The following is a 53387-nucleotide window of genomic DNA, read 5'->3' on the forward strand; positions in this document are numbered from 1 at the left end:
GGGCGTCGTTGGCAGTCTGAAAATCACCCGTCACGCCCCTTTCCGCACCCACCCCCTGCGCCGCCCCCTTCCGCAGCGCGTCCCTCTCGCGGGGGAGGGAGGGGCCCGATCGCGGTGTGGGGGTGCTCCTCTCGGTGGGGGTGGTGGGACGCCTTTCGCGGTGGGGGGTGGGGGTGCTCCTCTCGGTGGGGTGGGGTGTTGGGGTCAGGCGGCGTGGGCGGCTTGGAGCCAGTTGGTGAACTCGCAGGCGAAGTGCCACTGGTGGCCGGTGGGGAGGAGGTCGGGGGCGGCTTCCGGGAACTGGACGGTGAGGCGGATGCGCAGGCCGTCGGGGGTGTCGGCGAATTCGTGGAGGACGTGGAGGACCTCGGTGCCGTCGGCGAGGGTGCCGGTGCCGCCGATGCGGACCGGGAAGGTGTCGTCGCCGGGGAGGTCGTGGTGGAAGTGGAGGAAGAAGCGGGCCGGGCCGGTGCCGATGGTTTCGATGATCTCGACCTGCTCGCCGGTGGAGTCGGCGAGGTAGTGCTCGGGGTTGGCGGCGAGCAGGGCGGCACGGTCGCCGTCCTGCAGGCGGGCCTGCCACCAGGTGAGGAAGGCGTCGGCGTCGATGCCGGTGGCGGTGAGTTCGGTGACGGCGGTGCGCCGGCGGCCGGCGGAGGCCCGGGCCCAGCCGGCCAGGGCGGTGTCGGCGGCGGTGGTGTCGGGGGTGAGCAGTTCGCGCGTCCGGTCGTCGCCGAGGCGCTGCTTGAGCAGGCGCAGGGCGGCGCGGGCGCGGTCGAGTTCCCAGGCGAGGACGGCCTCCCGGGGGTGGGGGGTGCCGTCGATCTCGGTGCGGATGGTGAGGCCGGGCTGCATGGCGTCGCTCCTTGAAGAGGGCGAGAAGGCGGAGGAATTTTCTCCGCTTCTGGTGACGCTAGCATAGGGGGAGAGATTTTCTCCGGTTAGGGAGTTGTGGATGAGGGCCGACGCGGAGCGCAGCCGGCGCAGGATCCTGGACGCCGCCTGCGAGGTGTTCCTGGAGCGGGGCCCGGACGCCCCGTTGGACGCGGTGGTGCGGCGGGCCGGGGTCGGCCCGGGCACGCTCTACCGGCGGTTCCCCGACCGGGAGGCGCTGGTCCGCGAGCTGGTCACCGACCTGCTGGCCCGGCTCACCGAGGCCGCCGAGCAGGCGCGGGCGGCCGAGCCGGATCCGTACCTGGCGCTGCGCCGCTTCGTGCACGCCGCCGCCGATCTGCGGATGGGGGCGGCGATCGTGGTGCTGTTGGAGCACCTGGTGGTGGACGAGGAGCTGGTGGCGGTTCGCCGGGGCACCGTCGTGGCGGTCGAGGGGCTGCTGCGGGCCGCGCGGGAGGCCGGGCGGCTGCGCCCCGGCGTGGGGATGGGGGACCTGGTGCTGCTCTGCGTCCGGGTGTCCCGTCCGCTGCCGGGGGCGCTGGCGGCGCTGGACGCGGACGGCTCCCTGGTCCACCGGCACCTGGACCTCGCGCTGGCCGGGTTGGCCGGCGAACCGGACGGACCGCCGGGGCGGGCGTTGGGCTTCGACGAGGTGATCGCCGCGGCCGGGCGGCCCGGTGAGCCGGTTCCGGGGCGGGTGACAGAGTGACCGCCATGGACGAGGACGAGCTGGTGCGGGCCTGGCGGGCGGGCGAGCGGGAGCCGGGGGCGGTGCTGCTGGACGGGTTCCACGCGCTGAAGCACGCGCTGCGGTTCGGCGGCGAGGTGCGGCGGGTGCTGACCGCCGACCGGGCGGCTCTGCTGCTGTTGGCGGGTGAGCTGGCGCCGGATGTCGTGCCGGCACTGGAGGGGCTCGCGGTGGAGGTGCCGGAGGCCGTGCTGCGGGGGCTGGTGCCGCGGTTGCACCCGACCGGGGTGGCCGCTTCGGCGGTGCGGCCCGGTGCGCGGGCGAACCGGGCGGTGCTGGCCCGTCGGCCGCGGGCGGCGCCGGTGGTGGTGCTGGAGAATCCGCGCAACCTGGGGAACGTCGGGGCGGTGATCCGGCTGGCGGCGGGGTTCGGTGCCACCGGGGTGGTGACCACCGGGGACCTGGATCCGTGGCACCCGAACGTGCTGCGGGGCAGCGCGGGACTGCACTTCGCGACCGCGGTCGAGCGCTTGGATCCGGAGCAACTGCCGGACGGGCCCCTGTACGTGCTGGATCCGGAGGGGGCGGACATCCGGGACGTGCCGTTCCCCGACGAGGCGCTGCTGGTCTTCGGCACCGAGCGGCACGGCGTGTCGGAGGAGCTCAAGGCGCGCGCCGACCACCTGGTGGCGGTGCCGATGCAGCCGGGGGTGTCCAGCTTCAACCTGGCGACCAGCGTCGGGATGGGCCTCTTCCACTGGATGTCGGGGCGGCGCTGAGGCGCGGTGCCCGGGTGGGCACCGCGCCCCGGCGGGGCCGTCAGGAGAAGAGCCGGCGCCAGGTGTCGGGGCCCGGGTAGCCGTCGGCCTCGCTGCCGCGCCAGCCCTGGGCCTGCTGGAAGGCCTGGACGGCGCGGCGGTCGCTCTCCGTCCAGCGCGGGCCGGGGCCGACGCCGTACGAGCCGCCGAAGCCCTTGCGGACCAGCTGTTCGCCGAGCAGACGGACGTGGTCGTTGTTCTGGCCGGGGCCGAAGTACCGCGCACCGGGGAAGGCCGAGCCGCCGGTGGTGGGCGGCGGGGGCGGCAGCGGGGTGCCGCTCCCGCCGCCGATGTCGCGGCCCTTGCCGTTGACCAGGTAGTCCCAGGTGTCCTTGCCGGGGATGCCGTCGGCCTCGTTGCCGCGCCAGCCCTGGGCCTGCTGGAAGGCCTGGACGGCGCGGCGGTCGGCCTCGCCCCAGCGCGGGCCGGGGCCCTCGGAGTAGAACGCGGCGCCGCCGCGCCGCACCAGCAGTTGGCCGAGCTCGGTGACGTACGCGTTGTTGGCGCCGGGGCCGAACTTGGCGGTGCCGGGGAAGGCGGTCGAGGAGGTGCCGCCGCCGCCGTTGCCGCCGGCGGACAGGCCGGTGTAGCGGTACGGGACGTAGCCGCCGGAGTTGTTCCAGTACGCGTACGGGGTGGAGCGCTTCTTGGTGGCGGGGCCGGTCTGCTCGTAGGCGACGTACTTGGTGCGGGAGGAGTCGGTCCAGCCGCCGAAGATCGTCACGTGCGAGCCGGCCTGGGGGTTGGCCGGGTTGTTGTAGATGAGGACGTCGCCGGGCTGGAGGTCGTTCTTGCCGATCCGCTCCGCGAAGTCGGGCAGTGTCCAGGTGGTCTGACTGCTGCCCAGGCCCCAGGCCATCGAGACGAAGCCGGAGCAGTCCTGGCGGTAGCCGTCCGACCAGTAGCGGCTCATGCTGTACGGCACGCCCTGGTCGACCCAGGTCTGGGCGCGCTGGATGATCTGGGCCCGGGTGAGCGGCGCCGCGGCGGTGCGCGGGGCGGCGAAGGCGCGGGCGCCGGGGGCCTGGCCGTAGAGGCCGCTGACCTCGCCCTGGGGGGTCTGTGACCGGGCGCTGCTGCTGCCGCCCGGGGTGGGGCCGGGCGCGGGGGCCGCGGTGGCGGAGCCGGCGGCGGCCGTTCCGCCGCCTATCGCGGTGCCCACGGCGGCCATCAGGACGGCGGCCCGGCGGCGGACGCTGCGGGCGGCGGCGTGGCCGCCCTCGTGGACCGGCGCGGCGTGCAGCCGTGCGCGTCGGCGGGCGTTGCAGCCCCCGCATATGCAGTCCTCCGCCGGTTCGACGTCGTCGAACTCGATGAGCGGGGACAGGGGGTCGGTCAGGGTCATGCTCCGCCTCTTTCCCGGACTATTCCGCGTGTTATCCGGACCAAAGTCCCAAAGCGGGCGGGATGAGTCACGGTGGGTTAGGCCGAACGGGTGAGACCCGTTCGGCTCCCGAGCGTTGCGTCGATCGGCGGGAGGGCCCAGGGGAGGTGAGGCGCGGTCAGCGCGGGATGGCGGCCGAGTACTCGGGGTCGCTCCAGGTCAGCGGGGTGGCGTCGACCAGTTCGACGACGCCGGTGACGGTCAGTTCGACCATCCGTTCGGCGCCCGGGACGCCCTGCCGGGCCTCCTCGGACCAGTCGGCGCGGGCCTCGCCGGTCACCAGCAGCGCCCCGCCGGTCTCCCAGTCGGGCAGCAGCAGGCCGGCGCGCGGGTCCAGCTCCAGGTTCCCGAGCGTCAGGAACATGCTGTTGCCCGGGTACTCCGGCCAGCGCAGCCGGTCCGGTGCCACCGGTCGCAGGAAGCCGGGGAGGCCGCCGCGGTGGGAGGCGTCCACGCTGCCGTCCGGGCCGGTGCTGGCGATGAAGAAGGTGTCCGCGGTGGCCGCCGCCAGGCGCTGCGCGGTGGTCAGCGCCGGACCGGTGGCGACCGTGCGGGGCGGGCCGGCGGCCGGGCGGTCCGTCGGGGTGCGGCGCTGGATGTACTTCGGGCAGTTGGCGACCACCTCCTCGGCGTGCACCAGCAGCCCGCCCCGGCCGTCCGGGACGGAACGCCCGTTGAGCCGCATCCGGCGCCGGCCGGCCGGGTCCAGTGCGATGGTGCCGACCCGCGCCGGGCGGTCCAGGGCCCCGGCCAGCGGGTCGGCCCCGGCCGGGAGGGCGGCGACGGCCAGGGTGTGTTCGTCCGGGGCGGAGAGGAAGCCGGCCGGGCCGGCCAGCTGGGTGGCCCAGACCCGGCCGTCCCGGTCGGCGGCGCCGACGACCAGCATCCGGCGCTCGGTCAGGAAGCGGGCGGCGACCGTCGGGACGGTGCGGCGGATCGACCGGCCGGCGTGGTCGGCCCGTCCGGTCCGGTCGGCCCGGGCCTGGACGGTCCGCTCGCCGGGGTGGTACGGCGTGCTGGTGGTCATGGTCGGCTCCCTGGCGGTGGTCGGGGCGCGTTCTAGAAGAAGCCGCAGGTCGGGGCATCGGCGGTGGGGGCTTCGGCCTCGGTGCCGTCCACGCCGGTGCGGGTGTAGACCTCCAGCCGGATGCCGTCCGGGTCGGTGAAGAAGATGCCGCCGGAGGACGAGCCCTCGCTGTGCGGGACGACGCCGTCGTAGGCGAACTCCGCGCCGAGCCCGCGCAGCAGCCGTTCGGTGGCGCGGACCTCGTCGAGGCTCTCGACCTCGAAGGAGAGGTGGTGCAGGCCGGGGCCGGTGGTGGCGAAGGTGCCCGCGCTCTGCTGCCAGAGCGTCACCACCAGGCGGCCGTCGCGGCCGAGCAGGGCGTAGCGGCGTTCGGGGTCGGTGCCTTCGGCGGTGACCTCCAGGCCGAACACGGCGCGGTAGAAGTCGAGCGAGCGGGCCAGGTCGGTGACGTTCAGTCCCACGTGGCCGGTCTGCAGGGTGCGGAGCTGGGTGGTGGCGGACATGCCTGGTCACTCCCGGAGGCTTCGGGGTCCGGCGAGGCTGCTGCCTAACCGGTACTCATGAGAGTAGGAGTTAGGTGATGCAGCGTCAACCAGTGAACGGCGGTGGAACGGTTAGGTTTTGCGGCGGGCGCGCGAAAGCCCCGCCGGGCCTGACGGTCCCGACGGGGCTCGGAAGGAGGGAGGCCCGGCCCCTGGCTAGGCCCACTCCCAGCGGATGCCGATGTGGCCCGGCTGCTGGTCCGGGGCCAGGACGTGGGCGCTCGCCGAGGCACCGATCCACAGCTGTTCGCGGCGGTGGTCGACGTCGGCGCCGGGCTCGCGGTCGTAGCGCTCGCAGTGCGCGGGGACGGCCGCCGGGTCGAAGTGCACCTGGAGCACGTACTCGCGCACCGGGCTGGCGAAGCGGCGGCTGTACTCCATGGTCGGGCCGCCGGGCGGGATCTCCACCTCGTACTCGAAGACCGTGCTGTCGCCGAGGCCGAGCGGGCGGTCCAGCATCAGCTCGGCGACGATCAGCCCGGCCTCGGGGCGGCGGCGCACCCGGCCCAGCCGGCCGTGCCGCACCGAGGTGATCTCCGGACAGCCGGCCGCCTCCTCGTCGGCCATGTGCACCACCAGGCAGCGGCCGACGCCGCCGACCGTGGCGCGCACCACCTGGCGCATCCGCAGCAGGTTGCCGCGCCGCTCGGCGTCCACGTAGTAGGAGTCGTGGATGCTCAGCCGCTCCAGCTCGCCGGCCGGCGGGGCGTTCAGCTCGGCGAAGATGTTGGCGATCTCCTGCTCGCCCGGCCAGACGTCCTCCAGTCCGAGGTGGCAGGTGTTGGCCGCGGCGGCCCAGCGGCCGCGCGGGCGCGGCGGGCCGAGCAGGGAGGAGAGCGCGCTGTGCGGCAGACCGAGCAGTTCCTCCAGCAGGTGGACGGCGCGCAGCGAGCTGGCCCGTTCGGGCTGGCTGCGGCCGCGCCGCCAGTAACTCAGGGTCGTGACACTGACCCTGACACCCCGTCCGGCGAGGGCGGCGCGGATGCGGTCCAGGCTGAGGCCGCTGGCCTCGATGGCCAGGTGCAGGGTGTCCGCGAAGCCGCCGACCGGGGCGAGCCGGCCGGGCGTTGGTGCGGGGGCGCCGGCGGGAGCCGGTCCGGGGCGCTCCGTGTGCGACCCGACCAGCCGCAGTCGCGCGGCGTCCTGTGGTTGCTGTGCGGCCATGCGGTGACCCTCCCCACCAGGTGAGTTCGGCGGGACCGGGCCGGCGCCGGGGCGCGCCGCCAGCGGCTTCACCGAGCTTTGGGGAACCCTATGCACGGTCGAGAGGCTACGTCATCAGTCGTGCGTATGACAGTGGTCACGGCAGGTGGACCGAAGGGTTAGCGATCTTGAAACAGTCCGGAAACACGAGCCGCCGACCTGGGCCCGCACACCGCCGTGGGCGGGCCCGGACGGACACCGCCGGGGCGGGCCATGACGGCTCCGCCCCGGCGGGGGTTCGGTGGTGCTACCGGTCGGTGATCAGCTCACGTTCAGCGCGACGTCGTCGATCACGAAGCTGGTCTGCTGCGACGAGTCCTCGGTGCCGGTGAACTTGATGGTCACGGTCTGGCCGGCGAAGGAGGTCAGGTCCAGGGTGCGCTGGACGTAGCCCGCGGCGGCGTTCGCGTTGGAGTAGGTCGCCAGCGTGGTGCTGTTGGCCTGGACGGTCAGCTTGTCGTACGCGGTGGTGCCGGTCTCCGCGGTGTCGATGTGCAGCCAGAAGGTCAGCTTGGCGGAGGCGCAGCCGGCCGGGATCGAGACGGTCTGCGACATGGTGTCGGTGTGGGCCGAGCCGTAGCCGTTCATCCAGGCCTTCCAGCTGCCCGAGTGGGCCGCCTGGGAGGAGCTGTTGTCGACCACGCCGCTGGAGGTGGTCCAGGGGGAGGCGGTGCCGGTCTCGAAGCCGCCGTTGGTGACGAGCTGGGCGGCGGTGCAGCCGCCGGACGGCGGGGTGGTGCCGCCGCCGAGCAGGGCGGTGGTCAGCGCGTCGGCGACCGGGGAGCCCCAGCCGGTGACCTGGTCGTAGCCGGCCTTCGCGGAGAAGTCCTGGTTGGCGCCGGTGGTCACGTCGTGGAAGGTGCTGCCGTAGGCGCTGCTGTTCGCGACCGAGTACAGCCGCGGGCTCGCCTCGCCCAGGACCGGCTGCCCGGCGGTCTTGGCCTTCTGGTTGAACTGGGCCGCGTAGCCGGACCAGAGCGGCGCGGCGGCGCTGGTGCCGCCGTAGACCTGCCAGCTGCCGGCGGTGTAGATCGCGAAGCCGCTGGCCGGGTCGGCGTTGGAGGAGACGTCCGGGACGGTGCGCATGGTGCCGCTGACACCGGTGCCGGTCTGCCAGCTCGGCTTGGCGAACACGGTGGAGACGCCGCCGCCGGCGGTGCTCCAGGCGCTCTCCGAGGAGTAGGCGTTGCCGCTGGAGACCTTGAGGTTGGTGCCGCCGACGCCGGTCTGGTGCGGGCTGGAGGCCGGGAAGTCGACCGCCTTGACGGAGGAGCCGCTGGTGGAGCGGGTGCAGTCGCGGGAGCCGTCGTCGCCGGAGGCGGAGAAGATCGAGATGCCCTGGGCGGCGGCCTGCTTGAAGGCGTTGTCGACCGCGGTCATCGAGGCGGCGGTGGTGTCCGGCTCGCAGGAGCCCCAGGAGATCGAGACCACCGAGACCTTGTTGTCGGTCACGATCTTGTTGGCCATGTCGATCTCGCCCTGGTCGCTGTTGGGCGCCTCGTAGACCAGCTGGGTGGCCTTGGGCGCCGCGCCGCGGACGATCTCGCTGTCCAGCTCGACCTCGCCCTGGCCCTGGCCGGGGGCGGAGTCGTAGTTGGCGCCGTCCACCGAGACGGTGGAGACGGCCGGGCCGGACAGGCCGTACTGGGAGTCGTAGGTGGTCAGGTTGGTCTTGCTGTAGCCGTCGAACTCCCACAGCGCGACCGTGGTGCCGGTGCCGTCCGCGCCGGTCCTGTTGAGGTTGTACGCGCCGGTGTACTGGGTCGGGGCCATGCCGCTCGGGGTGGCGGTCGCCGCGTTCGGGGTGACCGCGTTCGGCGTGGCGATGCGGTTCTTGCGCACCGCGTGGTTGTCCAGGCCGCTGATGCCCTGGACCACGGCGGCCAGGTCGGAGGGGATCGAGGCCGCGGCGTCGTTGGCGAAGAAGGCGCGCTGCAGCTGCGGGTCCAGGTACGAGCTCTCGTGGGTGCCGAAGGCCTGGGAGACCTGGGCGGCGGTGCCGTGGGCGTTGACCACCTGGCGGTTGGCGCTCACCTCGCCGACGGTCAGGCCCTGCTGGGCCAGGTACGTCCTGACCTGGTCGACGGCGGCCTGGGTCGGGCCGAACCGCGCGGTGAACTGCTCCGGCGTCAGGTAGTGGCCGTACTCCGGGGTGCCCGGGGTGGCGACGGCGGTGAGGAAGCGGTCCAGGGCGTCGCTGTCGCGCAGCTTCAGGCTGACGGACACCGCGATCTGCTGCGCGGCCGGAACGTCACCCTTCTTCTCCGAGTGGGCCACCGCGGGGTTCACGGTGTTCGGCAGGGCGACGCGCGGGGTGGCGTTGGGCGTGGCGGCCTGCGCGGTGGAGACACCGAGCGAGACGGCGGTCAGCGGCAGCACGGCTATCGCCGCGGCGAGGGCAAGGGAGCGGGGACGCAACGGATCCTCCTCTGGCCGGCTGTGGGGGCCGGCAAGGGGCCAGGCGTTCAGGGGGTCGAGAACGCTGGCTCGAACATGACAGAACCCGTGTGCGAATTGGCTCATGGCCGGGCAATTCGTTGCTAAAAAACAGTCAACTGTGGAGAGTGGGAAACTCGGCGGTTCCATACAGTGAATGGATGGGATTCCGGGGCCGGTCCGGCCCGGTTCGGCCGAGGGGGGCGGACGTAGAATCGGACCGAGCCGAGGGAGAGCCATGACCGATGCGCAGCCCGACCCGAGGGACCCGCGACCGCTGATCGGCGAGCCGCTCGCGCTCGACCTGCTCAACACCCGCTGGGCCGGAACGCCCGTCAACGACCTGCTCACCGACGTCGAGGGGTACGCGATCTGGCTCTCCTCCGCCGGGCTGGGCGGACGCTGCGCGGCCGACGAGGCGGGCCTGGCAGCGATCCGGCAGACCCGCGAGGCGATCCTGTCGGCCGCCCGGGACGCCCGCGAGCAAGGCGAGTTGGGCGCCGCGGCGCGGGACGGACTGGACGCGGTGCTGGCGCGCGGACGGATCCGGCGCACGGCGGCACCGGGCGGGGCCGAGGACCGGATCGAGGCCGACGGGCCGCAGTGGCTGGCGCCCTGGCTGGCGGCGGACGGCTTCCTCGCGCTGCTCGGCGAGGGGGCCCACCGGATCAGGCAGTGCGCGCACGAGGCGTGCATCCTGCACTTCTTCGACGCCTCGCAGAACGGCCGCCGGCGGTGGTGCCGGATGGCGGTGTGCGGGAACCGGGCGAAGGCGGCGCGGCACTATGTGAAGGCCCGGGGCTGACGGGCCTGCGGGCTGACGGACTGACCGGCGGGTCGGCGGGCGGGCCGGAGCAGTGCGGGCGGACGCGCGACTCGGCGCGCGCCCGCCCGCGGGACGGTCAGGCCGGGCTGCCCAGCCAGTCGGTGAGGGCGGTGCGGAGCTCGCCCTGGCCGGGGTCGACGGCGCCCCAGGCGACGTAGCCGTCCGGGCGGATCAGCAGGACGGTGTCGCGCAGCTTGCCGTGCGGGTCGGCGGGGGCGGCGCAGACCACGCGGTCGGTCCAGGGCTCGGCGGCGGCCAGCTCGTCATTGCTGACCAGGACGAACTTCCCGGCGCGCAGCGCCTCGTAGAGCCGCTCCGGGGCGGCGGGGGCGCCCTCGACGGGCTTGCTCAGGGCGGTCAGCCGCAGGTCCGGGACGCGCTTGCCGACCTGCGGGTGGGCGTCCTTGGGGGCGGGGTAGGAGATGCCGATGCCGGAGACCAGCCTGGCGCCGCGCTCGGTGACCGGGTCGAGGTGGCCGCCCAGCGCGGTCAGCGCCCCGCGCAGGGCGCGGGTGGGGGCGGACTCGGCGAGCGCCAGCCGGATCAGCGCGCCGGAGGTGCGCAGCACCGTCCGGCCGACCGGGTGCCGCTCGGTCTGGTAGGTGTCCAGCAGGGCGTCGGTGGCGTGGCCCCGGAGCGCGGCGGCGAGCTTCCAGGACAGGTTGGCGGCGTCCTGGAGGCCGGTGTTCATGCCCTGGCCGCCGGCCGGGGAGTGGCAGTGCGCGGCGTCGCCGGCCAGGAAGACCCGGCCGGAGCGGTAGTTGGGGGCCTGTCGCTCGTCGCTGTGGAAGGTGGAGCTCCAGCGCACCTCGTGCAGGCCGTGGTCCTCGCCGAGGATGGCCCGGGTGAGGTCGGTGAGCTGCTCGGTGGTGGGGGTGGTGCCGTCCGGGTACCGCTCCTCGCGGTCCCAGGCGATGATCCGGAACCAGCCGTCGCCGAACGGGGCGATGAAGGCGAAGCCGGCCTGGTTGGCGCCGACGGTGATCGCCTGGGCGGGCTCGCGGTCCAGCCGGACGTCGGCCAGCACCACCGAGTCGACCACGGACTCCCCGGGGAACGGGATGCCCAGCAGGTCGCGGACGGTGGAGTGGACGCCGTCGGTGGCGACCGCGTACGCGGCGCGGTGGCTGTGCCCGTCCCGGGTCTCCAGCGTCACGCCCTCGGCGTCCTGGTGCAGCCCGGTGACCTCGGCGCCGCGCAGCACGGTCGCGCCGGCGTGCTCCGCGCGCTCCAGCAGCACCCGCTCGACGTTGTACTGCGGGGTGATCAGGACGAACGGGAAGCGGGTGGGCAGCGAGCCGAGGTCGACGCCGAAGCGGTCGAACATCCTCAGTTCGGCGAGCGGACGGCCGGTGGCGATCAGCTCCTCGGCCAGGCCCCGGGCGTCCAGCAGCTCCAGGCTGCGGGCGTGCACGGCGAAGGCTCGGGTGAGGTTGGACTCGGTGGCCCGCTTCTCCAGCACCGTGACGCCGACCCCGGCGGCGGCGAGGTCGCCGGCCAGCAGCAGTCCGGTCGGTCCGGCACCGACGATCAGGACGTCGGTTTCGGTCGTCGGCTTCACGGCCATGTATTCAGCTCCCGTTCCTCGGAGGGCGGTCGGACGCCGTTCCCGGCGTTCTCCCAGCCTCCATCATCGCGGGCGCCGTCGGGGCTGTGAACCGCCGGGTCCCGGCGGCGGGTGACCGCCGGGATCCGGGTACGGGTCGGACGGCTCAGGCGTGCCGGCGGATCTCCACCGTGCGGAACCGGTTGGCGACGAACGCGCCGTCGCAGTAGGCCGCGTTGGCGGCCGGGTTGGCGCCGGTGCCGTGCAGGTCGGAGAAGGCTGCGGTCTGGTTGGGGTAGACCCCGCCGGTGAGGTTGAGCGAGAGCGAGACGCCGGAGTCCAGCGCGGCCTCGACCAGCAGCGCCTCCACCGCGGGCGAGGTGGTGTAGCCGGAGGCGGTCATGGCGCCCTTCTCGCGGACCGTGGTGCGCAGCAACTCGACGGCGGCGGCGGTGGATTCGACGGCGACGGCGAAGGAGACCGGGCCGAAGCACTCGCTGCGGAAGACCGCGCGGTCGTCCGGCTTGTCGGCGTCCAGCTTGACCAGCGCGGGGGTGCGGACGGTCGCGCCGGGGAAGTCCGGCGAGGTCACCGCGCGCGGGGCGAGGGCGAGTTCGCCGTACTCGCCGCCGGCCGCGGCGGCCGAGCGCTGGAGCACCCCGGGGTTGACCACGGCGCCGAGGATCGCCGCGGCGCGGGCGTCGTCGGACAGCAGGCCCTCGATGGCGCCGGACAGGTCGGAGACCACCTGGTCGTAGGACTTGTCGCCCTGGTCGGTGGCGATGCCGCCGCGCGGGATCAGCACGTTCTGCGGGGTGGTGCACATCTGGCCGCTGTAGAGCGAGAGCGCGAAGGCCAGGTTGCCCAGCATGCCCTTGTAGTCGTCGGTGGAGTCGATCACCACCGCGTTGACGCCGGCCTTCTCGGTGTACACCTGCGCCTGCTTGGCGTGCTCCTCCAGCCAGTCGCCGAAGGCGGTGGAGCCGGTGTAGTCGATCAGCTTGATCGCCGGGTGGACGGCGAGCGCCTGGGCGACGGTGCCGCCCTCGTGCTCGGCGGCCAGGCAGACCAGATCGGCGTCGAAGCCGGCCTCGGCGAGCACCTCGCGGGCGATCCGCACGGTCAGCGCGAGCGGCAGCACGGCCCGCGGGTGCGGCTTGACCAGCACCGGGTTGCCGGTGGCCAGCGAGGCGAACAGGCCCGGGTAGCCGTTCCAGGTGGGGAAGGTGTTGCAGCCGATCAGCAGCGCGAGGCCGCGCGGGACGACGGTGAACTCCTTGGTCATCACCAGCGGGTCGCGCTTGCCCTGCGGCTTGGTCCAGCCGGCCTGCCGGGGCAGCCGGGTCTGCTCGGCGTAGGCGTAGGCGACGGCCTCCAGGCCGCGGTCCTGGGCGTGCGGGCCGCCGGCCTGGAAGGCCATGCCGTAGGCCTGGCCGGTGGTGTGCATGACGGCCTGGGCGAACTCGTGGGAGCGGGCGTTGATCCGGTGCAGGATCTCCAGGCAGACGGCGGCGCGCTCCAGCGGGGTCGCGGCGGCCCAGCCGGGGCGGGCGGCGGTGAGCGCGGCGATCAGCGCGTCCGGGGCGGCGTGCGGGTAGGTGATGCCCAGCTCGACGCCGTACGGGGAGGCCTCGCCGCCGACCTGGTCGCCGTCGGTGGGGTGGCCGTCGAGGGCGAAGGGCTTGCCGAGCAGGGCGTCGAAGGCGGCCTTGCCGTCCGCCGGGCCGCTCTCGCCGTAGGCCTTCGGGAACTCGGGGTAGGGCGACCAGTAGTCGCGCTCGGTGGCGGCGGTGAGCGCGGCGTCCAGGGTGGCCTGGTGGCGCTCGACCAGCTCGCTGACGAGGGGGTGGGTGACCGCTGCGGACATCTGTGCGCTCCTCGGAGGGCCTCGAAAAGCAGGACGGGACACGTCACAGAGTAACCGAACGATCGGTCGGCTCAAGGGGGTGCAGCGGGGGAATCCGGCGGGAACGCACAGGGGGCGCGTCCATGGCGGACGCGCCCCCGTGGGCTCGGGTGGTCCGGGTCTACGGCACGCCGAGCTCGAAGAGGACGTACCCGGCGTACCAGCCGGAGGCGACCGCGCCGGTCCCCAGGACGGTGGCCAGCACCGGCAGGCTCAGCTTGCGCATCGCCACCGCCAGCGCGATGAACAGCGGGAACACGGGCATCAGGTAGCGCGAGACGTTGCCGAAGATGCCGAGGCTGCCGAGCACCGAGACGATCGTGGCCAGCGTGTAGGCGGTCAGCACCAGCGGCGGGCGCAGCCGGACCAGCAGCACGATCAGCACCGGCAGGCTGAACACGATCAGGGTGGCGAGGAGGTCCGGCACCGGGAAGCCGTAGGGGTAGTCGCTGCGGCCCAGCATCACCCCGCGGATCGCGTGCCAGGTGCCCTGGCCCCAGTCGAAGTAGTGCATCCAGGCGTCCTGCTGGATCCGGAAGTAGCCGCCCCACTCGCCCGTCCGCCAGCCCACCCAGCCGACGTAGCCGAGCAGGCCGACCGGGGCCAGCACCATCGCGGTCAGCGGGCGCAGGACGCCGCTCTCCCGGCGGTACAGCTCGACGATCGCGGCCAGGCCGACGGCACCGATCAGGGCCGCGGAGGTGGGCCGGTTGAGCCCGGCGACCAGGGTGATCACCCCGGCGGCGATCCACTGCTTGGTCATCACGCAGTAGCAGGCCCAGGCGGCCAGCGCGACGAACAGCGAGTCCGAGTAGACGGCCCACTCGGCTCCCGACCCCGGGACGATCGCCCAGATGCCGGCCGCGATCACGCCCGAGCGCGCGTCCGAGGTGAGCTTCTCCACGACGGCGTAGATGCCGGCCGCGGCGAACAGCGAGGACACCACCGAGACGAGCATCCCGGCGCCGTACAGGCCGAGGCCGGTGGTCTCCGAGACCATCCGCATCAGGCCCGGGTAGAGCGGGAAGAAGGCGGCCGAGTTCTGCTCGATGGTGTAGCCGATCGGACCGTTGGGGATCGGTACGAGCGCCGGGTGGTAGCCGAACTGCGCCACCTGCTGGTACCACCAGCCGTCCCAGGTGGCCAGCACGTCCCAGGGGTTGGCGCCGCCGCCGAACCGGGCCGGCTTCTTGGCGTAGTCGCCGGCGAAGGAGAGCAGCTTCATGAAGACGGTGAAGCCGATCAGCTTCAGCACCGCGTAGCACCACACGGCCGGTCCGTAGCGGACCACCAGCCGGCGGCCGCGTTCCTGCCAGGTGCGCCCGGTGTCCGCCGGCTCCTCGCTGCGCTGCTCTGGCATGTCGGAGGCGACTGCCGGTATTGCGTTCATCAGCCGTGGACCCCAGTGCTCTGGACGTGGACGGATCGTCCGGAGATTCTAGGGCCTGCCTTTCCGGGCTGGTGTGGACCAGTCGGACCCGATCGCGTAACGCGGGGGGCGGCCGGGGATACTCGGAGGATGGCCGATCACACCACGCGCACCGCCTACACCGTGGAGTCACTGCTCGCGGTGACCGTCGACGTGTTCAACGAGCGCGGCTACGACGGCACTTCCATGGAGGACCTGTCCCGGGCGGCGGGGATCTCCAAGTCCTCCATCTACCACCACGTGCGCGGCAAGGAGGAACTGCTGCGGCTGGCGGTCGGGCGGGCGCTGGACGGGCTGTTCGCGATCCTGGTCGAGCCGGCCGCGGTCCGGGGCCCGGCGGTGGAGCGGCTGGAGCACGTGGTGCGGCGCACCGCCGAGGTGCTGCTGGAGGAACTGCCGTACGTGACGCTGCTGCTGCGGGTGCGCGGCAACACGGCCACCGAGCAGTGGGCGCTGGAGCGCCGGCGGGACTTCGACCACCAGGTGGCCGAGCTGCTGCGGGCGGCGGTCGCGGACGGCGCGCTGCGCGCGGACGTGGAGCCGAGGCTGGCCACCCGGCTGCTGTTCGGGATGATCAACTCGATCGTGGAGTGGTACCGGCCGGGGCTCAAGGCCGCCGACGGGGTCGCGGACGCGGTGGTCCACCTGGCCTTCGACGGGCTGCGGGCGCGCTGACCGGCCCGGCCCGCCGCGGCGGGCCGACCGGTGGGCCGGTCGGTGAGACCGGCGGCCCGGCCGGTCAGATCGGCGGCACCTGGTCGGTCTCCTCGAAGACCAGCATGGTCCGGGTGCCGAGCACCTGGGGAATGGACTGGATGCTGCCCAGCACCAGCTCCCGCAGGGCCTGGTTGTCGGCGGTGTGCACCAGCAGCAGGACGTCGAAGTCCCCGCCGACCAGCGCGATGTGCGCCACCCCGGGCAGCTCCAGCAGCCGTTCGCGCACCGTCCGCCAGGAGTTCTGGACGATTTTCAGGGTGACGTACGCGGACGCGGTCTGACCAGCCCGTTCGTGGTCCACCCTGGCAGTGAAGCCGCGGATGATGCCGTCCTCGACCATTCTGGAGATCCGGGCGTACGCGTTGGCCCGGGACACGTGCACCCGCTCGGCCACCGAGCGGATGGAGGCGCGACCGTCCTGCTGCAGCAGCCGAAGGATCGACCGGTCGACCTGATCGAGTCTGGACATCTGTTCAGCAGACATGACCCCCCACCCCCACCGATTGGACACACTGCCACCAGTCGACCGCCGAACAGGCCGAATGTCCACCACCTTGTCACGCTTCTGGTCAAGATGAACAGACGACCGAACAATCGGTAGGGAGCCCCCGCCACCCCTGGAGGTGCCCCGAGATGACCGTTCTCGACCACAGACACCACACGAGCGTGCCCGGCTGGCTGCCCGGGGCCACCGCTCCGCGCACCGACCCGGCGCCCCTCCTCCCGGACCCGTCCCCCGTCCGGGCGCTCGGCACCCCGGCCCTGGAGAAGTACGACCCGGCCCTGCTGCGCGAGCTCTACCGCCGGCTGGTCGTCGGCCGCCGCTACAACCAGCAGGCCACCACCCTGACCAAGCAGGGCCGGCTCGCCGTCTACCCGGCGTCCACCGGCCAGGAGGCCTGCCAGGTCGCCGCCGCGCTGGTGCTCGGCGAGCACGACTGGCTCTTCCCCAGCTACCGCGACACCCTCGCGGTGGTCTCCCGGGGCGTCGACCCGCTGGAGGCGCTGACCCTGCTGCGCGGCAACGCCCACACCGGCTACGACCCGCGGGCCAGCCGCACCGCCCCGCTCTGCACCCCGCTCGCCACCCAGGCCCCGCACGCCGTCGGGCTGGCGCACGCCGCCCGGCTGCGCGGCGAGCCGGTGGTCGCGCTGGCGATGCTCGGCGACGGCGGCACCAGCGAGGGCGACTTCCACGAGGCGCTGAACTTCGCGGCCGTGCTCGGCGCCCCGGTGGTCTTCCTGGTGCAGAACAACGGCTACGCGATCTCCGTCCCGCTCAGCGCCCAGTCCGCCGCACCGAGCCTGGCCCACAAGGCCGTCGGCTACGGCATGGCGGGCCGGCTGGTGGACGGCAACGACGCGCCCGCCGTGCACTCGGTGCTGACCGAGGCGGTCGAGCGGGCCCGGGCCGGCGGCGGCCCGACCCTGGTCGAGGCGCTGACCTACCGGATCGACGCCCACACCAACGCCGACGACGCCACCCGCTACCGCACCGAGCCCGAGGTGGCCGCCTGGCGCGAGCACGACCCGATCCTGCTGATGGAGCGCGCGCTGCGCGGGCTCGGCGTGCTGGACGACCGGCTGGTGCGGGAGGCGGCCGACGAGGCCGAGGCGCTGGCGGCCCGGATGCGGGCTGAGTTCCACGCCGACCCGGCCCTGGACCCGATGGCGCTGTTCGCCCACGTCTACGCCGAACCGACCCCACAACTACGGGAGCAGGCAGCCCAGTTGGCCGAAGAGCTGGCCGCCGAGGCGGAGGTGGCGGACCGGTGAGCACCTCCCACCCGTCGCCCGCGCCCACCCTCGGCGGGGCCTCCCCCAGCCTCCGGCCGGGGGGACCCCCATCGCGGCGCCCCTCCGACGCCCGCCCGTCGAGCATGGCCCAGGCGCTCAACTCCGCGCTGCGGGACGCCATGCGCGAGGACCCGGCGGTGCACGTGCTCGGCGAGGACGTCGGCGCGCTCGGCGGCGTCTTCCGGATCACCGACGGGCTCACCGCCGAGTTCGGCCCGGAGCGCTGCCTGGACACCCCGCTGGCCGAGGCCGGCATCCTCGGCACCGCGATCGGCATGGCGATGTACGGGCTGCGCCCGGTCGTCGAGATGCAGTTCGACGCCTTCGCCTACCCGGCGCTGGAGCAGCTGTTCTCGCACGTCGCCAAGATGCGCAACCGCACGGCCGGCAGGATGCCGCTGCCGATCACCGTCCGCATCCCGTACGGCGGCGGCATCGGCGGCGTCGAGCACCACAGCGACGCCTCCGAGGCGTACTACACCAGCACCCCCGGCCTGCACGTGGTCACGCCGGGAACGGTGGCCGACGCGTACGGGCTGCTGCGCGCCTCGATCGCCTCCGACGACCCGGTGGTCTTCCTGGAGCCCAAGCGGCTCTACTGGGGCAGGGCCGACTTCGACCCGGCGACGCCGGTCGAACCGATCGGCCGGGCGGTGCTGCGGCGCACCGGCACCTCCGCCGTGCTGATCACCTACGGCCCCTCGCTGCCGGTCTGCCTGGAGGCGGCCGAGACGGCGAAGGCCGAGGGCTGGGACCTCGCGGTGCTGGACCTGCGCACCCTGGTGCCCTTCGACGACGAGACGGTCTGCCGGGTGGTGCGCTCGCTCGGCCGGGCCGTGGTGGTGCACGAGGCGAGCGGCTTCGGCGGCACCGGCGCGGAGATCGCCGCCCGGGTCACCGAGCGCTGCTTCCACCACCTGGCCGCGCCCGTGCTGCGGGTCACCGGCTTCGACATCCCGTACCCGCCGCCGATGCTGGAGCACCACCACCTGCCCGGGGTGGACCGGATCCTGGACGCGGTCGCCCGGCTCCAGTGGGAGGACCGAGGATGATGCCCGTCGTGCGCGAGTTCCGGCTGCCCGACCTCGGTGAGGGTCTCACCGGGGCGGAGGTGGTGCGCTGGATGGTCGAGGTCGGCGAGGTGATCGCCGTCGACCAGCCGGTGGTGGAGGTGGAGACCGCCAAGGCCGTGGTGGAGGTGCCCTGTCCGTACGGTGGGGTGGTCACCGCGCGGTACGGCGAGGTGGGCGAGGAGATCGCCGTGGGCGCGCCGCTGGTGACGGTCGCGGTGGGGCCGTCGTCGTCGGGGAGCGGTCCGCAGGCTCCGGACGAGCCGGTCGTCGTCGCCGCTCCCGCGGCCTCCGAGGTGGAGCGGCCGCTGGTCGGGTACGGCGTCGCCGAGCCGGGCCGGGGCGGGCGCCGGCGCCGGGTCGGGGGGCCGGCCGCGGTGCCGGCCCCGGTCGTGGCCGGTGGCGGTGCCGCTGCTGGTGCTGGTGCTTCGGCGGGTGCTGCGGCCGGTGCGCCGGCGGGTGCGGTGGCCGGTGCGGTGGCCGTGCGGGCTCCGGCGGTGCCGACCGGGCCCGCGGTGGTGCCGGTGATCTCGCCGCTGGTGCGGCGGCTGGCCCGGGAGCAGGGGGTCGACCTGACCGCGCTCGCCGGGAGCGGGCCGGACGGACTGATCATGCGTGCGGACGTCGAACGGGCGGTCGCGGCCAGGGTGGCCGCTCCGGCGCCCGCCGGGCTGGCCGTGCGGGACGGTGTGGTCCCGCTGCGCGGACTGCGCAAGGCGGTGGCCGAGAAGCTGAGCCGCAGCCACCGGGAGATCCCGGCGGCGACCTGCTGGGTGGATGCGGATGCCACCGAACTCATGGCGCTGCGAAGGCAGTTGAACGCCACGCCGGGGCCGAAGGTGAGCGTGCTGGCGCTGCTGGCGCGGATCTGCACCGTCGCGCTGGCGCGCTTCCCGGAGCTCAACTCCTCGGTGACCGAGGATGGTTCGGGCATCGTCCGGCATTCGGCGGTGCACCTGGGCTTCGCCGCGCAGGGCGAGCGCGGGCTGGTCGTCCCGGTGGTCCGGGACGCGCAGAACCGCAGCACCGAACAACTCGGAGAGGAGCTGGCCCGGTTGACCGAGGCGGCGCGCGGCAGTGCGCTCACCCCGGCCGAACTGACCGGCGGGACCTTCACGTTGAACAACTACGGGGTGTTCGGCGTGGACGGTTCCACCCCGATCCTCAACCACCCGGAGGCGGCGATGCTCGGGGTCGGCCGGATCGTGGCCAAACCCTGGGTCCACCAGGGGGAGTTGGCGGTGCGCGAGGTGACCCAGCTGTCGTTCACCTTCGACCACCGGGTCTGCGACGGCGGGACGGCGGGCGGCTTCCTGCGGTTCGTCGCCGACTGCGTGGAGCAGCCGGGGATGCTGCTGCGACAGCTCTGATCCCGGCCGCCGAAAGTGGCGGGAATGGTCGCCCTGGGTGCGCGGAGGGGCACCCAGGGCGACCGTGGACCGGGGAGAGTAGCGCGTCCCCGGCCCGGATGTCCGGGCTTCGCGCGATTCGTCGGAGGAGCGCTCCGGCCGTGCCACGCTGCCCTGGCGCCAGTAGGGACAAGCCGAGTGGTGGCGCAGCCGGCCGGAGGCGAAACGATTCTCTTGGGTACTCGAAACGTAGCGGTGAAGTCCCGCGGGACAGTCCTGGTCCGCACCGGACACGGCTCGGCGGGGGCCGCCTCCGTCCCGGGCCTGCCGACGGGCGCGCCCGGGCGGGCCCCGGCGCGGGAGGTGGCGCGGGAGGTGGCCGTCCGGCCGTCGACACCGCTGGGCCCGCTGGACCTGCCGCCCCTGCCGCCCCTGCCGGCGGCGGAGGCGCCGACGGCGGTGCTGCCGCCGGTGTCGCTGCTGGAGCCCGTCCGGCCGGTGATCCCGGCCCGGCCGCCGCACCCGCCGGCCGTGCCCGCCACCGGCCCCGCCACCGGCCCCGGCCCCGCTTCCGGTTCCGGCCCCGCTTCCGGTTTCGGCGCCGTCCTCGCTCCGGACCCCACCTCCTTCCGCCCGCTGTTCGCCGACGCGCCCGGCCTCAACTGGGCCGGGCCGGGCGACCGGTGGACCGAGGCCTGGGGCGTGCGGACCCCCGTCGGGCAGCTCCCGGCCGCACCGCCCGCCGTCGCGCTCCCCGCTGCCGGGCTCCCCGCCGTCGGCCTTCCCGCTGCGGGTCAGGACGGGACCGCCGGCCGACCGCCGCTCACCGGCCGGGAGGTCGCGCTGGTCCGGGCCGGCCTCGCCGCCGTCGGGCCGGACGCCGACCGGGCCACCGCGCACTTCTTCGCGCTGCTCTTCCTGCGCCACCCCGAGCTCCGCCCCTCCTTCCCCGCCGCCATGGACGTCCACCGCGACCGGCTGTTCCGCACCCTGCTGGCCGTCGTGCGCGAGATCGACCAGCCGGTGGCCCTGCGCGCCACGCTGACCGGGCTCGGCCGAGACCACCGTCGGTACGGCACGCTGACCGGGTACGACGCCGCGGTGGAGGAGTGCCTGGTGGCGACGCTGGCCCGGTACGCGGGCGGCCACTGGGACGCCGAGGCCGAATCGGCCTGGCGCCGCGCCTACCGGATGATCTCCTCGGCCGTGATCGAGGCCGCCGAGGAGGACGCCCGGACCTCGCCGCCCTGGTGGCAGGGCGAGATCGTCCGGCACGAGCGCCGCACCCGGGACGTCGCGGCGATCACAGTCCGTCCGGACCAGGCGTACCCGTTCCGGGCCGGGCAGTACGCCGCTCTGGAGACGCCCTGGTGGCCGAGGGTCTGGCGGCAGTACTCCTTCGCCGGGGCGCCCCGCCCGGACGGGCTGCTGACCTTCCACGTCAAGGCCGTCCAGGCGGGCTGGGTGAGCAACGCGCTGGTCCACCGGGCCGCGCCCGGGGACGTGCTGCGGCTCGGTCCGGCGGCCGGCTCGATGACCGTCGACCACGCGGCGGGACCGGACCTGCTCTGCCTCGGCGGGGGCACCGGCATCGCGCCGATCCGTGCCCTGGTCGAGGAGGCGGTCGAGCACGGCGTGCCCGGCCGCCGGGTCGAGGTGTTCTACGGCGCCCGCCGGGCCGAGGAGCTGTACGCGCTGGGCGAGCTGCGCGAACTGGCCGCGCGGAACCGGTGGCTGACGGTCCGTCCGGTACTGTCCGGTGGCGCCCCGGCGGGTGTCCTGCTGCCCGGGGGCCTGCTGCCCGGCGGGCCGCTGACCGGCGAACTGCCCGAGGTGGTGAGCCGGTTCGGCCCGTGGACCGGGCGCGAGGCGGTGCTCAGCGGGCCGGCCGCGATGGTGCGCACGGGCGTCGGGGCACTGCTGCGGGCCGGGGTGCCGGCCGAGCGGATCCGGCACGACCCGGTCGGCGACCCGACCGCGGGTTGATCACCCGAGGTCGGGTGCGAGGAGCGCGCGGATGCCCTCGATGTTGGCCGCCAGGTACGCCCGCAGCCGGGGCGGGACCACGTTGACCGAGGTGACGCCCTCGCGGGTGAACGGCAGCCGGACCACCTCGTACTCGCCGTTGGGGTCGGTCACTTCGGGCCCGTGCCGCCGGCTGAGGTCCATCGAGGCGAGCCGGCAGACGAAGAAGTGCTGCACCTTGACCCCGTGCGGGTGCGGCAGGGTGCCGTCGTCGACGGCGGCACCCCCGGCCGGTGGCTGGGGCATGGTGTGGCTGATGGTGTCGACGAAGGCGGGCACCACGTCCACGACCTTGCCGCCGAGCTCCTCGTCCACCTCGCGGTGCAGCGCCTCGACCACCGTCCGGTCCTCGCGCTCGACCCCGCCGCCGGGGGTGATCCAGTACGGGTGCGGCGAATCCGGCCGGACCCGCCGGATCAGCACGATCGACGCCGGGCCGTACGGATCGTCCGGGTCGAGCTCCAGCAGGATCGCCCGCGCGGTGCGCTTCACGACGGGGCGCGGTGGCGGCGGAGTGCGGTTCTCGGGGCCCATGGCCACCTCCGGGACTGGCGCGTTGTGCGGGATTCTCCCGCGCCGGGGCGGGGGCGAAACCCGGGGAACAGGGCGAAACACACCGGGAACGGGTCGAAACGCCGACCCGGTCGGGTGCATCCGTTCGGGGCCCCGCTGTGCTGCAATGAGCAGCTATCGGGCAAATCGGAGGTTTCGCTCCGCATGCCCGTTCTGGGCACGGACCTGTACGAGGGACTCGGGCTGGGGGTTGGGTGGCATGGATCGGATCGCACGGCCTTCCGGGAAGACGCAGCCGCTCGGGAAGGCACAGTCCTGCGGGAAGTCGCAGCCGTCCGAGCGGACGCGGCCGTTCGGGACCGCCCGGGAGCCCAGGATCGCGCGGGAGTCCGGGGCGGCCGGGTCGCGGCGGGCGGCCGCGGACCGCGGGCCCACCCTGATCGGCTCCGTCCAGCGGGCGCTGCGGCTGCTGGAGGCGGTCGGCGGCTTCCGGCACGGCGCGACCGCCAAGCAGCTGGCCCGGGCCGCCGGACTGCCCCTCGGCACCGCCTACCACCTGCTGCGGACCCTGGCCCACGAGGGCTACCTGCGGCGCTCCGAGGGGCGCTTCTTCCACGGGGAGGCGCTCGACGGCATAGCCCGCCCCGGCGCGCGGCCCGGCGATCCCGACCTGCGGACGCGGATGCAGTCCCTGCGGGACGAACTCGGCGCCGCCGTCTACTTCGCGCTCTACCGGGACGGCGAGGTCCACGTGGTGGAGGTGGTCGAGGGCCCGAGCCGGCCCGCCGTCGAGCCCTGGGCGGACTTCCGGGCCACCGCCCACGCGCACGCCATCGGCCAGTGCCTGCTCGGCCAACTGCCCGAGGAGGAACGCCGTGACCACCTCGCCCGCCACCCGCCGGCCGGGCTCACCCCGTCCACCCTCACCGGTGAGAGCGCGGTGCTGCGCCGGCTCGCCTCGCTGCGGCCGACCATGCCCGTGCTGGAGCGGCAGGAGTACGTGCTCGGCACGGTCTGCGCGGCCGTCCCGATCACCATAGGCCCGGTGGTCGCCACCATGGCCCTGTCGCTCCCGGTCGACCAGGCCGACCGGCTGGGGCCCGCCGCCCGCCAACTGCGGCGCGGGGTGGGGGCGATGAGCCCGGCGTTCATCTCCTGACACCACTTGGTCTGGACCAGCTTCGGCTCGTTCACCATTTGAAAAAGCACACCTTGTCCGCTACATCCCCAAACGGGACGATGATGATCGAACGTGGATTGGTTGCATAAACCGTCACAAAAACCGTCGAAAACATGTCCGGCCGCCATCGGGCCAGCAGACCGACGGCGCGGGCAGAACGAGAGGTACTGGCGCCATGCAGCACAGCACAGTCCAGGGTCACCTGGTGATGAACCTCGTGGTCTCGCACGAGCTCTCCTTCCGCCTCCCGGTGGACCTGGCGTACGAGGCCGACGATCCGTACGCCGTCCGGCTCACCTTCCACCTCCCCGGAGACGCCCCGGTCACCTGGTACTTCGCGCGGGAGCTGCTGCTCGACGGGATCAGCGGGCCGGCGGGCGAGGGCGACGTGCACATCCGCCCGGTCGGCGACGAGCTCTCGGAGGTCCGCATCGTGCTGCGCTCCCCCGACGGCGACGCCCTGCTGTGCGCCTCGTCCGCGCCGCTGATCGCCTTCCTGGCGCGCACCGACCGGCTGGTGCCGATGGGACAGGAGTTCACCGGGCGGGACATCGACGCCCAGCTCGCCGACCTGCTCAAGGGGCGCGAGAACGCGGGGTGAGCGGTCCGGCGCCGACAGGCCGCGCGGCGAGAACGGCGAAGGGGCCCGTACCCGGTGGAACACCCGGGTGCGGGCCCCTTTCGGCTGTCCGCGCGGCGCCGGTCAGTCGTCGTCCAGGGCCAGGTGCAGGCCCCACGAGACCAGGCTGATGATTAGCGAACCGACCAGCGCGGAAACGAAGTTGGTCACGTGGAAGTCCAGGCTCAGCTTCCCGGAGGCCCAGGAGGTGAGCAGGAGCATCAGGGCGTTGATCACGAAGGTGATCAGACCCAGCGTGAGGATGAACAGGGGGAGCGAGAACAGCTTGACCACCGGCTTGATCAGCCAGTTCACCACGCCGAACACGACGGCGACGCCGAGCACCGTCAGCGCCTTGTGCTGCCAGTCCGCGTTGCCCTCGGCGAGTTGGATGCCGCTGACGATCCAGGCGGCGACCCAGATGGCCGCCGCGTTGATCAGTGTCTTGATGACGAAACCCTTCATGCCGCCCAAGCCTGACAGGTACCCCCGTCCCGGCGGAACCACCGGACGGCGGGGTGGTGTTGAATGCCCCTGGTCCGGGAGGTGGACGGACGGGCCCGAGAACGAGGGAGGACGGCGGCGGTGAAGCTCTTCCGGCTGGACGGACTGGACGCCGAACGGGCGGCCAACGACGGTGCGTACCTGCGGTTCCTGCGCGAACCGCGGATGTCCGCCGGGCTGTACGCGCTCGCCCCCGGCGACACCGACACCCAGACCGCGCACGACCAGGACGAGATCTACCAGGTGATCAGCGGCCGGGCCGAGCTGACCGTCGGCGCCGAGACCGCCACGGTCGGCCGCGGCACCGTGGTGTACGTGCCGGCCGGCACCCCGCACCGGTTCCACCACATCACCGAGGAGCTGCGCGTCCTGGTGGTGTTCTCCCCGCCGGAGGACTGAGCGCCCCGCCGGTTAGGGTCGGCGTCATGAGCACCAAGACGCTGACCGAAGAACTCTGGGCGGCCATCGAGCCGGTGTACGCCGAGATCCTCGCCCACCCCTTCCTGGCCGGGCTCACCGACGGCACCCTGCCGCGCGCGGCCTTCCGCCACTTCGTCGTCCAGGACTCGCACTACCTGCGCGACTACGCCCGCGCGCTCGCCGTCTGCGCCGCCAAGGCGCCCGGCGAGCAGGACGTTCGGGCCTTCGCCGACGACGCGGTCGGCGCGCTCGCCGCCGAGCAGGGCATGCACGCCGAGTTCCTGACCGCCTTCGGCGGCAGCGCCGAGGAGGCCGCCGCCGAGCCCGTGCTGCCCACCACCCGGGCCTACACCAGCTACCTGCTGGCCACCGTCTACGGCGGCTCCTTCGCCGAGGCGGTCGGCGCGGTGCTGCCCTGCTACTGGATCTACGCCCGGGTCGGCGAGGCGCTGCTCGCCCAGGGCTCGCCCGACCCGCTGTACAGCAAGTGGATCGCCACCTACGGCGACGAGGCCTTCCAGTCGGTGGTCCGGCGGGTGCTGGCGCTCACCGACCGGCTCGGTGAGGAGCTGTCCGCGGCCGAGCGCCGCAAGGTGGTCGAGCACTTCGTGACCACCTCGCGCTACGAGTGGATGTTCTGGGACGCGGCCTGGCGCGGAGAGCGCTGGCCGGTCTGAAGCCGCGCGGGTGCGTCCGCCGGTCGTCCGCCGTCCGCACGGCACCTGTACGACGGGCGGACGACGGGCGGGCGGTGCCGGGTCAGCCGGTGACGAAGTAGCCGGTCAGGTCGGCGACGACGTTCACCGGGCCGCCGTGGTTGAAGACCGAGTAGGTGCCCCCGCCGGTGACCCCGGTGGTCACCGAGTTGGCGACGGTCTGCCCGGGTTCGACGTTCACGGTGGAGGTGTTCGGCGGCTGGCCCCCGCCCGGGAACACCGTGAGGTGGCCGGAGTCGGTCACGTCGGTGATCGTGACGTTGGCCTCGACACCCAGCACGTTCGGGACGGAGCCGTCCGCGGGCACGGCCTGGACGGCCGTGGTCGCCCCCTGCTGGAGCTTGCCGCCGGTGATCCGGGTGTCGAGGTTGCGGACCGGCGTCGTGAGCGCGCTGAACAGGCCCCTTCCGGACGGCCCGTAGTAGCCGACGACGTCGACGATCACGTGCACCCAGCCGGCGCGGTTGTAGACGTCGATCCGCCCGTCCGCGCCGACCGGCACCACGACCTGGTTCGCGACCGTCGATCCCACCGGGAAGTTGACGTTCGAGCCGTAGGCGGGCCGCTGCGTCCCGCTCGGGTACGCGGTCAGGAAGCTGTCCCAGGAGCCGTCCGTGGTGGTGACGTTGAGGACCACCGAGGTGGCGTCCGCGGTCCCCAGCTCGGGGCGGGCGACCTGGTAGCTGCGCACCGCGTCGCCGCCGAGCCGCCCGGTGCCGTCGCTGCGGCTGTCGGCGATCCGGGTCGGGGTCAGCGGGCCGTACTTGTCGGGCGCCGCGGTCCGGTAGTACCCGACCACGTCGAGCACGACATGGGCGGTGCCCGCGTTGTTGTAGACGTTGATCCACGGGGCGCCCCGGCCGACCGGACCGACCGCGATCGTGACCAGGTTGGAGATGGTCTGGCCGGCCTTGAAGTTGATGCTGGAGGTGGCGGGCTTGGTGCCGGCCGGGCCGGCCTTGGCGGCGAGCGTGACGAAGCCGTCGGCGGTCGGGTCGGTCACGGTGAGGTTGACCACCACGGCCGTGGCGTCGGTCGGCACGGCGGAGCCGCAGTACATCGGCGGGTGGCTGCCGCAGCGCTGCGACACCGGGGTGCTGTAGTACTCGCCTTCCTTGAGCGGTCCGAAGTGGTCGTGCGACGGGGTCTGGTCGTAGGAGCGGGTGTCCAGGATCCGGGTCGGGGACATCCCGACGAACCCGGCCGGTGCGGTCACGTCGGCGGCAGCGGTCACGGCCGCCGGTGCCGCGGCCGCCGGGACCGCGGCGAGCGCCGCCACGGTCAGGTTGAGCGCCGCGAGAGCGGCTGTGGACACGGCTGTTCTGGCCCGCATGATCAGGTTCCCCCCTGGTCGATGGCACCGGACGGGCGTTCTTCCGGCACTGGTTGGACGCTTGGGAACGCCGGGGGTTGTACGCCGCCGGACGAATTCTCGGGGGTCACCCGGGGGGTCGGGCTCGGGGTGATCTCGGGGTTCTCTCCGGGCCGTTGGGCCTCGTTCCGGCACTCGCGCCACCGTACGATCGAAGTACCGAAAGCAAGCGGGATGCGGCACCGGACGGCGGCCGACCCGAGGGGAGAAGAGGAACCGACATGGCTGAGCTCTGGAAGTCGCTGCCCTCCTGGGTGCGCAACATCGTCATCCCGGTGCTGGTCCTGGTGCTGGCCTGGAACATCGTCGCCTTCGTGTTCGGCGTCGTCGGCGCCCTGCTCTCGATCGTGATCAAGCTGCTGGTGGTGGTCGGCATCGCCGCCGCCGTGGTGGTCCTGGTGAAGAAGGCCGCCAAGAGCTGACCCACCACCCCGTAACGCCGCCCTGAGGCCCGGCCCCCCACGAGAGGGGGACCGGGCCTCGGCCGTTCTCCGGTATCCGATCGGCTACTGGTTGCGGTAGTAGCCGAAGAGGTCGACGACGACACCGGTCGCTCGACGGGGCGGGGTGACCGGCTCGTGGGGCGCTCTGGACCTGCGGCGATCGGCTCGCTACGGTGTTGGGCGTCGTGTGCAGGCAACACCGCCTGCGACGCGGGAGCTCGGAGCACCGGGCTGAGAGGACGCTGACCGGGACGTCGACGGACGGACCGACGGCTGCGTCGACCGCAGGAACCTGACCGGGTAATGCCGGCGTAGGGAGTAGAGGTCAGATGACCACGTTCGAAGCACAGCCGCAGTCTGCCCAGGGCGCCCCCAGCAGCGAGCGCACCGGCTACCCGACCCCGGCCTGGCGCAAGTCCTACCGCGAGGGGTCGCGTCCCGACCTGCGCGTTCCGTACCGCGAGGTGCGGCTCTCCAACGGCGGGTCCGTCCCGCTGTACGACACCTCCGGCCCGTACACCGACCCGTCCTTCGAGCCCGACGTGCGGCGCGGCCTGCCCGCCCTGCGGGACGCCTGGATCCGCCAGCGCGGCGACGTCGAGGAGTACGACGGCCGCGAGCCGCGCCCCGAGGACGACGGGATCAAGCACACCTCGCCGCGCGGCGGGAACCTGCGCAACCTGGACGCGGTCTTCCCCGGCCGGCCGCGTCGCCCGCTGCGCGGTCGCGGTGGCGTCGCCGTCACCCAACTCGCCTACGCCAAGCGGGGCTTGGTGACGCCGGAGATGGAGTTCGTGGCGCTGCGCGAGGGCCTGGCGCCGGAGTACGTGCGCGCCGAGGTGGCCCGCGGCCGGGCCGTCATCCCGGTCAACGTGAACCACCCGGAGGTGGAGCCGGCCGTCATCGGCACCAACTTCCTGGTGAAGATCAACGCCAACATCGGCAACTCCGCCGTCACCTCCTCGATCGAGGAGGAGGTGGAGAAGATGACCTGGGCCACCCGCTGGGGCGCGGACACCGTCATGGACCTCTCCACCGGCCGCAACATCCACACCACCCGCGAGTGGATCCTGCGCAACTCCCCGGTGCCGATCGGCACCGTGCCGCTCTACCAGGCCCTGGAGAAGGTGGACGGCAGGGCCGAGGAGCTGAGCTGGGAGGTCTACCGGGACACGATCGTCGAGCAGTGCGAGCAGGGCGTCGACTACATGACCGTCCACGCCGGCGTGCTGCTGCGCTACGTCCCGCTCACCGCGCGCCGCAAGACCGGCATCGTCTCGCGCGGCGGCTCGATCATGGCGGCCTGGTGTCTGGCCCACCACCAGGAGAACTTCCTCTACACCAACTTCGAGGAACTCTGCTCCATCCTGGCCTCCTACGACGTCACCTTCTCGCTCGGCGACGGCCTGCGCCCGGGCTCGATCGCGGACGCCAACGACGAGGCGCAGTTCGCCGAGCTGAAGACCCTCGGCGAGCTCGGCCGGATCGCCCGCGAGCACGACGTCCAGGTGATGATCGAGGGCCCGGGCCACGTCCCGATGAACAAGATCAAGGAGAACATGGATCTCCAGAAGGAGATCTGCGACGAGGCGCCGTTCTACACCCTCGGCCCGCTGACCACGGACGTCGCCCCCGGCTACGACCACATCACCTCGGGCATCGGCGCCGCGATGATCGCCTGGTGGGGCACCGCGATGCTCTGCTACGTGACCCCCAAGGAGCACCTGGGCCTGCCCAACCGGGACGACGTCAAGACCGGTGTGATCACCTACAAGATCGCCGCCCACGCCGCCGACCTGGCCAAGGGCCACCCCGGCGCCCAGGCCTGGGACGACGCCCTCTCCGACGCCCGCTTCGAGTTCCGCTGGGAGGACCAGTTCAACCTGGCCCTCGACCCGGAGACCGCCCGCGCCTTCCACGACGAGACCCTCCCCGCCGAGCCCGCCAAGACCGCGCACTTCTGCTCGATGTGCGGCCCGAAGTTCTGCTCGATGAAGATCTCCCAGAAGATCCGCGACGAGCACGGCGACGGTTCCACCGCCGTGGACACCGAGTTCGACGCCGAGGCCCTGGCGGGCATGGCCGAGAAGTCCGCCGAGTTCGCGGCCCAGGGCAACAAGGTCTACCTGCCCCTGGTCGACTGACCCGGGACGCCTGGGCGCCGCCCCGATCACCTCGGGGCGGCGCTTCGCCGTCCTCGCCGTCCTCGCCGTCCTCGGCTACTTCTCGGCGTCGCCGAAGACCATGCGGTGTCCGCGCGCGGTGTCCATGTACTCACGGACGCGGTGGATCAGCCCGTCACGGAGTTCGAAGACCAGGCAGTAGTCATTGGCGTAGTGATTGCCGTTGGCGAGCGTCGCGGTCATGGTCTCCTCCACGATCACGCGCTCGCCGTCGGCGTGGAAACCGTGGAAGGTGACGTCGACGTCCCTGACGAACAGGCGGGAGAAGTCCTCGGCGAGGAAACGCGTGATCATTTCCCTGCCGACCATGTGACTGGGGCGGTCCAGCGCGGTGGCCGTCGCGTTTCCCGGAGGTGCCAGCCACTCGGCGTCCTCGGTGAAGACCGCGGAGATCTGGTCGGCGTCGTGGCCGGCGAACGCCTTCCAGGCGGCCCGGACGATGTCGTGGCTGCTCATCGGGGTTCGGTCGGGACGGGTGCCGGTCCGGGCGCGGCCGATGAAGCGGCCTCCAGCGTGCGGCGGATCACCGCCGAACCGTGCTCGACGGACTCGGCGATCGGTGCGGCCAGCGCGTCGGGCAGGACATCGGTGTGCCACACGAATCTCGTCCGGCCGCCGGCCTCCGGAAGGGCCTGCATGGACGCGTGGTGGTGGGACGGATGGAGGCTGCCGCCGACGACCGTGTAGGCGACCCGCATCGCCTCGTGGTCGAGGTCGACGAGCCGTTCGAACACGATCGTGCCGTCGGCGAAGGTGACGGTGCGCGTGTCCGAGCTCAGCCGGGTGTCGGTGACGAACCCGGGCGCCAGCCGCTCGTGCACCGCGCCGTAGTCGCTGAGCACCGACCACACCGCCTCGGGGCGGGCATCGATGACGATTTCCTTGTGGATCGAGGCCATGGGTGATCGACTCCTCGTCAGGCCGAAGCGATGCAGAACGGGTGGCCCTCGGGGTCGGCGAGAACGGTCCACTCGCCTTCGCCGGGCTGGAACTCCGGCTTGGTCGCCCCCGCCGAGAGCAGCTCCTTCACCGTGACCTCGGGATCGGCCACCGTGAAGTCGAGATGGGCGTGCTTCGCGGCGTCGGGCCAGCCGGGCCCCCGGTAGCCGGCGACCCGCTGGAAGGCCAACCGGACCGGCCCCCTGCCGAGTTGGACGAAGTCGTCGTCGGCCTGCCCGAGGTCCCAGCCGGTGACCTTGCGGTAGAACTCGGCGAGGGCCCGGGGATCGGCGCAGTCGATGGTGATCGCGGTGAGCTCCGCGTGAACGGCCATGGATGGCTCCCTTCGTGTCATCACGTGAGCCCCAGCATCCGGGGCAATGGCGCCGGAGGTCTTGAAGATCCTTGCGGGCCGTTCTGTCGTACCCGGCGGATACCGTTCGCGGCATGCTGTCCGCATCGACCCTCGCCGCCCGGCCGGAGTTCACCGTGGCCGTGGTGGGGTGCCGCTCCGACCACGCCCGGTGGTCGCAGCCGGAGACCCGCGACGACCACCGCCTGGTGCTGGTGCGACGCGGCAGGTTCCGACGGTCGGCCGACGGCGCCGACATCGATCTGGACCGGACCACGGCCTACTTGGGCGCGCCCGGCGAACAGGAGCGCTTCGCCCATCCGGCCGGCGGCGACGTCTGCACGTCGGTCAGCTTCGAGCCCTCCCTCCTCGGGCGCCCGCCCGCCGCGACGACGGTGTATGTCGACGCGCGCGTCGATCTCGCCCACCGCCGTCTGGTGGCCGCCGCGGCCACCGGCGACATCGACTACGCGCTGGCGGAGGAACTGCTCCGCCTCGTCGCGGCCGCGGCCGGTGAGCCGACCTTCCGCTCCCGGCCGGCCGACCGGGCGCTGGCCGCCGCGGCGCGCGGGGCGATCATCGAAGAGGCCCCGGAGGCCGGAGGGCTCTGCGCACTGGCCGCGCTGCTGGAGGTGTCGCCCTACCGACTGAGCCGGGTGTTCTCCAGGGAGACGGGCGTCTCGCTGACCCGCTACCGAAACCGCGTGCGCGTCACCCGGGCCATGGACCGGATCGCCGAGGGCGAACCCAGCCTCGCCGCCCTGGCAGCACAGCTCGGCTTCGCCGACCAGGCGCACCTGACCCGCATCGTCCGCGAGCACGTGGGACACACACCGACGGTGCTGCGTCGGCTGCTTGCCCCGGTTCGCGCCCGCCATGAGCCGACGGGCCGATGAACATGCCGCCGTGGGTCACGCGGGCTCGGCGGCGAGCAGGTCGGTGGTGCGGTCCGCGGTGAGCACGCCGAGGATGTAGCCGTCCTCGTCGACGACGGGCCAGACCGCCAGGTGCTTGATCCGCATGGCGATCGCGGCCAGGGTCAGGCCCATGGTCGGCCAGGCGAACGGGCCGCGCTGGTGGGTGGTGGCGCTGATGGCGGTCCGCTCGGTGTACCAGGAGCGGGTGAGGAACGGGTGGAGTCCGGTGCGGGTGACCAGCCCTTCGCACCGGCCGTCGTGGCCGCGCACGAGGAGGTAGTCCAGGTGGGCGCCGCGGAGGATGTCGTCGGCCCGGTCGACGGTGCTGTCGTCGGCTATCTGGTAGTCGCAGGGTTCCATGGCGTCGGCGACCGTGAGGCCGTGGCCGGGCCGGGCGGGCTGGGGCGAGTGAGTGGTCACGGGCGAGTGAGTGGTCACGGCGTTCACCGTTCCCGTCTCCGGCCGCCCGCCGGGGCGGGGTCTGCCGGGCTGTCCTGCACCCAGAACGAAGCCGGAACGGGGACCGGGATACGTGATGCCCTGGATGCCTCCGAGGCTACTCCTGCGGTGGTCGGCCCGGCGGAGGCTACGGCGGAGTAGCGTGGGGAGCAACCGAGGACATTTCGGACACCGGCATCAGCGTCGACGTCGCCCTGGGTCATGACGGGTCCCTCGTGGACCGGACGGGCGGCCTCAGATGATGCCGATCCCCCTTCCCATTCCTTCCTCCCCCGGGCCGTGGACGGTGCCCGGTGCCCCGTTGCTGCCGCGCTTGGAGCTGGAGCCGACGATGTCGCGGGAGGGTGTCTTCGACGGGGCCTGGTGGCCGCGTTCGAACGAGGTCCTCGCCGAACTGCCGGACCTGATCACCGCGCTCGGCGCCCACTTCGGGCGCATCCTGCGGGTCGGCCTCGACACCGAGGCCTGGGACGGTGTGCCCCGGTCCGTCGCCGCGAACGGCCTGATGGTCAGGATCAACTGGTTCGCCGGCAGCGACGGGACGATCAGCGTCACCCGGGGCCTCCAGGACCACTTCCTCCTGCTGGTGGTGCCGCCCGGCACCGACGAGACGACGGCCGCCTCGGCGATGGCCGGAGCCTCCGCGACGGGGAACCACACCCCGGCGGCGGAGCTGCTGCTCGGCCGGCCGGTGGTCGTCGTCGCGCCCGGCCGGGTTCACGGCTGAAGCCGTTCTCCATCGATGGAGAACACCGGTGGGATGAAGTCGTCGATGGAGAACACCGGTGGGATGAAGTCGTCGAAGAATCTTCGCGGGGAGCGATGAGTTTCCGGGACGCCCGGGGTCTACCCCTGTGCAAGCGACGGACGTGACCACGGAGGAGATCCCGAGATGACCGAGAACCTGGGCGAGCTGACCATCACCCGCGAGCTGCCGGGCGCCCCGGCCGCCGCGTTCGAGGCGTACTTCGAGCCGGAGCAGTTCGTCCGCTTCTGGGGTCCGGTCGGCACCCACGTGCCGCTGGAGACCGTGACCGTCGAGGCGAAGGAGGGCGGTCGCTACGACAGCACCATGGTGATCGACGCGACCGGCGACCGGTACCCGCTGAAGGCCGAGATCACCGAGATCCGGGTCGGCGAGTTCTTCGCGATGGTGGAGGAGGGCTCGGGCATGCGCTCCACCCTCACCTTCACCGGGCTCGACGGGGGCGGCACCCGGGTGGTGCTGCACCAGACCGGGGTGCCGGAGATGTTCCGCGGCCCGGAGGCCGAGGCGGGGCTCAACTCCAGTTTCGACCGGCTGGTCGAGCACCTCGCCGGCCGGAACTGACGGGCGCGGCGCTTCCGGCGTGCCCGCCCCGGGCCACCCCCGTGGGCCCGGGGCGGGGGCGCGGTCCGTTGGCCGCGCTGGGGGCGGACGGTCAGTTGGCCGCGTCCTGGGGGTACCAGCGGAGCTCGACGGTGTTGCCGTCCGGGTCCTGGACGTAGACGGAGGTGGCGGTGCCGCGGGCGCCGTAGCGGGGGACGGGGCCCTCCAGGACGGTGAAGGTGCCCGCGTCGATGACCTCCTGCCAGTCGAGGGGCTCGACGGTGAGGCAGAAGTGGTCGACGTTGGACTCGTGCCGGGGGCCGTGGGCCAGGTCGATGATGGTTTCGGCGCTGACCCGGATCGACGGGAAGGACACCTTGCCGGCGCGCCACTCGTCGACGCGGACGGGCTCCAGGCCCAGGAGGCCGGCGTAGAAGGCCAGCGAACGCTCGACGTCGGCGACGTTGAGGACCAGGTGGTCGAAGGCTACGACGCGCATGGGTGATCGGCTCCGCTCGGGTGGGGCTGTCGGGGACGGGTTCAACGATCCTCTCGGCCGCGCGGGTGATCAATGCGCGATCGCCGTAGGATCGTTGAGCCGGATTCAACGATCGAGGGGCGGGGCGGGATGCTGGAGCGGTTGGAGATCGAGGTCTTCCTCGCGCTCGCCGGGGAGCTGCACTTCGGCCGGACCGCGGAGCGGCTGCACCTGACCACCGGGCGGGTCAGCCAGGTGGTGAAGAAGCTGGAGCGCCGGATCGGCGGGCAGTTGTTCGACCGCACTAGCCGGTCGGTCCGACTCACCCCGGTGGGGCGGCAGTTGGCGGACGACCTGGTCCCGGTGGTGGCGGCGATGGAGGCGGCGCTGCGCCGGGCGGAGGACGCGAACCGGGGCGTCACCGGGGAGCTGCGGGTGGCGTTCCTCGGCGAGTGGACGGCGCCGGTGCTGCTCAAGGCGGTCGCGCTGTTCGGCGAGCGGCACCCGGACTGCCGGGTGGACGTGCGGGAGGTGCAGCTCTCCAACTCCCGGGCGAGCCTGGTGGACGGTTCGATCGACGTCCTGATCGCCTCCTACCCGTTCGACGGCATGGCCCGCGGGCCGGTGCTGCTGACCGAGCGGCGGGTCCTGGCGGTGGCGGCCGGGCACCCCTTGGCCGGCGAGCGGTCGGTGTCGCTGGAGGTGCTCGCGGACCATCCGGTGGTGCAGTACCCGGAGGTCACCTCGGCGGGCTTCAAGCGCGACCGCACCCCCGGCCGGACCCCGTCCGGCCGCCCGGTGCCCAAGGGGCCGTCCGGCGGCACCTTCTCCGAGATGCTCAGCCTGGTCGCGATGGGCCGCGGCGTCCTCCCGGTCGGCGAACACTCCCGCCGCTACTACCCGCGCCCGGACGTCGCGTACGTGCCGATCCACGACGCGCCCCCGATCGAGCGCGGCCCGGTCTGGCTGGAGAGCAACACCACCGCCCGGGTCCGCGCCTTCGTCCGGGCGGCCACGGACGCCGTCTCGGAGTCGGCCGACCGGGCGGCGCCGTTGTGCGTGCCGGCGGAGTGACCGCGGCAGGCGGAGTGACCGGTGCCGGCGGGGTGGCCGGTGGGGGTTTCAGGAGATCGCGCGCAGCCGGGGCCGCTCCGGGGCGAGCAGGCGGTCGAGGTGGGCGGCGGTGTCGTCGTCGGCGGGGAGCAGGACGAGGAGCTGCTGGGCGTCGTCGGTGAGGTCCAGGGTCTCGCGGTGGAGCCGGAGTTCGGGGCCGGACGGGTGGCGGAGGCGGAGCGGGCCCCGGCGGGGGACGAGGTGGTTGCCGATCCGGCGGGTGAACTCGGGGCCGGCGAGCGGGGCGAGTTCGGTGCTGAGCCATTCGGCGGACTCGACCGAGGGCCCGAGCCAGATGTCGAAGGCCTGTTCGTCGGCGATGTCGTCCCAGTCGGCGAACAGGGTGCGGGCGCGCGGGTCGGTGAAGACGTAGCGGGTGAGGTTCGGGGCCGGGGCGTCGAGCAGTCCGGCCGCGCCGAGGACGGCCGCGTAGCCGCTGGTGTGGGCGAGGACGTCGCCGAGGCGGTTGGTGACGGCGGCGATGCCCGGTTCGAGCAGGCGCAGGGTCTCGCGGACGGTGGGGCGCAGCTCGCGCGGGGCGGGGGCGGGTCTGGCGTGGCCGGTGCACGCGCCGCCGGTGATCTTGGTGAGGTAGCGGATGTGGTTGCGTTCGGCGGGGTCGAGACTGAGGGCGTCGGCGAGCGCGTTGACCACGGCGGTGGAGGGGTTGCGGTCGCGGCCCTGCTCCAGCCGGGTCAGGTACTCGACGCTGATGCCGGCCCGGACGGCCAGGTCGGAGCGGCGCAGGCCGGGCGAGCGGCGGCGGCCGTGGTCGGGCAGGCCCAGCGTCTCCGGCTGGATGCTGTCGCGCTTGGCGCGGATGAAGTCCCCCAGTGGTGTGCCCATGTGGCGAGCGTACGGTTGATCGTCGCGCGGAGGGTGGCCCTGCGGGGGCCAGCCTGGGCACGGCCTGGTTGCGGCCGCTCGGCGGGCGGAGAGTGGTCGCCATGGAGACGAACACGCACAAGCTGGTGATCATCCTCGGCAGCGTCCGGGAGGGCCGGTTCGGCCCGGTGGTGTCCTCGTGGGTGGCCGAGCAGGCCGCCTCCCACGGCGGCTTCGAGGTCGAGACGGTGGACCTCGCCGAGGTCGATCTGCCGCTCGAACTTCCCGCCGCCTCACCGAAGTTCGCGGGTGACGGTTATCCGCGTCCGGCCGGGATGGCGAAGCTGACCGAGGCCCTGGAGGGCGCCGACGCCTTCGTCGTCGTCACGCCGGAGTACAACCACAGCTACCCGGCCTCGCTGAAGGCCGCGATCGACTGGCACTTCACCCAGTGGACGGCCAAGCCGGTCGCCTTCGTCAGCTACGGCGGCGCGGCCGGCGGCCGGCACGCCGTGCTGCACCTGGAGAACGTGCTGACCGAGCTGCACGCGGTGACCATCCGGGACGGCCTGGCCTTCCCGAACTACTTCACCGCCTGGGCGGACGGCCGCCCGAACGACCCGCAGGCGCCCGGCTACGCCAAGGTCCTGCTCGACCAGCTGTCCTGGTGGGCGGGCGCGTTGAAGAACGCGCGGGCCGCCGCGCCGTACCCGGCATGACCGGAACGGGGAAGCGGCCGGAACGGGGAAGGAGGCGGAACGGGGAAAGGTAGCAAGGAAGGTGCCGGAGCGGGGAAGGAGCCTCAACCCGCCCTGCGCCGACGGTAGTAGTGCACGGTGAGCACGGCGAGCAGCGGTCCCCAGGCGGCCAGCGGAAGGTAGCCGGCCCAGAACACGACCGTCTGCCAGCCGTGCGTGATGATCCCGTCCTTGTCGCCCCGGATGGTCAGGCCGAGCGAGAACATCACCATCGCGTACGGGAAGACCATCAGCGCCGCCGAGCCCAGCCCGGCCGGGACCACGGCGGCGAGCACCGGGACCGGGCGGCCGCCGAGGACGGGGATCCAGCGCGGCCACACCTCGCCCCAGCGGGCGACCAGTCCGAAGCAGAGGAGCGCCAGTGCCTCGCTGACCACGCTGAGCGCGAGGATGTACGCCCAGCCGCCGTCGAACGAGGCCGGGTCCTGCTCCGGGGGCGTCGGGCCGTGGTCGAGCAGCGGCAGCCCGAGGATGAAGCCGCCGATCCGCCAGAGGCAGGAGGGCAGGACCGCCAGGGTGATCGCGTAGCCGGTCCGGACCGCCCAGCGGGGTACGCCCGGTGCCGGTGTGCCGTGCAGTCGTGCCGCGATCGTCCGTGCGCCCATGGTTCCGCCTCCGGCCCGGGCGGACGCCGTCCGTCCGCCACCGGCTCCGACCCTCCCGGAGTGCGCGGGCGGTGGCGTCCTCACCCGGGCTGAAACCGGGCGGGCCCGCTCCCCCGGGCGGGGGAGCGGGCGGTCGCCGCGGTGGGAGGCCACGGGGGCAGGAGGTCGCCGCGGTCAGGGGGCCACGGCGGTAGGAGGCCACCGCGGTGACGGGTCAGGGCAGCAACAGCCCCCAGGACAGGGCCCAGGGCAGGAAGACCACCCCGGCCAGCAGCAGGGCGCCCAGCCGGACCCGGTCGGCCGCCGGGGCGGCGGCCAGGGCGGCCCGCTCCCGCCGGGCGCCGGCCGCGGCGACGGCGGCCGACCCGAGCGCGAACAGCGCGAGCAACTGGACGGCCAGCCAGACCACCGGGCGGCCGAACAGGACCGGGCCGGGGAACATCGCGGCGGTGACCGTCAGGAGGAGCAGGTACCCGAGGGCGCCCAGGAGGGCGGCCGTCCCGGTGAGGGCGGCCCAGCGGGCGGCCCGGGGCAGGACGGCGGGGCGCGGCCGGCGGCGCAGGCGGCGGGCGGCGCCGGTCAGCGCGTAGCCCGCGAAGCCGGTCAGGCACAGCAGGGTGGCGACGGCCTCGACCCAGGTGGACTCGTACCAGGGGAGCGGATCGAGCGCGCGGCTGCGGGTGTCCTGCTGCGGGGCCGGGTCGGCGGAGGCGGTGGGCAGGCCGGTGGCGAGCCGCTGGATCCAGGCGGACTCGGCCTCGGCGTAGTCCGCCGGGAGCCGGTCGGGCCGGTCGTAGCCGTCGTCCGCGGTGAGGTGCAGGTTGTGCCGGACGTCGGGGACGGTCCGCAGCGTGTAGTGGGTGTTGCCGCCGCGGTCGAGGGCCCGGCGGATGATCGTCGCGCTCTCCTCGGGGGCGGCCTCGCGGTCGAGGGTGCCCCACTCGGCCAGGACCGGCTGCCGGACCCGCTCCCACGCCGGCACCGGATCGTAGTCGGCCTGCGGGAAGAGTCCGGCGGCGGTGAGCTGCCGGACGGAGGTGTCCGAGAGCGCGTCGATCAGCGAGCCGTGGACGCCCGCGTGGCGCAGGTAGCCCCGGTACGCCCAGGCCTGTTGGCGAGCGGGGGTGAGGCCGACCGCGCCGACGGCGACCAGGTACGTAGCCTCGGTGGAGCGGGTGGCGGCGAGCGAGGCCACCCAGGCGCCCTCGGACAGGCCCCACAGGCCGACCCGGTCCGGCGCGACCTCCGGCCGGGCGCGCAGCAGCCGGACGGCGGCCAGGGCGTCCTCGGCCAGCTGCCCGTAGTCCCGGTGGGTCATCGAGTAGCCGTCGGTGCGCTTGTCGAAGACCAGCGTGGTGACGCCGTGCCGGGCGTACGCCTCGGCGGCGGCCCGCAGTTCGGCCAGCGGGCCCGGCCCGGCCCCGGGGACCATGACCAGCCCGGGGCCGCGGGTGCCGGCCGTCGCGGCGGGGGCGGCCAGCAGCAGGCCGTGCAGGACGGTGCCGCCGGCGCCGGTGAAGTCGACCGGGCTGGCGACCGGATCGCCCGTCGCCGACGTGGCGTTCGCCGACGTGGTGTTCGCGGGCGTGGTGTTCGCGGGTGTGGCTCTCGCGGGTGTGGTGCTCCCTGCCGTGCCGCTCACGGCCGCGGCGCCCGCCGGTCCGCCGGTGAGGAGCAGCCCCGGCAGGGCCGCGAGCAAGGCGGTGAGCAGCAGCGCCGCTCCGGTGCGTGCTGGTCGGACGGGTCCGGTGCTCATCGCCGCTCTCCCCCGGTCGTTCTCCTCTTGTGGGTTCCAGCCTGGCGGGCGGCGGAGCCCGGGGCGATGGTGGTCGCACCCGGACCGGGGGTGGGGATGTCCCCCGGAAGCGTCCCTGGAACCCCGGGCACCCCGGGCAGCCGGGGCGTCGCGGAGGGCTCAGCGGACCTCGTCGGGCCCGGTGAAGTCGGGCGGTGTGTACCCGGGGCCGGTGAAGTCGGGCGGGGTGAAGGCGGCCGGGCGGGTCGTGCGGCCCCGGGGGTCGGTCAGCCCCTCGGGGCCGGGGCTGGTGAACGCGGGCGAGGTGTAGCCGGGGCTGCTGAAGTCGGGGCCCTCGTAGCCCGGGCCGTCGTGGTCGGGGCTCTCGTGGTCGGGGTCGTCGTGGTCGGGCCGGGTCGCCGGGCCGGGCACCGGCGGCAGCGCGTCGAGCAGGTACGGGAGGATTCCGCGCTCGCGCAGCGCGCCGCGCCACTCGCGGTGGGCGTCGCCGAGTTCGGCGGCGAGCTCCGGGTCGGTGCCGGCCGGGGCGGTCGCGGCGCCTTCGCGCAGGGCGGTGAGCAGCAGCCCGATGACGCCGATGGCCATCGCGGCGACCCCGGCGGCGAGGGCCACCCACCCGGCCGTGACCAGGGAGCGGGCGAGGGCGGGGTTCGGACCGGAGGCGCGCAGCAGGTAGCCGATCAGCAGCAGGAACAGGGCGGCGGCCCAGGCCAGGATCGGGGTGAGCACGGTGAGGACGGGGAACAGTCCGGCGCCGCCGCCCCCGGAGCGCAGCTGGCTGAGCAGCCCGGGGGCGGCCGGTTCGCTGCCGGGCGGCGGCGGGGGCGTGCTGTGCAGGCTCTCGCGCAGCCGGGTGTAGTGGGTGTACTCGGTGGCGGCCGCGGCGTTGACGCGGTCGGCGTCGCGCAGGGCGCGGATGCGCAGCTGGTCGGTGGTGAGCGCGCCGGGTGCACGCAGGGCGGTGAGGACGGTGCGGTCGCGCAGGGCTTCCGTGAGGAGGCGCTCGTACTCCGGGCGGTCCTCGGCGAGCAGTGGCGGGGGGTTGGACATGGGGACCCCGTTCGTGCGGACCCCGTTCGCTCCGCCCCGGGGGCGCGCGGCCCTCAGGACGCCGAAACGGGCGCGGAGGCGGGCCGCCGGACGGGCGGCCGGGTGTGGTGTGCCTCATGGTAGGGGCGGGCGCGCCCGGGCTGACAGTCGGTTTCCGGAATTTCGCGCCCCGGGACGCGCGCGTGCGACCGCCCGAGCGCCGGGAACAACTGTTCTACGGCGATGGTCGGTTGACGATCGGTCGGCAGCCGGAGGGCGATCCGGTCGGCAGTCGGCAGTCGGCAGCCGGAGGGCGATCCGGCCGGCGGCCTGCGAGCGCTCCGTGCGAGCGCTCCGTGCGAGCGCTCCGGCCGAGGGAGCGGCCGCGCGCCTCAGCCGATGGGCAGCCGGGCGACCAGCAGCCGCCCCTCCATGGTGACGCCGCCGTCCATCGCCACCGCGAGGTCGTCCGCGTACACGTACGGCCCGGGGATGTGCGGCGGCTGGCCGTCGTCGTTGTGCACCGCGCCGGTGAGGTACGGGATGGGGCTGTGCCCGTGCACGATCCGGCTGCCGCCGTAGGTGTCCAGCAGCTCGTGGACGGCCATCGGGCCGGCGTCGCCGCGGAAGGCGAACCGCTTGGTGAAGCGGCGGAAGCAGTCCCACCACTCGTCCACGCTGCCGTCGGCGAGCAGGCCGTGCACCGCGTCGTTGACGTCGGGGATGGACTCGCCGTACTCCAGGTACGCGGTGGTGTCGGAGTGCAGCAGCAGGTGGCCGTCCTCGACGGCCATGGCGGGCAGCCGGGAGAGCCAGCTGATGTGGTGCGCCTCCAGCCGGTCCAGGTCGCTCTGCTGGCCGCCGTTGAGCCGCCAGGCGGCGAGGAAGGAGGCGGTGCCGGCGGTGGACTGGACGGGCTCGTCGCCGTACTTGGCGGCGCCGAGGAAGAGCAGTTCGTGGTTGCCCATCAGGGCGCGGCAGTAGCCGCCGGCCGCGGCGGCCTCGGCGGCCAGCTGCATGACCAGGTCGATGACGCCGATGCCGTCGGGGCCGCGGTCGGTGAAGTCGCCGAGGAACCAGATCCGGGCGCGGCCGGCCGACCAGTGGCCGTCGGCGTCGATCAGGCCCTGGCCGTGCAGCGCGGCGCGCAGCTCCTCCAGGTAGCCGTGCACGTCGCCGACGACGTAGACCGGGCCGGGGGGCTCGCCGGGGCCGGGGGCCGGGTACGGGTAGGTGGGCGCGGCGGGGTCGGGCAGCGGCGGGCCGAGTTCGATGGTCGGCGGGTCGTCGCGGCCGTCGAGCCCGAGTGCGGGGGAGGACTGGTCGGGCAGGGTGGGTTCGTAGCCGGCCTGGTCCCGGCCGTCGTAGCCGCCCGGCTCGCGCGCGTCGTAGCCGGTCCGGTCCTGGCCGTCGTAGCCGGCCTGCTCCCGGCTCTCGTAGCCGCCTTGCTCCCCGCCCGTGTAGCCCGTGCGCTCCTCGTACCCGGGGCCGTCCTCGTAGCCGCCCTGCCCCTGGTGTCCCTGGTGCTCCTGCTGTCCCTGGTGTTCCTGATGTCCCTGCTGCCCCTGGTGCGAGAAGGCCGGGGCCTGGTCCATGCCGATGCCCTGGGCGTGCACGGTGTGGCCCTGGCCGTCGGCGGGCCAGTGCTGCTCCAGGTAGCGGGCTCCGCCGTAGCCGCTGTAAGTCTCCCCGTCGTGGCCCTCCCCCTCGTAGGGTGCGGCGGGGTAGCCGGTGGCGGCGTCGGGTTCGTAATAGGTGCCGTACGGCAGCACGTCGAGGTCCGGCTGGTGGCGGGGGACCGAGTGGGGGTGCTCGGGCCCGGGGAAGCGGTCCTCGGGTGTCATTCGCCCATCATAGGAAGACCACTCTCCCGGCGTCGTCACCTGGTGGGTATCCAATCCTCCGGAGCGTCAGCCGGGCGGTCCCGCAAGGTCCGTTTTGTCCCGGCTCGGCATGGTCTCGTCAGCTGTGGCGGAGCCGCGCGGCCCGGCCTCGGGGCCGCTGCGGCGTGGTGGTCTATACCTCGCCCGGGGCCCGGGGCGGGCTGACGGTGGTGCGCGGACTCCGGCGCTGGGAGGACGCGCGGACGATCAGCTCGGTCGGCATCAGGGTGCCGGGCGGCGGCCCGGTGCCGGCGGTGCGGAACCGCGGCGGGAAGAGCCGGGCGATGTCGACGCCCGTCCCGGAGTCCACGCCCTCGATCGCGTCGATGAGCAGGTTGACCACCGTGGTGCCGATCTTGCGCGGTTTGAGCGAGAGCGTGGTGATCGGCGGCTCGGTGGTCGCGTAGACGTCGCTCTCGCTGCAGCAGACCAGCAGCAGGTCGTCCGGCACCCGCAGGCCGTAGCGGCGCGCGGCGGCCAGCAGGTCGGTGCCGTTGGGGTCGAACAGTCCGTAGACGGCGTCCGGCCGGTCGGGGCGGGCGAGCAGCCGGTCGGCGGCGACGGCGCCGGCGGCCGGGTCGTGCGCCGGGTAGGTCTCGTACACCGGCTCCTGCCCGACCTTGGCGCACCAGCCGAGGTAGGCCTCGGTGGAGAGCCGGGTGTAGGTGTCGGTGCTGGTGCCGGTGAGCAGGCCGATCCGGCGGGCGCCGGCCTCGGACAGGTGGTCGAGGATGCCGAGCACGGCGGCCTCGTGGTCGTTGTCGACCCAGGCGGTGACCGGGCAGTTGCCGGGCTTGCCGTCGCTGACCACCGGCACGCCGGACCGGTACAGCTCGCTCACCAGGGGGTCCTGGTCGGGCGGGTCGATCACCACGGTGCCGTCCAGGGCGATGTTGCCCCAGACGTCGTGGCGGGAGGAGGCGGGCAGCACCACCAGCGCGTAGCCGCGGCCCAGGGCGGCGCTGGTGGCGGCCCGAGCCATCTCGGCGAAGTACGCGAACTCGGTGAAGGTGAACGGCTCTTCACCGTAGGTCGTGACGGTCAGGCCGATCAGGCCGGACCGTCCCGTGCGCAGGGTGCGGGCGGCCGCGGAGGGGCGGTAGCCGAGGCGCTCGGCTACCTCGCGCACCCGGCTGCGGGTCTCGTCGGGCAGGCGGCCCTTTCCGTTCAGCGCATCGGAGACAGTGGTGATCGACACTCCGGCGGCTGCTGCCACATCCCGGATGCCGGCCCGCTCCAGACGCCGTGAGGTGGTGGGACGCCGACCGCTCTGGTTGGCTGCTGCTGTCATGGCGGACCGATCGTATGGCTCCTGACAAGGCTCTGTGACCGGCGCATCGGAAGCCCCCGGAGATACGTTTCTCCAAGAGTGAGCCGGGGTGCGCCCCTTCGATACCCGCCTGAAACCAGGCCTCTTACCTCTGACATGTGCCAAAGGAACCGGGCAGAATGGCTGATCTGCGCCTGTAACCCGACCGGGCATCTCACTCCTACGGGTGAGGGCGGTCGGTATCGTGCAAAGCACCCGACCGGGGAGTCCGGGCGCGTCACGAGGTCCGGGCACGGAGGCGACCCCGTCCGTGGCGGGCGAGCGCACCGGAGAGTTCCGCAACTGGAAACGGAGTACGACCGTGAGCAGTGGTACGTCAGCGCAGGGCCCGCGGCTGCGGCCGACCCTCGACGGCATCCCCACGTACAAGCCCGGCAAGCCGGCCGGCGCCGACGCCTACAAGCTGTCCTCGAACGAGAACCCCTACGAGCCGCTGCCCGGTGTCCTGGAGACCGCGGTCAAGGCGGCCGGTTCGCTCAACCGCTACCCCGACATGGGGGTCACCGAGCTGACCTCGGTGCTGGCCGAGCGCTTCGGGGTGCCCGCCGAGCACATCGCCACCGGCACCGGCTCGGTCGGCATCGCCCAGTCGCTGGTGCTCGCCACGGCCGGCCCGGGCGACGAGGTGGTCTTCGCCTGGCGCTCCTTCGAGGCGTACCCGATCGTCGCCACGGTCTCCGGGGCGACGCCCGTCCCGGTGCCGCTCAAGGCGAACGGCGACCACGACCTGGACGCGATGCTCGCCGCGGTCACTCCGAACACCCGGCTGATCTTCGTCTGCAACCCCAACAACCCCACCGGCAACGTGATCCACCGCGCCGAGCTGGAGCGCTTCCTGGACGCCGTCCCCGGCGACGTCCTGGTCGTGGTGGACGAGGCCTACATCGAGTTCATCCGCGACCCCGAGGTGCCCAACGGCATCGACCTCTACCGGGACCGCCCGAACGTGTGCGTCCTGCGCACCTTCTCCAAGGCGTACGGCCTGGCGGGCCTGCGGGTCGGCTTCGCCATCGCGCACGAGCCGGTGGCGGCCGCGCTGCGCAAGGTCGCCACCCCCTTCGGCGTGAGCCGGATCGCCCAGGACGCCGCCATCGCCTCGCTGCGCGCCGAGGAGGCGCTGCTGGAGCGGGTCGAGGCGCTGGTCGAGGAGCGCACCCGGGTGGTGGCCGGACTGCGCGCCCAGGGCTGGGAGATCCCGGACTCGCAGGCCAACTTCGTCTGGCTCTGGCTCGGCGAGCGTTCGCCGGAGTTCGCCGCCGCGTGCGCCGAGGCCGGCGTGATCGTGCGGCCGTTCCCGGAGGGCGTGCGGGTGTCGATCGGCGAGGCCGAGGGCAACTCGATCTTCCTGTCGGTGGCGGAGGCCTTCCGCAAGTCGCTCTGACGTCCTGTCGGTGATCGCAGGGGCGTGCCGGTTCTCCGGTGCGCCCCTGCGGCGTTCCGCGCCCTTGGGGTGCCCCGTCCCCCCGGGGTGCCCCGTGCCCCCGGCGTGTCCCGGGCCGTGCGGCGTTCCGCGTCGGTGGCCGCGTTCCGCACGGCTGCCGCAGGCCCGGCCCGACTCCGTGAGAACGCCCTCAGAACGTCCTGCCGGATGCCTGGAGGTCGCTGGGAGCCCGCTGGGAGTTCCGCCAACGGCCGCCCACGGGGCGGCCAAGGCGCCCGCACGGGAGGGGCGCTCTGTCCGCAATGCCCGGATCCGGCCGGTCAGGCTTCTCCCAGCCGGCGTCCAGGACGCCGCAAGAGGGCCCCGGGAAGCTGTCCCGCATGAAGGTGCTCCCACGGCGGCGAGGCGCCGTCCTCGTCAATTCCGCGCTCGGCGTGGCCCTGCTGGGCGGTGCCGCCCTGGTGTACGCCACGGTCAGCGGCAGTTCCGGCCCGGCTTCCGCGAAGCCCGTGGCCCGCACCGCGACGGTGTCCAAGGGCACCGTCCTGGCCACCGTGTCCGGATCCGGCACCCTGGTCTCACCGACCGACGCGGCCCAGGACTTCACCACCGGTGGCAGGCTCACCGCGGTCGAGGTCGCGGTCGGGGACGCCGTGAAGAAGGGCCAGGTGCTCGCCACCGTCGACACCACGGCGGCCCAGCAGCAGGTGGACGCGGCCCGGTCCGCGCTCACCACGGCCCAGGCCAACCTCACCAAGGCCCAGGCCGGGGTCACCACCACGACCACCGAGCAACTGCCGGGCGCCACCTCCGCCGCCTCTCCGGGCGCCGGGGCCGGCAGCGGTGGCCGCGGGGCGGGCGGGAGCAGTACGCCCGCCCCGCAGACCACCACCATCACCACCACCAAGGTCGACGACGCGGCCGTGGCCCAGGCCCAGCAGCAGGTCGCCACCGCGCAGACCAACCTCGCCAACGCCCAGGCGGCGCTGACCGGCACCACCCTGACCGCCTCGGTGGACGGCACGGTCGCCTCGGTCTCCGGCAAGGTCGGCGACACCGTCGGGGCCACCGGCTCCGGCTCCTCCTCGTCCTCCTCCACCAAGTCCACGGGCGGCGGCGCGAGTTCGACGTCCGCTCCGAGCGGCTTCATCGTGCTCACCAACCCGGCCGGGATGCAGGTCACCGCGAACTTCTCCGAGCTCGACTCGCTCAAGCTGAAGAAGGGCGAGGCGGCCACCGTCACCCTGAACGCCCAGTCCGACACCAAGCTCAACGCGACCGTCCTGTCGGTCAGTTCGCTGCCCACCGGCAGCGGCTCCGGCGGCGCGGCCGGCTCCGCGGCCGTCCAGTACGCGGCCACGCTCCAGATCACCGGCGACACCAGCACGCTGCGCACCGGCCTGAGCGCCACCGTCCAGGTGATCACCGGCGAGGCCGACAACGCGCTCTCGCTGCCCACCTCCGCCCTGTCCGGCACCGGAACGTCGCGCACCGCGACCCTGGTGCAGCCGGACGGCGCCTCCGAGCGGGTCACCGTCGGCGTCGGGGTCGAGGGTGACAGCACGGTGCAGGTGGTCTCCGGGCTGAAGGAGGGCGACAAGGTCGAACTCCCCACCACCAGCGGCGGCAACGGCTTCCCGAACGCCTCCTTCCCGGGCCTCGGCGGCAACCGGGGCGGGGCCGGCGGAGCCGCGGGCGGCGGGGTCTTCCCGGGCGGTGGCTCCGGCGGCGGTGGCGCCGGCGGCGGGGCCGGTCGCGGCGGCAAGGGCTGAGACCGATCATGCGTCACGTCATCGACAAGCGCGTCCCCGCGCATCCCGTCCCGGTGATCCGGATCCGCCGGCTCACCAAGGCGTACGGGCACGGCGACGCCACCGTGCACGCGCTGCGCGGCCCCGCCGACCCGCAGACCGGCGAGCCGCAGGGCGTCGACCTGGACATCGAGCAGGGCGACTTCGTCGCCGTGATGGGCAGCTCCGGCTCCGGCAAGTCCACCCTGATGAACATCCTCGGCTGCCTGGACGTCCCGACCGCCGGCCGCTACCTGCTGGACGGCACCGACGTCGGACACCTCGACGAGCAGCAGCTCGCACTGGTGCGCAACCGCAAGATCGGCTTCGTCTTCCAGTCCTTCAACCTGGTGCCCCGCACCACCGCCCTCGCCCAGGTCGAGCTGCCGCTCGCCTACGCGGGCGTCCGCACCGCCGAACGGCGCCGCCGGGCGATGGCCGCGCTGTCGCTGGTCGGGCTCGCCGAGCGGGCCGGGCACAAGCCCAACGAGCTCTCCGGCGGCCAGCAGCAGCGCGTCGCGGTGGCGCGGGCGCTGGTGACGGCGCCCGCGATGCTGCTCGCCGACGAGCCGACCGGCAACCTCGACAGCCGCTCGACGGAGGAGGTGCTCGCCCTGATCGACGGGCTCAACGCCACCGGCCGCACGGTCGTGCTGATCACCCACGAGGACGAGGTCGCCCGGCACGCCAAGCGGGTGCTGCGGCTGGTCGACGGGCAGATCGTGAGCGACCTGAGGCAGGCGCCCGTGGAGGGGCCGCCGCCCTTCCTGGACGCGGCGTTCGCGCAGGCCGCGGTCGCGGAGGTGTCGGCGTGATCCTCTGGCAGACGCTCCGCTTCGCGGTCGGCGGCCTGGCCGCCAACAAGGTGCGCTCGGCGCTCACCATGCTCGGGGTGCTGATCGGCGTGGCCTCGGTGATCCTGCTGCTGGCGGTCGGCAACGGCTCGTCCGTGGCGGTCAAGGACTCGATCACCTCGCTCGGCACCAACTCGCTGACGGTCAGCTCCGGTTCGGCGAACGGCGGCTCCCGGGCCACCTCCGCGGTCAAGAAGCTCACGGTCGCCGACGCCAGGGCGCTGGCGAGCGACGGCGGCTCGGGCGCCATCAAGTCGGTCGCCCCGGTGGTCACCACCAGCGGGACGGCGCTGTACGGGAACATCTCGTACAGCCCCGGCTCGATCGTCGGCACCTACCCGTCGTACTTCGAGACCGCCAACCAGAAGGTCGCCCACGGCGAGTACTTCACCGACGACGACGTGCTCGCCTCGCGCAAGGTCGCGGTGCTCGGCGCGACGACCGCCAAGCAGCTGTTCGACACCGAGAACCCGGTCGGCAGGTCCGTCGTCCTCGGCGGCACGCCGTTCACCGTGGTCGGCGTGCTCCAGGCCAAGGGCGGCAGCGGCTTCACCGACCCGGACGACGTGGTCGTCGCCCCGCTCCCGACGGTGCAGAACGCCTTCACCGGCTTCGGCCCGGTCAACCAGATCCTGGTGCAGGCCTCGAACGCCGACAGCACCACGGCGGCCCAGTCCGAGATCACCCGGGTACTGCTCGGCACGCACGCCATCGCCGACCCCGCCAAGGCGGACTTCCGGATCACCAGCCAGGCCTCGCTGCTCACGGCGCGGGAGAGCACCACCAAGACCTTCACCGTGCTGCTCGGCGCGGTGGCGGCGATCTCGCTGCTGGTCGGCGGGATCGGCATCACCAACATCATGCTGGTGACGGTCACCGAGCGGACGCGCGAGATCGGCATCCGCAAGGCGCTCGGCGCGCCGCGCGCGGTCATCCTCGGGCAGTTCCTCACCGAGTCGACGCTGCTGTCGGTGATCGGCGCGGGGTTGGGCGTGGCGGCCGGGATCGCCGGCTCGCACTTCAGCATCGTCGGCATCAAGCCGGTGGTGATCCCCGAATCGGTGCTCGGCGCGTTCGCCATCGCCGTCGCCATCGGGCTGTTCTTCGGCAGCTACCCCGCCAACCGGGCCGCGTCGCTGCGGCCGATCGACGCCCTCCGGCACGAGTAGGACTCCACTGTCATGAGCAAAGAGATCGCCACGGTCAGCCCGGACACCGGCACTCCCGCCGAGCAGCTCGCCCTGCTCGCCACCCCGCCGGACGCCCGCGACGTGAGCGCCGAACTGGCCGCGCCGCCCCGGCGGAAGCTGCCCTGGCTCAGCCTGCTGCTGGCGGGCGGCGTGATCGCCACCGGGGCCTTCGCGGGCGGGGTCTGGTACCAGCAGAACAACGGGACCGCGGGCGGCGGGAAGTCCTCCGCCCGGCCGGCCGCCGCCGCGGCGGCTCCGGGAGGCGGCTCCGGGCAGGGGCAGAACGGCTCCCGGCGTGGCGGGCAGGGGCAGGGCGCCGGGCAGGGGGCGGGCCAAGGGGCAGGCCAGGGCGGTCAGGGCAAGGGCGGGCAGGCCGGCTTCGCCCGGGGCACGGTCAAGGCCGTCGACGGCAACACGGTGTACCTGACCGACACCAACGGCAACACCATCAAGGTCACCACCGGCGACGCGACGAAGGTCCAGCTCAACAAGGAGGGCAAGGTCGGAGACCTGCAGCCCGGCCAGAGCGTGACCGTCGTCGGCACCCCCGACGCCAACGGTGGCTACACGGCCAGCCAGCTCGTCGAAGGCGCCGCCGGAGCGGGCGGCTTCGGCGGTAGCGGTGGTGGCGGTGGCGGTGGCGGCTTCGGCGGTGGTGCCGGGGCCGGTGGCGGTGCTCCCAGGAACCCGTCCGGCGGCTGACCCGGAGCCGACGGACGACCGCGAGGCCCTCGCCCCTTCGGTGGGCGGGGGCCTTCGCATGTGCTCAGCGCGGTTCGAGGCGCCTCACCGGTTCCACACCGATTCCCGGTCCAGGTCCCGGAGCAGGTGGAGGAGGTTGAGGAGAGTGCTGACGGGCGCGATGCCGAAGTCCACCAGGAGACGCCCGTCGAGGATGGTCTCGCCGGCCGAGGCCGAACCCCAGAGCAGCCCGTACGGGAGACCGCGCCGGTGCAACTCCCCGAGCAGCACGGTGATGTGTGCGGCGGTGAAGTCCCGCATCCGGGGGTCGTCCGGCGCGACCGGTTCGCGGGTCACGCGACGGAGTCCAGCTCGTACCAGACCGTCTTGCCGCGCTTCTGGGGGTCGACGCCCCAGCGGTGGGTGAGCCCGGACACGAGCCGGAGGCCCCGGCCGGTCTCGGCGAGGAGGGGGAGGTCCTTCCCGTGGGGGAGGGTGGCGCTCTCGTCCGCGACGCAGACCCGGAGGGTGCGGTCGTCAAGGGAGAAGTAGACGACGGGCGAGGCGGTGTGAGCGTGCCGCCACGCGTTGACGATGAGTTCGCCGAGGGCGAGTTCGGCGTTGAAGATGGTCTCGGTGTCCCAGGCGGCGCGGGTCAGGACGTCCCGCAGGGCCTGCCGGGTGAGGGTGAGGGAGGGGGTGTTCAGGGTGCACACAGGAACCTCCGAGAGGCATGAGTGTGGAGGGGGAAGCCGTGAGCCAGGCCAGGGGGTGGTTGCTCTTCGGCGGGCGGGCAGCAGGCGCCTACTGCGCTGAACCAAAGCGTGTCTGACGATCCATCGGATCGTTCTGAGGATGACGATAGCGCGCATCGCCACAGATTTGTGGCGATCCGCGAGAAGTTCCCCCGAACGGGGCTGGCAGACTGGTCCCATGGCCCTTCGATCGAACCCAACACTCCGCCAGTTGAGGTTGGGTGCCGAACTTCGCAGGATGCGGGAACAGGCCGGCCTCGGCGGCAGCCAACTCGCCCGCGCACTGGGCATCAATCCCGCCCACGTGACCCAGATGGAGAGCGGCAGGACCGGTATCAGCGTCGAACGCCTGCGCACGATCGCCGCGTTGTGCATGTGCGTCAACGAGCCCTTGATCGACGCGCTGGCGGACATCATCACGGACCGGGACAAGGGCGGTTGGTGGGAGGAGTACCGCGGAAACCTCTCGCCCGACTTTCTTGAGGTTGCAGAGATCGAGGGGCGGGCGAGAGGGCTCTCTACCTACACGATGGCCTTCATCCCGGGCTTGCTCCAGACCAACGCCTATGCATCGGCCGTCTTCGCGCGAAACTTCCCGCCTCTCCCGTGCCACGAGGTCGATCTGCGGACATCCTTTCGGATGCAGCGGCAGAGGATCGTTCGATCCGGCGAAACGCCGTACTTGGCATACATCCATGAGGCAGCGCTGCGTATGCAGTTCAGTGGACCAAAGGTTCAAGCCGAGCAGCTCGGAAGTCTCATCGAGGCTTCCGAGCTGCCGACCATCTCTGTTCGAGTTGTGCTGTTCGAGGTCGACACGCTGCCGCTCACGCACGAGAACTTCACCTATGCCGAAGGGCCGATTCCTGAGCTCGACACAGCGCAGATGGACTCGGGGCTCGGCAACGTGCTCTTTGACGCGCCAGCCCACATGACCCGGTTCCGCACCCTGCTCGCTCGGATCGACTCGGCGGCCCTCTCGGAAGGTGAATCCCGGGAGTTCATTCGATCCATCAAGAAGGATATGGAAAGCAAGTATGCCTAACTCTCCGTGGCAGAAGTCCAGTTACTCTGGCGCGAACTCCGAATGCGTAGAGGTGCGGGCCATCGCTGGTGTGATCGAACTCCGCGAGTCCGACGAGGGCGACGTCATCGTCCGCACCACTGCCCCCAACTTCGCGGCCCTCCTCCAGGGCGCGAAGGCGGGCGAGTTCGACCGCCTGGCCACCTCCCGCGCCTAGCGAACCGTTCCGGCGGCCCCTTGCTCCTCCGCAAGGGGCCGCCGGAAAATCGATGGCCGGTTCGGCGGCACCCGATGAAGATCGCTGGATGCATCCCTTCCTGCAGACCGAGCGTCTCCTCCTGCGGCCGTTCACCGAGGCCGACGTCGACGACCTCTTCGCGCTGGACAACGATCCCGAGGTCATGCGCTTCATCAACGGCGGCAAGCCGGCGGACCGCGAGGCGATCCGTACGCGGACCCTGCCCCGCCTCCTCCACGTCCACCCGTGTTCGGGCACCCGGGGCTTCTGGGCGGCCCAGGAGAAGACCACCGGCACGTTTCTGGGCTGGTTCGAGCTCCGTCCGCTCGACGACCACGATCCGGCCGTGGTCGAACTCGGCTACCGACTGAACCGGTCGGCCTGGGGCAGGGGTTGTGCCACGGAGGGTTCGCGGGCCCTGATCGACAAGGGGTTCGCCGACCTCGGGGTGGAGCGGGTCACCGCGAACACCATGGCGGTGAACACGGGCTCCCGGCGGGTGATGGAGAAGTCGGGACTGTCGTTCCTCCGCAGCTATTTCGGGGACTGGCCGGAGTCGATCCCGGGGTCCGAGCACGGCGAAGTCGAGTACGAGCTCCTCAAGGAGACCTGGGAAGCGCGGGAAGTCGGCCGGTCCGACTTCCCGCGCACGTAGCGGTAGTTCGTGCCGGTGGCCCCTCGCGCCTCGCGAGGGGCCACCGGCCGATGCGGGCGGTGCCTACGGCTGGATCACGAAGTACACCACCATGCCCGCGGTCAGGCACAGGAAGAGCTGCACCATGAAGCCCCAGGTGAGCGGCACTTCGTCCGTGTCGCCGGCCTTGTCGGCCGCGAGTTGCCGGCGCGCGAGCTTCCCGAGGTGCCCGGCCGTCCCGAGGGCCATCGACAGCATCGCCAGCGAGTACATGGACAGCGCACCGGCCGGGTTCATCCCGTTCGTGTGGTAGCGGCCGACCAGGAAGAGCGCTCCGGCCAGCGGCGCCAGGGACACCATGATCCGGTACGTCCGCGTCGGCTGCGGCGGTACCGCCAGCGCCCAGAACAGCACCGTCGTCAGCGCGACGATCCACCACCAGGTGGCCACGCTCAAGCCCAGTGGAGTCATTCCCCCACCCCCCAGGTCACGGACGTTCGTTCACGTCCACTCCCGAGCACACTAGCCACGCCTCCCAGGGCCCTGCGCCGACCGAATCCCGCAAGATCCCGGCCGAGTTGCTTGCCGGATCCCGGCAGGAACGCTCAGTCGAGGCAGAACTCGTTGCCCTCGACGTCCTGCATGCGCTCGGGGTCCGCGCAGTCGAAGGTGACCTGGACCGGCTTGACCTCTGCCATCGGGCCACCATAGCCATGGCACGTGGGCTACCGTCCCTCAATTTCCGCCGGGGATCCGCAGGTTGGAGGGGGTGGGTCCAGCCCCACCCCGTTGTGGGGCTGGACCCATACCCGGCCGCCCGTCCGCTCCGTAGCGTCGTTCCCACAACGACACGGAGGGGAAAGAACCATGGCGACCACGACCGACCAGGACACCTTCACCACGGTGAAGAAGTGCATCGTGCTCTTCGGCGCCGCCGGCGCCGTCGTCCTCGGCACAGTGGCCGTGATGGCGGCCACCGGCCACCCGACGACCCCGTTCATGTGGATCCGCGCGGTGATCTTCCTCGCCATCGCCCCGTTCCTCCACCGGCTGGCCACCCGCGCCGCCGGCGGCTCCTTCAAGGCCTTCGACCGGGTCCGCACGCTCTCCACCGTCATGCCGATCGCCATCATCGCGGTCGACGCGATCCCCGGCCTCTGCCCGGTCTGGTACGCGGTCCTCCAGGGCCTCTCCGCCCTCGCCCTGGTCGCCGTCGCCGTCCTCACCCGCACCCCCGCCCTACGAGCCGCCTTCCCCAAGGCGCGCTGACAACCCCCGCCCACCAACTCGGCGCGGGAAGTCGGCCGTTCCGACTTCCCGCGCCGAAGCGTCTCCCCCGGTGGCTCCTCGCTACCCGCAAGGAGCCACCGGTCGAAGCACGTGATGGTGCATATGTTCGAGATCAGCCCGGTTTCCAGTACCGGCAACGGGAGACCCTTGCCGCTGCCGGATCAGCTCCGGGAGCATCGTTCGGAGACCC

The 53387-nt window shown here is 73.1% G+C and carries 55 protein-coding genes and 1 riboswitch; of the genes, 28 read left to right on the top strand and 27 right to left on the bottom strand.

Annotated elements, in window-relative coordinates:
• Positions 1-204: 204 nt before the first annotated feature.
• Positions 205-855 carry a hypothetical protein gene (locus ACGFSC_RS33585; RefSeq protein ID WP_359905242.1) on the bottom strand — a complete coding sequence of 217 codons (651 nt, stop codon included), beginning with the start codon at positions 853-855 and terminating at the stop codon, positions 205-207.
• Positions 856-955: 100 nt separating this feature from the next.
• Here ACGFSC_RS33585 and ACGFSC_RS33590 point away from each other — a divergent pair, with 100 nt between their 5' ends.
• Positions 956-1603, top strand: a complete 648-nt coding sequence (locus tag ACGFSC_RS33590; protein WP_359905239.1) for a helix-turn-helix domain-containing protein — start codon at positions 956-958, stop codon at positions 1601-1603.
• A gap of 5 nt (positions 1604-1608) precedes the next feature.
• Positions 1609-2361 (top strand): RNA methyltransferase, encoded by a 753-nt coding sequence (locus ACGFSC_RS33595; RefSeq protein WP_359905236.1) that lies wholly within the window; start codon positions 1609-1611, stop codon positions 2359-2361.
• 40 nt (positions 2362-2401) lie between these two features.
• Here the strand turns inward: ACGFSC_RS33595 and ACGFSC_RS33600 are convergent, their stop codons facing one another.
• The 5 genes from ACGFSC_RS33600 to ACGFSC_RS33620 all read right to left on the bottom strand — a co-directional run bounded on the left by ACGFSC_RS33600 (position 2402) and on the right by ACGFSC_RS33620 (position 8974).
• Entirely contained in the window at positions 2402-3745 is a 1344-nt protein-coding gene (locus ACGFSC_RS33600; protein ID WP_359905233.1) for a peptidoglycan-binding protein, read from the bottom strand.
• A gap of 157 nt (positions 3746-3902) precedes the next feature.
• Positions 3903-4811, bottom strand: coding sequence for a pyridoxamine 5'-phosphate oxidase family protein (locus ACGFSC_RS33605; protein WP_359905230.1), 909 nt, complete (start codon positions 4809-4811; stop codon positions 3903-3905).
• 32 nt (positions 4812-4843) lie between these two features.
• On the bottom strand, positions 4844-5314 hold the full coding sequence (locus ACGFSC_RS33610; RefSeq protein ID WP_359905227.1) for a VOC family protein: 471 nt from the start codon (positions 5312-5314) through the stop codon (positions 4844-4846).
• A 195-nt stretch (positions 5315-5509) separates the two neighbouring features.
• Positions 5510-6517, bottom strand: a complete 1008-nt coding sequence (locus ACGFSC_RS33615; protein WP_359905225.1) for an XRE family transcriptional regulator — start codon at positions 6515-6517, stop codon at positions 5510-5512.
• A gap of 300 nt (positions 6518-6817) precedes the next feature.
• Positions 6818-8974: a protease pro-enzyme activation domain-containing protein gene (locus ACGFSC_RS33620; RefSeq protein ID WP_359905222.1), complete on the bottom strand. Its 2157-nt coding sequence runs from the start codon at positions 8972-8974 to the stop codon at positions 6818-6820.
• 256 nt (positions 8975-9230) lie between these two features.
• On the opposite strand from ACGFSC_RS33620, the gene ACGFSC_RS33625 reads away from it, so the two are divergent.
• Positions 9231-9797 carry a CGNR zinc finger domain-containing protein gene (locus tag ACGFSC_RS33625; RefSeq protein ID WP_359905219.1) on the top strand — a complete coding sequence of 189 codons (567 nt, stop codon included), beginning with the start codon at positions 9231-9233 and terminating at the stop codon, positions 9795-9797.
• A 97-nt stretch (positions 9798-9894) separates the two neighbouring features.
• On the opposite strand, the gene ACGFSC_RS33630 is transcribed toward ACGFSC_RS33625, so the two are convergent.
• From ACGFSC_RS33630 to ACGFSC_RS33640, 3 genes are all read right to left on the bottom strand, one after another.
• Positions 9895-11385: an FAD-dependent monooxygenase gene (locus ACGFSC_RS33630; RefSeq protein WP_359905216.1), complete on the bottom strand. Its 1491-nt coding sequence runs from the start codon at positions 11383-11385 to the stop codon at positions 9895-9897.
• A gap of 145 nt (positions 11386-11530) precedes the next feature.
• Entirely contained in the window at positions 11531-13231 is a 1701-nt protein-coding gene (gene paaN / locus ACGFSC_RS33635) for a phenylacetic acid degradation protein PaaN (protein ID WP_359905213.1), read from the bottom strand.
• 160 nt (positions 13232-13391) lie between these two features.
• The gene (locus ACGFSC_RS33640; RefSeq protein ID WP_359905210.1) at positions 13392-14630 is read right to left on the bottom strand and encodes a hypothetical protein; all 1239 of its coding nucleotides are present in this window, start codon (positions 14628-14630) and stop codon (positions 13392-13394) included.
• A 159-nt stretch (positions 14631-14789) separates the two neighbouring features.
• On the opposite strand from ACGFSC_RS33640, the gene ACGFSC_RS33645 reads away from it, so the two are divergent.
• Positions 14790-15374 (top strand): TetR/AcrR family transcriptional regulator, encoded by a 585-nt coding sequence (locus ACGFSC_RS33645; RefSeq protein ID WP_359905207.1) that lies wholly within the window; start codon positions 14790-14792, stop codon positions 15372-15374.
• A gap of 64 nt (positions 15375-15438) precedes the next feature.
• Here the strand turns inward: ACGFSC_RS33645 and ACGFSC_RS33650 are convergent, their stop codons facing one another.
• On the bottom strand, positions 15439-15885 hold the full coding sequence (locus ACGFSC_RS33650; protein WP_359905204.1) for an Lrp/AsnC family transcriptional regulator: 447 nt from the start codon (positions 15883-15885) through the stop codon (positions 15439-15441).
• 164 nt (positions 15886-16049) lie between these two features.
• On the opposite strand from ACGFSC_RS33650, the gene ACGFSC_RS33655 reads away from it, so the two are divergent.
• The 4 genes from ACGFSC_RS33655 (at position 16050) to ACGFSC_RS33670 (ending at position 21618) form a co-directional block, all read left to right on the top strand.
• Entirely contained in the window at positions 16050-17192 is a 1143-nt protein-coding gene (locus ACGFSC_RS33655; protein WP_359905202.1) for a thiamine pyrophosphate-dependent dehydrogenase E1 component subunit alpha, read from the top strand.
• A 104-nt stretch (positions 17193-17296) separates the two neighbouring features.
• Entirely contained in the window at positions 17297-18265 is a 969-nt protein-coding gene (locus ACGFSC_RS33660; protein ID WP_359905247.1) for an alpha-ketoacid dehydrogenase subunit beta, read from the top strand.
• The gene (locus ACGFSC_RS33665; RefSeq protein WP_359905245.1) at positions 18265-19653 is read left to right on the top strand and encodes a dihydrolipoamide acetyltransferase family protein; all 1389 of its coding nucleotides are present in this window, start codon (positions 18265-18267) and stop codon (positions 19651-19653) included. Before ACGFSC_RS33660 ends, ACGFSC_RS33665 begins: the two co-directional genes overlap by 1 nt.
• A gap of 234 nt (positions 19654-19887) precedes the next feature.
• On the top strand, positions 19888-21618 hold the full coding sequence (locus tag ACGFSC_RS33670; RefSeq protein WP_359905199.1) for a globin domain-containing protein: 1731 nt from the start codon (positions 19888-19890) through the stop codon (positions 21616-21618).
• Here ACGFSC_RS33670 and ACGFSC_RS33675 read toward each other — a convergent pair whose 3' ends face one another.
• A complete protein-coding gene (locus ACGFSC_RS33675; RefSeq protein ID WP_359905196.1) occupies positions 21619-22191 on the bottom strand; it encodes an NUDIX domain-containing protein in 573 nt (190 codons plus the stop codon). It abuts the gene before it with no gap.
• A 238-nt stretch (positions 22192-22429) separates the two neighbouring features.
• Between ACGFSC_RS33675 and ACGFSC_RS33680 the strand changes: the two genes are divergently transcribed.
• Positions 22430-23329 (top strand): helix-turn-helix domain-containing protein, encoded by a 900-nt coding sequence (locus ACGFSC_RS33680; protein WP_359905193.1) that lies wholly within the window; start codon positions 22430-22432, stop codon positions 23327-23329.
• Between the two features lie 196 nt (positions 23330-23525).
• A complete protein-coding gene (locus ACGFSC_RS33685) occupies positions 23526-23951 on the top strand; it encodes an SsgA family sporulation/cell division regulator (protein ID WP_359905190.1) in 426 nt (141 codons plus the stop codon).
• 102 nt (positions 23952-24053) lie between these two features.
• Here ACGFSC_RS33685 and ACGFSC_RS33690 read toward each other — a convergent pair whose 3' ends face one another.
• A complete protein-coding gene (locus tag ACGFSC_RS33690) occupies positions 24054-24434 on the bottom strand; it encodes a phage holin family protein (RefSeq protein ID WP_359905187.1) in 381 nt (126 codons plus the stop codon).
• A gap of 120 nt (positions 24435-24554) precedes the next feature.
• Between ACGFSC_RS33690 and ACGFSC_RS33695 the strand changes: the two genes are divergently transcribed.
• Positions 24555-24872, top strand: coding sequence for a cupin domain-containing protein (locus ACGFSC_RS33695; protein WP_359905184.1), 318 nt, complete (start codon positions 24555-24557; stop codon positions 24870-24872).
• 26 nt (positions 24873-24898) lie between these two features.
• Complete coding sequence (gene tenA / locus ACGFSC_RS33700) at positions 24899-25570, top strand: thiaminase II (protein WP_359905181.1); 672 nt, start codon at positions 24899-24901, stop codon at positions 25568-25570.
• An 82-nt stretch (positions 25571-25652) separates the two neighbouring features.
• Here the strand turns inward: tenA and ACGFSC_RS33705 are convergent, their stop codons facing one another.
• Positions 25653-26924: a hypothetical protein gene (locus tag ACGFSC_RS33705; RefSeq protein WP_359905179.1), complete on the bottom strand. Its 1272-nt coding sequence runs from the start codon at positions 26922-26924 to the stop codon at positions 25653-25655.
• A gap of 278 nt (positions 26925-27202) precedes the next feature.
• Between ACGFSC_RS33705 and ACGFSC_RS33710 the strand changes: the two genes are divergently transcribed.
• Both ACGFSC_RS33710 and thiC read left to right on the top strand, forming a co-directional pair.
• Positions 27203-27403, top strand: coding sequence for a DUF5326 family protein (locus ACGFSC_RS33710; RefSeq protein ID WP_049653234.1), 201 nt, complete (start codon positions 27203-27205; stop codon positions 27401-27403).
• 221 nt (positions 27404-27624) lie between these two features.
• Positions 27625-27759: riboswitch (TPP riboswitch) on the top strand.
• Positions 27754-29568, top strand: coding sequence for a phosphomethylpyrimidine synthase ThiC (thiC, locus tag ACGFSC_RS33715; RefSeq protein ID WP_359905176.1), 1815 nt, complete (start codon positions 27754-27756; stop codon positions 29566-29568). It overlaps the preceding riboswitch by 6 nt.
• Positions 29569-29643: 75 nt before the next feature.
• Here the strand turns inward: thiC and ACGFSC_RS33720 are convergent, their stop codons facing one another.
• Genes ACGFSC_RS33720 through ACGFSC_RS33730 form a run of 3 tightly spaced genes read right to left on the bottom strand, consistent with a single transcriptional unit; the run spans position 29644 to position 30880 of the window.
• Positions 29644-30063 carry a nuclear transport factor 2 family protein gene (locus tag ACGFSC_RS33720; RefSeq protein WP_359905173.1) on the bottom strand — a complete coding sequence of 140 codons (420 nt, stop codon included), beginning with the start codon at positions 30061-30063 and terminating at the stop codon, positions 29644-29646.
• Complete coding sequence (locus ACGFSC_RS33725) at positions 30060-30506, bottom strand: SRPBCC family protein (protein WP_359905170.1); 447 nt, start codon at positions 30504-30506, stop codon at positions 30060-30062. The genes ACGFSC_RS33720 and ACGFSC_RS33725 overlap by 4 nt, the downstream gene beginning before the upstream one ends.
• Positions 30507-30523: 17 nt before the next feature.
• Positions 30524-30880 (bottom strand): VOC family protein, encoded by a 357-nt coding sequence (locus ACGFSC_RS33730; protein WP_359905167.1) that lies wholly within the window; start codon positions 30878-30880, stop codon positions 30524-30526.
• Positions 30881-30993: 113 nt separating this feature from the next.
• Between ACGFSC_RS33730 and ACGFSC_RS33735 the strand changes: the two genes are divergently transcribed.
• Positions 30994-31794 carry a helix-turn-helix transcriptional regulator gene (locus ACGFSC_RS33735; protein ID WP_359905164.1) on the top strand — a complete coding sequence of 267 codons (801 nt, stop codon included), beginning with the start codon at positions 30994-30996 and terminating at the stop codon, positions 31792-31794.
• A 15-nt stretch (positions 31795-31809) separates the two neighbouring features.
• Here the strand turns inward: ACGFSC_RS33735 and ACGFSC_RS33740 are convergent, their stop codons facing one another.
• Positions 31810-32235, bottom strand: a complete 426-nt coding sequence (locus ACGFSC_RS33740; protein WP_359905161.1) for a CBS domain-containing protein — start codon at positions 32233-32235, stop codon at positions 31810-31812.
• A 280-nt stretch (positions 32236-32515) separates the two neighbouring features.
• Here ACGFSC_RS33740 and ACGFSC_RS33745 point away from each other — a divergent pair, with 280 nt between their 5' ends.
• Both ACGFSC_RS33745 and ACGFSC_RS33750 read left to right on the top strand, forming a co-directional pair.
• Positions 32516-33001: a DUF5994 family protein gene (locus tag ACGFSC_RS33745; protein WP_392864477.1), complete on the top strand. Its 486-nt coding sequence runs from the start codon at positions 32516-32518 to the stop codon at positions 32999-33001.
• A 165-nt stretch (positions 33002-33166) separates the two neighbouring features.
• Complete coding sequence (locus ACGFSC_RS33750) at positions 33167-33604, top strand: SRPBCC domain-containing protein (RefSeq protein ID WP_359905155.1); 438 nt, start codon at positions 33167-33169, stop codon at positions 33602-33604.
• A gap of 91 nt (positions 33605-33695) precedes the next feature.
• Here the strand turns inward: ACGFSC_RS33750 and ACGFSC_RS33755 are convergent, their stop codons facing one another.
• Positions 33696-34082 (bottom strand): VOC family protein, encoded by a 387-nt coding sequence (locus ACGFSC_RS33755; RefSeq protein WP_359905153.1) that lies wholly within the window; start codon positions 34080-34082, stop codon positions 33696-33698.
• 129 nt (positions 34083-34211) lie between these two features.
• Here ACGFSC_RS33755 and ACGFSC_RS33760 point away from each other — a divergent pair, with 129 nt between their 5' ends.
• The gene (locus ACGFSC_RS33760; RefSeq protein ID WP_359905151.1) at positions 34212-35135 is read left to right on the top strand and encodes a LysR family transcriptional regulator; all 924 of its coding nucleotides are present in this window, start codon (positions 34212-34214) and stop codon (positions 35133-35135) included.
• Positions 35136-35183: 48 nt separating this feature from the next.
• Here ACGFSC_RS33760 and ACGFSC_RS33765 read toward each other — a convergent pair whose 3' ends face one another.
• Entirely contained in the window at positions 35184-36020 is an 837-nt protein-coding gene (locus tag ACGFSC_RS33765) for a helix-turn-helix transcriptional regulator (protein WP_359905148.1), read from the bottom strand.
• Between the two features lie 101 nt (positions 36021-36121).
• On the opposite strand from ACGFSC_RS33765, the gene ACGFSC_RS33770 reads away from it, so the two are divergent.
• Positions 36122-36718, top strand: a complete 597-nt coding sequence (locus ACGFSC_RS33770) for an NAD(P)H-dependent oxidoreductase (RefSeq protein ID WP_359905145.1) — start codon at positions 36122-36124, stop codon at positions 36716-36718.
• An 83-nt stretch (positions 36719-36801) separates the two neighbouring features.
• Here the strand turns inward: ACGFSC_RS33770 and ACGFSC_RS33775 are convergent, their stop codons facing one another.
• The 5 genes from ACGFSC_RS33775 to ACGFSC_RS33795 all read right to left on the bottom strand — a co-directional run bounded on the left by ACGFSC_RS33775 (position 36802) and on the right by ACGFSC_RS33795 (position 43321).
• Positions 36802-37362, bottom strand: coding sequence for a hypothetical protein (locus tag ACGFSC_RS33775; protein ID WP_359905142.1), 561 nt, complete (start codon positions 37360-37362; stop codon positions 36802-36804).
• Positions 37363-37576: 214 nt separating this feature from the next.
• Entirely contained in the window at positions 37577-39118 is a 1542-nt protein-coding gene (locus ACGFSC_RS33780) for a prolyl oligopeptidase family serine peptidase (RefSeq protein WP_359905139.1), read from the bottom strand.
• Positions 39119-39277: 159 nt separating this feature from the next.
• Positions 39278-40168: a hypothetical protein gene (locus tag ACGFSC_RS33785; RefSeq protein WP_359905136.1), complete on the bottom strand. Its 891-nt coding sequence runs from the start codon at positions 40166-40168 to the stop codon at positions 39278-39280.
• A 371-nt stretch (positions 40169-40539) separates the two neighbouring features.
• On the bottom strand, positions 40540-41478 hold the full coding sequence (locus tag ACGFSC_RS33790) for a metallophosphoesterase (protein WP_392864479.1): 939 nt from the start codon (positions 41476-41478) through the stop codon (positions 40540-40542).
• Between the two features lie 685 nt (positions 41479-42163).
• The gene (locus tag ACGFSC_RS33795; RefSeq protein WP_359905133.1) at positions 42164-43321 is read right to left on the bottom strand and encodes a LacI family DNA-binding transcriptional regulator; all 1158 of its coding nucleotides are present in this window, start codon (positions 43319-43321) and stop codon (positions 42164-42166) included.
• A gap of 340 nt (positions 43322-43661) precedes the next feature.
• Here ACGFSC_RS33795 and hisC point away from each other — a divergent pair, with 340 nt between their 5' ends.
• From hisC to ACGFSC_RS33820, 5 genes are all read left to right on the top strand, one after another.
• The gene (gene hisC, locus ACGFSC_RS33800; RefSeq protein WP_359905131.1) at positions 43662-44741 is read left to right on the top strand and encodes a histidinol-phosphate transaminase; all 1080 of its coding nucleotides are present in this window, start codon (positions 43662-43664) and stop codon (positions 44739-44741) included.
• A gap of 380 nt (positions 44742-45121) precedes the next feature.
• Positions 45122-46513, top strand: a complete 1392-nt coding sequence (locus tag ACGFSC_RS33805) for a biotin/lipoyl-binding protein (RefSeq protein WP_359905128.1) — start codon at positions 45122-45124, stop codon at positions 46511-46513.
• Between the two features lie 8 nt (positions 46514-46521).
• Positions 46522-47346, top strand: a complete 825-nt coding sequence (locus tag ACGFSC_RS33810; RefSeq protein WP_359905125.1) for an ABC transporter ATP-binding protein — start codon at positions 46522-46524, stop codon at positions 47344-47346.
• Positions 47343-48554 carry an ABC transporter permease gene (locus ACGFSC_RS33815; protein WP_359905123.1) on the top strand — a complete coding sequence of 404 codons (1212 nt, stop codon included), beginning with the start codon at positions 47343-47345 and terminating at the stop codon, positions 48552-48554. The genes ACGFSC_RS33810 and ACGFSC_RS33815 overlap by 4 nt, the downstream gene beginning before the upstream one ends.
• A gap of 12 nt (positions 48555-48566) precedes the next feature.
• Positions 48567-49277, top strand: a complete 711-nt coding sequence (locus ACGFSC_RS33820; protein ID WP_359905121.1) for a DUF5666 domain-containing protein — start codon at positions 48567-48569, stop codon at positions 49275-49277.
• An 84-nt stretch (positions 49278-49361) separates the two neighbouring features.
• Here the strand turns inward: ACGFSC_RS33820 and ACGFSC_RS33825 are convergent, their stop codons facing one another.
• Both ACGFSC_RS33825 and ACGFSC_RS33830 read right to left on the bottom strand, forming a co-directional pair.
• Positions 49362-49613, bottom strand: a complete 252-nt coding sequence (locus ACGFSC_RS33825; protein WP_359905119.1) for a hypothetical protein — start codon at positions 49611-49613, stop codon at positions 49362-49364.
• Positions 49610-49972, bottom strand: coding sequence for an ATP-binding protein (locus tag ACGFSC_RS33830; RefSeq protein WP_359905117.1), 363 nt, complete (start codon positions 49970-49972; stop codon positions 49610-49612). Before ACGFSC_RS33830 ends, ACGFSC_RS33825 begins: the two co-directional genes overlap by 4 nt.
• A gap of 217 nt (positions 49973-50189) precedes the next feature.
• On the opposite strand from ACGFSC_RS33830, the gene ACGFSC_RS33835 reads away from it, so the two are divergent.
• The 3 genes from ACGFSC_RS33835 (at position 50190) to ACGFSC_RS33845 (ending at position 51928) form a co-directional block, all read left to right on the top strand.
• Positions 50190-51056 carry a helix-turn-helix transcriptional regulator gene (locus ACGFSC_RS33835; protein ID WP_359905115.1) on the top strand — a complete coding sequence of 289 codons (867 nt, stop codon included), beginning with the start codon at positions 50190-50192 and terminating at the stop codon, positions 51054-51056.
• The gene (locus ACGFSC_RS33840; protein ID WP_359905113.1) at positions 51049-51252 is read left to right on the top strand and encodes a DUF397 domain-containing protein; all 204 of its coding nucleotides are present in this window, start codon (positions 51049-51051) and stop codon (positions 51250-51252) included. The genes ACGFSC_RS33835 and ACGFSC_RS33840 overlap by 8 nt, the downstream gene beginning before the upstream one ends.
• A gap of 88 nt (positions 51253-51340) precedes the next feature.
• On the top strand, positions 51341-51928 hold the full coding sequence (locus ACGFSC_RS33845; RefSeq protein ID WP_359905111.1) for a GNAT family N-acetyltransferase: 588 nt from the start codon (positions 51341-51343) through the stop codon (positions 51926-51928).
• A 63-nt stretch (positions 51929-51991) separates the two neighbouring features.
• On the opposite strand, the gene ACGFSC_RS33850 is transcribed toward ACGFSC_RS33845, so the two are convergent.
• A complete protein-coding gene (locus tag ACGFSC_RS33850) occupies positions 51992-52378 on the bottom strand; it encodes a hypothetical protein (protein WP_359905110.1) in 387 nt (128 codons plus the stop codon).
• A gap of 396 nt (positions 52379-52774) precedes the next feature.
• Between ACGFSC_RS33850 and ACGFSC_RS33855 the strand changes: the two genes are divergently transcribed.
• Positions 52775-53176 carry a hypothetical protein gene (locus tag ACGFSC_RS33855; protein ID WP_359905107.1) on the top strand — a complete coding sequence of 134 codons (402 nt, stop codon included), beginning with the start codon at positions 52775-52777 and terminating at the stop codon, positions 53174-53176.
• The last annotated feature ends 211 nt before the right edge of the window (positions 53177-53387 follow it).

Source organism: Kitasatospora sp. NPDC048715, assembly GCF_043198905.1.
In the GTDB taxonomy this organism is placed as follows: domain Bacteria; phylum Actinomycetota; class Actinomycetes; order Streptomycetales; family Streptomycetaceae; genus Kitasatospora; species Kitasatospora lactacystinica.

Bases quoted from the DNA above. Each gene is read 5' to 3' on its own strand.
- ACGFSC_RS33585 (WP_359905242.1), bottom strand. From the start codon at position 855: ATGCAGCCCGGCCTCACCATCCGCACCGAGATCGACGGCACCCCCCAC.
- ACGFSC_RS33590 (WP_359905239.1), top strand. From the start codon at position 956: ATGAGGGCCGACGCGGAGCGCAGCCGGCGCAGGATCCTGGACGCCGCC.
- ACGFSC_RS33595 (WP_359905236.1), top strand. From the start codon at position 1,609: ATGGACGAGGACGAGCTGGTGCGGGCCTGGCGGGCGGGCGAGCGGGAG.
- ACGFSC_RS33600 (WP_359905233.1), bottom strand. From the start codon at position 3,745: ATGACCCTGACCGACCCCCTGTCCCCGCTCATCGAGTTCGACGACGTC.
- ACGFSC_RS33605 (WP_359905230.1), bottom strand. From the start codon at position 4,811: ATGACCACCAGCACGCCGTACCACCCCGGCGAGCGGACCGTCCAGGCC.
- ACGFSC_RS33610 (WP_359905227.1), bottom strand. From the start codon at position 5,314: ATGTCCGCCACCACCCAGCTCCGCACCCTGCAGACCGGCCACGTGGGA.
- ACGFSC_RS33615 (WP_359905225.1), bottom strand. From the start codon at position 6,517: ATGGCCGCACAGCAACCACAGGACGCCGCGCGACTGCGGCTGGTCGGG.
- ACGFSC_RS33625 (WP_359905219.1), top strand. From the start codon at position 9,231: ATGACCGATGCGCAGCCCGACCCGAGGGACCCGCGACCGCTGATCGGC.
- ACGFSC_RS33630 (WP_359905216.1), bottom strand. From the start codon at position 11,385: ATGGCCGTGAAGCCGACGACCGAAACCGACGTCCTGATCGTCGGTGCC.
- paaN (WP_359905213.1), bottom strand. From the start codon at position 13,231: ATGTCCGCAGCGGTCACCCACCCCCTCGTCAGCGAGCTGGTCGAGCGC.
- ACGFSC_RS33640 (WP_359905210.1), bottom strand. From the start codon at position 14,630: ATGCCAGAGCAGCGCAGCGAGGAGCCGGCGGACACCGGGCGCACCTGG.
- ACGFSC_RS33645 (WP_359905207.1), top strand. From the start codon at position 14,790: ATGGCCGATCACACCACGCGCACCGCCTACACCGTGGAGTCACTGCTC.
- ACGFSC_RS33650 (WP_359905204.1), bottom strand. From the start codon at position 15,885: ATGTCCAGACTCGATCAGGTCGACCGGTCGATCCTTCGGCTGCTGCAG.
- ACGFSC_RS33655 (WP_359905202.1), top strand. From the start codon at position 16,050: ATGACCGTTCTCGACCACAGACACCACACGAGCGTGCCCGGCTGGCTG.
- ACGFSC_RS33660 (WP_359905247.1), top strand. From the start codon at position 17,297: ATGGCCCAGGCGCTCAACTCCGCGCTGCGGGACGCCATGCGCGAGGAC.
- ACGFSC_RS33665 (WP_359905245.1), top strand. From the start codon at position 18,265: ATGCCCGTCGTGCGCGAGTTCCGGCTGCCCGACCTCGGTGAGGGTCTC.
- ACGFSC_RS33675 (WP_359905196.1), bottom strand. From the start codon at position 22,191: ATGGGCCCCGAGAACCGCACTCCGCCGCCACCGCGCCCCGTCGTGAAG.
- ACGFSC_RS33680 (WP_359905193.1), top strand. From the start codon at position 22,430: ATGGATCGGATCGCACGGCCTTCCGGGAAGACGCAGCCGCTCGGGAAG.
- ACGFSC_RS33685 (WP_359905190.1), top strand. From the start codon at position 23,526: ATGCAGCACAGCACAGTCCAGGGTCACCTGGTGATGAACCTCGTGGTC.
- ACGFSC_RS33690 (WP_359905187.1), bottom strand. From the start codon at position 24,434: ATGAAGGGTTTCGTCATCAAGACACTGATCAACGCGGCGGCCATCTGG.
- tenA (WP_359905181.1), top strand. From the start codon at position 24,899: ATGAGCACCAAGACGCTGACCGAAGAACTCTGGGCGGCCATCGAGCCG.
- ACGFSC_RS33710 (WP_049653234.1), top strand. From the start codon at position 27,203: ATGGCTGAGCTCTGGAAGTCGCTGCCCTCCTGGGTGCGCAACATCGTC.
- thiC (WP_359905176.1), top strand. From the start codon at position 27,754: ATGACCACGTTCGAAGCACAGCCGCAGTCTGCCCAGGGCGCCCCCAGC.
- ACGFSC_RS33720 (WP_359905173.1), bottom strand. From the start codon at position 30,063: ATGAGCAGCCACGACATCGTCCGGGCCGCCTGGAAGGCGTTCGCCGGC.
- ACGFSC_RS33725 (WP_359905170.1), bottom strand. From the start codon at position 30,506: ATGGCCTCGATCCACAAGGAAATCGTCATCGATGCCCGCCCCGAGGCG.
- ACGFSC_RS33730 (WP_359905167.1), bottom strand. From the start codon at position 30,880: ATGGCCGTTCACGCGGAGCTCACCGCGATCACCATCGACTGCGCCGAT.
- ACGFSC_RS33735 (WP_359905164.1), top strand. From the start codon at position 30,994: ATGCTGTCCGCATCGACCCTCGCCGCCCGGCCGGAGTTCACCGTGGCC.
- ACGFSC_RS33745 (WP_392864477.1), top strand. From the start codon at position 32,516: ATGCCGATCCCCCTTCCCATTCCTTCCTCCCCCGGGCCGTGGACGGTG.
- ACGFSC_RS33750 (WP_359905155.1), top strand. From the start codon at position 33,167: ATGACCGAGAACCTGGGCGAGCTGACCATCACCCGCGAGCTGCCGGGC.
- ACGFSC_RS33755 (WP_359905153.1), bottom strand. From the start codon at position 34,082: ATGCGCGTCGTAGCCTTCGACCACCTGGTCCTCAACGTCGCCGACGTC.
- ACGFSC_RS33760 (WP_359905151.1), top strand. From the start codon at position 34,212: ATGCTGGAGCGGTTGGAGATCGAGGTCTTCCTCGCGCTCGCCGGGGAG.
- ACGFSC_RS33765 (WP_359905148.1), bottom strand. From the start codon at position 36,020: ATGGGCACACCACTGGGGGACTTCATCCGCGCCAAGCGCGACAGCATC.
- ACGFSC_RS33770 (WP_359905145.1), top strand. From the start codon at position 36,122: ATGGAGACGAACACGCACAAGCTGGTGATCATCCTCGGCAGCGTCCGG.
- ACGFSC_RS33775 (WP_359905142.1), bottom strand. From the start codon at position 37,362: ATGGGCGCACGGACGATCGCGGCACGACTGCACGGCACACCGGCACCG.
- ACGFSC_RS33780 (WP_359905139.1), bottom strand. From the start codon at position 39,118: ATGAGCACCGGACCCGTCCGACCAGCACGCACCGGAGCGGCGCTGCTG.
- ACGFSC_RS33785 (WP_359905136.1), bottom strand. From the start codon at position 40,168: ATGTCCAACCCCCCGCCACTGCTCGCCGAGGACCGCCCGGAGTACGAG.
- ACGFSC_RS33795 (WP_359905133.1), bottom strand. From the start codon at position 43,321: ATGACAGCAGCAGCCAACCAGAGCGGTCGGCGTCCCACCACCTCACGG.
- ACGFSC_RS33805 (WP_359905128.1), top strand. From the start codon at position 45,122: ATGAAGGTGCTCCCACGGCGGCGAGGCGCCGTCCTCGTCAATTCCGCG.
- ACGFSC_RS33810 (WP_359905125.1), top strand. From the start codon at position 46,522: ATGCGTCACGTCATCGACAAGCGCGTCCCCGCGCATCCCGTCCCGGTG.
- ACGFSC_RS33820 (WP_359905121.1), top strand. From the start codon at position 48,567: ATGAGCAAAGAGATCGCCACGGTCAGCCCGGACACCGGCACTCCCGCC.
- ACGFSC_RS33835 (WP_359905115.1), top strand. From the start codon at position 50,190: ATGGCCCTTCGATCGAACCCAACACTCCGCCAGTTGAGGTTGGGTGCC.
- ACGFSC_RS33840 (WP_359905113.1), top strand. From the start codon at position 51,049: ATGCCTAACTCTCCGTGGCAGAAGTCCAGTTACTCTGGCGCGAACTCC.
- ACGFSC_RS33845 (WP_359905111.1), top strand. From the start codon at position 51,341: ATGCATCCCTTCCTGCAGACCGAGCGTCTCCTCCTGCGGCCGTTCACC.
- ACGFSC_RS33850 (WP_359905110.1), bottom strand. From the start codon at position 52,378: ATGACTCCACTGGGCTTGAGCGTGGCCACCTGGTGGTGGATCGTCGCG.
- ACGFSC_RS33855 (WP_359905107.1), top strand. From the start codon at position 52,775: ATGGCGACCACGACCGACCAGGACACCTTCACCACGGTGAAGAAGTGC.